At 69.3% G+C, this 55,793-nt stretch carries 53 protein-coding genes and 1 tRNA gene (2 of these 54 cut by a window edge); 37 read left to right on the top strand and 17 right to left on the bottom strand.

The window, feature by feature from the left end; translation table 11 throughout:
• The 5 genes from NO998_RS05555 to NO998_RS05575 all read left to right on the top strand — a co-directional run.
• Positions 1-119: the final stretch of a halocyanin domain-containing protein gene (locus tag NO998_RS05555; protein WP_267646078.1), read on the top strand. The gene continues 1,099 nt to the left of window position 1, outside the view; only the last 119 of its 1,218 coding nucleotides appear in the window; its start codon lies off the left edge, out of view; it ends in the stop codon at positions 117-119.
• Positions 120-122: 3 nt separating this feature from the next.
• Positions 123-644 (top strand): cytochrome c oxidase subunit II, encoded by a 522-nt coding sequence (locus tag NO998_RS05560; RefSeq protein ID WP_267646079.1) that lies wholly within the window; start codon positions 123-125, stop codon positions 642-644.
• Positions 644-2,401: a b(o/a)3-type cytochrome-c oxidase subunit 1 gene (locus NO998_RS05565; RefSeq protein WP_267646080.1), complete on the top strand. Its 1,758-nt coding sequence runs from the start codon at positions 644-646 to the stop codon at positions 2,399-2,401. The genes NO998_RS05560 and NO998_RS05565 overlap by 1 nt, the downstream gene beginning before the upstream one ends.
• 12 nt (positions 2,402-2,413) lie before the next feature.
• A complete protein-coding gene (locus NO998_RS05570) occupies positions 2,414-2,998 on the top strand; it encodes a hypothetical protein (RefSeq protein ID WP_267646081.1) in 585 nt (194 codons plus the stop codon).
• A gap of 113 nt (positions 2,999-3,111) precedes the next feature.
• Positions 3,112-4,338, top strand: a complete 1,227-nt coding sequence (locus NO998_RS05575) for an APC family permease (protein WP_267646082.1) — start codon at positions 3,112-3,114, stop codon at positions 4,336-4,338.
• A 19-nt stretch (positions 4,339-4,357) separates the two neighbouring features.
• Here NO998_RS05575 and NO998_RS05580 read toward each other — a convergent pair whose 3' ends face one another.
• The 8 genes from NO998_RS05580 to btuC all read right to left on the bottom strand — a co-directional run bounded on the left by NO998_RS05580 (position 4,358) and on the right by btuC (position 19,460).
• On the bottom strand, positions 4,358-5,365 hold the full coding sequence (locus NO998_RS05580) for a calcium/sodium antiporter (protein ID WP_267646083.1): 1,008 nt from the start codon (positions 5,363-5,365) through the stop codon (positions 4,358-4,360).
• A gap of 89 nt (positions 5,366-5,454) precedes the next feature.
• Positions 5,455-6,477 (bottom strand): PGF-CTERM sorting domain-containing protein, encoded by a 1,023-nt coding sequence (locus tag NO998_RS05585; protein WP_267646084.1) that lies wholly within the window; start codon positions 6,475-6,477, stop codon positions 5,455-5,457.
• A 58-nt stretch (positions 6,478-6,535) separates the two neighbouring features.
• Entirely contained in the window at positions 6,536-8,662 is a 2,127-nt protein-coding gene (locus NO998_RS05590) for a PKD domain-containing protein (protein ID WP_267646085.1), read from the bottom strand.
• Positions 8,663-8,710: 48 nt separating this feature from the next.
• Positions 8,711-15,517, bottom strand: coding sequence for a malectin domain-containing carbohydrate-binding protein (locus NO998_RS05595; RefSeq protein ID WP_267646086.1), 6,807 nt, complete (start codon positions 15,515-15,517; stop codon positions 8,711-8,713).
• A 374-nt stretch (positions 15,518-15,891) separates the two neighbouring features.
• Positions 15,892-15,964 (bottom strand) — tRNA-Thr (locus NO998_RS05600).
• Between the two features lie 55 nt (positions 15,965-16,019).
• A complete protein-coding gene (locus NO998_RS05605) occupies positions 16,020-17,021 on the bottom strand; it encodes a class I SAM-dependent methyltransferase (RefSeq protein WP_267646087.1) in 1,002 nt (333 codons plus the stop codon).
• A gap of 64 nt (positions 17,022-17,085) precedes the next feature.
• A complete protein-coding gene (locus tag NO998_RS05610; RefSeq protein WP_267646088.1) occupies positions 17,086-18,390 on the bottom strand; it encodes an ATP-binding cassette domain-containing protein in 1,305 nt (434 codons plus the stop codon).
• Complete coding sequence (gene btuC, locus NO998_RS05615) at positions 18,387-19,460, bottom strand: vitamin B12 ABC transporter permease BtuC (RefSeq protein WP_267646089.1); 1,074 nt, start codon at positions 19,458-19,460, stop codon at positions 18,387-18,389. The genes NO998_RS05610 and btuC overlap by 4 nt, the downstream gene beginning before the upstream one ends.
• A 58-nt stretch (positions 19,461-19,518) precedes the next feature.
• Between btuC and NO998_RS05620 the strand changes: the two genes are divergently transcribed.
• The 4 genes from NO998_RS05620 to NO998_RS05635 are packed head-to-tail and all read left to right on the top strand — an operon-like array spanning position 19,519 to position 22,341.
• A complete protein-coding gene (locus NO998_RS05620; protein WP_267646090.1) occupies positions 19,519-20,745 on the top strand; it encodes a PGF-CTERM-anchored ABC transporter substrate-binding protein in 1,227 nt (408 codons plus the stop codon).
• Positions 20,746-20,787: 42 nt separating this feature from the next.
• Complete coding sequence (srp19, locus tag NO998_RS05625; RefSeq protein WP_267646091.1) at positions 20,788-21,066, top strand: signal recognition particle subunit SRP19; 279 nt, start codon at positions 20,788-20,790, stop codon at positions 21,064-21,066.
• On the top strand, positions 21,066-21,293 hold the full coding sequence (locus tag NO998_RS05630; RefSeq protein ID WP_267646092.1) for an H/ACA ribonucleoprotein complex subunit GAR1: 228 nt from the start codon (positions 21,066-21,068) through the stop codon (positions 21,291-21,293). Before srp19 ends, NO998_RS05630 begins: the two co-directional genes overlap by 1 nt.
• A gap of 40 nt (positions 21,294-21,333) precedes the next feature.
• Positions 21,334-22,341 (top strand): presenilin family intramembrane aspartyl protease PSH, encoded by a 1,008-nt coding sequence (locus NO998_RS05635; RefSeq protein WP_267646093.1) that lies wholly within the window; start codon positions 21,334-21,336, stop codon positions 22,339-22,341.
• Between the two features lie 3 nt (positions 22,342-22,344).
• Here the strand turns inward: NO998_RS05635 and NO998_RS05640 are convergent, their stop codons facing one another.
• Both NO998_RS05640 and NO998_RS05645 read right to left on the bottom strand, forming a co-directional pair.
• Positions 22,345-22,842: a PUA domain-containing protein gene (locus NO998_RS05640; RefSeq protein ID WP_267646094.1), complete on the bottom strand. Its 498-nt coding sequence runs from the start codon at positions 22,840-22,842 to the stop codon at positions 22,345-22,347.
• Positions 22,843-22,916: 74 nt separating this feature from the next.
• Positions 22,917-23,414: a LabA-like NYN domain-containing protein gene (locus tag NO998_RS05645; protein ID WP_267646095.1), complete on the bottom strand. Its 498-nt coding sequence runs from the start codon at positions 23,412-23,414 to the stop codon at positions 22,917-22,919.
• 128 nt (positions 23,415-23,542) lie between these two features.
• Between NO998_RS05645 and NO998_RS05650 the strand changes: the two genes are divergently transcribed.
• From NO998_RS05650 to NO998_RS05685, 8 genes are all read left to right on the top strand, one after another.
• On the top strand, positions 23,543-24,619 hold the full coding sequence (locus tag NO998_RS05650; protein ID WP_267646096.1) for a DUF4352 domain-containing protein: 1,077 nt from the start codon (positions 23,543-23,545) through the stop codon (positions 24,617-24,619).
• A gap of 266 nt (positions 24,620-24,885) precedes the next feature.
• Complete coding sequence (gene dapA, locus NO998_RS05655) at positions 24,886-25,788, top strand: 4-hydroxy-tetrahydrodipicolinate synthase (RefSeq protein WP_267646097.1); 903 nt, start codon at positions 24,886-24,888, stop codon at positions 25,786-25,788.
• Positions 25,788-26,588: a 4-hydroxy-tetrahydrodipicolinate reductase gene (gene dapB / locus NO998_RS05660; RefSeq protein WP_267646098.1), complete on the top strand. Its 801-nt coding sequence runs from the start codon at positions 25,788-25,790 to the stop codon at positions 26,586-26,588. Before dapA ends, dapB begins: the two co-directional genes overlap by 1 nt.
• A gap of 44 nt (positions 26,589-26,632) precedes the next feature.
• On the top strand, positions 26,633-27,466 hold the full coding sequence (locus NO998_RS05665; RefSeq protein WP_267646099.1) for a 2,3,4,5-tetrahydropyridine-2,6-dicarboxylate N-succinyltransferase: 834 nt from the start codon (positions 26,633-26,635) through the stop codon (positions 27,464-27,466).
• On the top strand, positions 27,463-28,752 hold the full coding sequence (lysA, locus tag NO998_RS05670) for a diaminopimelate decarboxylase (protein ID WP_267646100.1): 1,290 nt from the start codon (positions 27,463-27,465) through the stop codon (positions 28,750-28,752). The genes NO998_RS05665 and lysA overlap by 4 nt, the downstream gene beginning before the upstream one ends.
• Entirely contained in the window at positions 28,749-29,732 is a 984-nt protein-coding gene (gene dapF, locus NO998_RS05675) for a diaminopimelate epimerase (RefSeq protein ID WP_267646101.1), read from the top strand. Before lysA ends, dapF begins: the two co-directional genes overlap by 4 nt.
• Positions 29,729-30,928 (top strand): M20/M25/M40 family metallo-hydrolase, encoded by a 1,200-nt coding sequence (locus NO998_RS05680; RefSeq protein WP_267646102.1) that lies wholly within the window; start codon positions 29,729-29,731, stop codon positions 30,926-30,928. The genes dapF and NO998_RS05680 overlap by 4 nt, the downstream gene beginning before the upstream one ends.
• Positions 30,929-30,975: 47 nt before the next feature.
• Positions 30,976-31,413 carry a hypothetical protein gene (locus NO998_RS05685; RefSeq protein ID WP_267646103.1) on the top strand — a complete coding sequence of 146 codons (438 nt, stop codon included), beginning with the start codon at positions 30,976-30,978 and terminating at the stop codon, positions 31,411-31,413.
• Positions 31,414-31,470: 57 nt separating this feature from the next.
• On the opposite strand, the gene NO998_RS05690 is transcribed toward NO998_RS05685, so the two are convergent.
• Positions 31,471-31,701 (bottom strand): zinc ribbon domain-containing protein, encoded by a 231-nt coding sequence (locus NO998_RS05690; RefSeq protein WP_267646104.1) that lies wholly within the window; start codon positions 31,699-31,701, stop codon positions 31,471-31,473.
• 77 nt (positions 31,702-31,778) lie between these two features.
• Here NO998_RS05690 and NO998_RS05695 point away from each other — a divergent pair, with 77 nt between their 5' ends.
• Positions 31,779-32,018 (top strand): DUF8143 family protein, encoded by a 240-nt coding sequence (locus NO998_RS05695; RefSeq protein ID WP_267646106.1) that lies wholly within the window; start codon positions 31,779-31,781, stop codon positions 32,016-32,018.
• 123 nt (positions 32,019-32,141) lie between these two features.
• Here NO998_RS05695 and purB read toward each other — a convergent pair whose 3' ends face one another.
• On the bottom strand, positions 32,142-33,533 hold the full coding sequence (gene purB / locus NO998_RS05700) for an adenylosuccinate lyase (RefSeq protein WP_267646107.1): 1,392 nt from the start codon (positions 33,531-33,533) through the stop codon (positions 32,142-32,144).
• Positions 33,534-33,710: 177 nt separating this feature from the next.
• Here purB and purH point away from each other — a divergent pair, with 177 nt between their 5' ends.
• The 4 genes from purH (at position 33,711) to NO998_RS05720 (ending at position 38,912) form a co-directional block, all read left to right on the top strand.
• Positions 33,711-35,324, top strand: coding sequence for a bifunctional phosphoribosylaminoimidazolecarboxamide formyltransferase/IMP cyclohydrolase (gene purH, locus NO998_RS05705; protein ID WP_267646108.1), 1,614 nt, complete (start codon positions 33,711-33,713; stop codon positions 35,322-35,324).
• Positions 35,325-35,424: 100 nt separating this feature from the next.
• Positions 35,425-36,219: a QueT transporter family protein gene (locus tag NO998_RS05710; RefSeq protein ID WP_267646109.1), complete on the top strand. Its 795-nt coding sequence runs from the start codon at positions 35,425-35,427 to the stop codon at positions 36,217-36,219.
• A gap of 42 nt (positions 36,220-36,261) precedes the next feature.
• Positions 36,262-38,133 (top strand): ABC transporter ATP-binding protein, encoded by a 1,872-nt coding sequence (locus tag NO998_RS05715; protein WP_267646110.1) that lies wholly within the window; start codon positions 36,262-36,264, stop codon positions 38,131-38,133.
• Positions 38,130-38,912, top strand: a complete 783-nt coding sequence (locus tag NO998_RS05720) for an energy-coupling factor transporter transmembrane component T family protein (protein WP_267646111.1) — start codon at positions 38,130-38,132, stop codon at positions 38,910-38,912. Before NO998_RS05715 ends, NO998_RS05720 begins: the two co-directional genes overlap by 4 nt.
• 30 nt (positions 38,913-38,942) lie before the next feature.
• On the opposite strand, the gene NO998_RS05725 is transcribed toward NO998_RS05720, so the two are convergent.
• Positions 38,943-40,184: an adenosylhomocysteinase gene (locus NO998_RS05725; protein ID WP_267646112.1), complete on the bottom strand. Its 1,242-nt coding sequence runs from the start codon at positions 40,182-40,184 to the stop codon at positions 38,943-38,945.
• Positions 40,185-40,462: 278 nt separating this feature from the next.
• On the opposite strand from NO998_RS05725, the gene folP reads away from it, so the two are divergent.
• Genes folP through NO998_RS05755 form a run of 6 tightly spaced genes read left to right on the top strand, consistent with a single transcriptional unit; the run spans position 40,463 to position 45,970 of the window.
• Entirely contained in the window at positions 40,463-42,988 is a 2,526-nt protein-coding gene (gene folP / locus NO998_RS05730; RefSeq protein ID WP_267646113.1) for a dihydropteroate synthase, read from the top strand.
• Complete coding sequence (locus tag NO998_RS05735) at positions 42,985-43,704, top strand: RNase P subunit p30 family protein (RefSeq protein WP_267646114.1); 720 nt, start codon at positions 42,985-42,987, stop codon at positions 43,702-43,704. The genes folP and NO998_RS05735 overlap by 4 nt, the downstream gene beginning before the upstream one ends.
• On the top strand, positions 43,701-44,309 hold the full coding sequence (locus NO998_RS05740) for a class I SAM-dependent methyltransferase (protein WP_267646115.1): 609 nt from the start codon (positions 43,701-43,703) through the stop codon (positions 44,307-44,309). The genes NO998_RS05735 and NO998_RS05740 overlap by 4 nt, the downstream gene beginning before the upstream one ends.
• Positions 44,306-44,785, top strand: coding sequence for an Rpp14/Pop5 family protein (locus tag NO998_RS05745; RefSeq protein WP_267646116.1), 480 nt, complete (start codon positions 44,306-44,308; stop codon positions 44,783-44,785). Before NO998_RS05740 ends, NO998_RS05745 begins: the two co-directional genes overlap by 4 nt.
• Positions 44,786-44,787: 2 nt before the next feature.
• On the top strand, positions 44,788-45,558 hold the full coding sequence (psmA, locus tag NO998_RS05750) for an archaeal proteasome endopeptidase complex subunit alpha (protein WP_267646117.1): 771 nt from the start codon (positions 44,788-44,790) through the stop codon (positions 45,556-45,558).
• A gap of 7 nt (positions 45,559-45,565) precedes the next feature.
• On the top strand, positions 45,566-45,970 hold the full coding sequence (locus NO998_RS05755; protein WP_267646118.1) for a GNAT family N-acetyltransferase: 405 nt from the start codon (positions 45,566-45,568) through the stop codon (positions 45,968-45,970).
• A 59-nt stretch (positions 45,971-46,029) separates the two neighbouring features.
• Here NO998_RS05755 and NO998_RS05760 read toward each other — a convergent pair whose 3' ends face one another.
• Positions 46,030-46,377: a helix-turn-helix transcriptional regulator gene (locus tag NO998_RS05760; protein WP_267646119.1), complete on the bottom strand. Its 348-nt coding sequence runs from the start codon at positions 46,375-46,377 to the stop codon at positions 46,030-46,032.
• An 86-nt stretch (positions 46,378-46,463) separates the two neighbouring features.
• Here NO998_RS05760 and NO998_RS05765 point away from each other — a divergent pair, with 86 nt between their 5' ends.
• The gene (locus NO998_RS05765; protein WP_267646120.1) at positions 46,464-46,805 is read left to right on the top strand and encodes a glutaredoxin family protein; all 342 of its coding nucleotides are present in this window, start codon (positions 46,464-46,466) and stop codon (positions 46,803-46,805) included.
• A 110-nt stretch (positions 46,806-46,915) separates the two neighbouring features.
• Positions 46,916-47,476 carry a DUF7110 family protein gene (locus NO998_RS05770; protein WP_267646121.1) on the top strand — a complete coding sequence of 187 codons (561 nt, stop codon included), beginning with the start codon at positions 46,916-46,918 and terminating at the stop codon, positions 47,474-47,476.
• A 21-nt stretch (positions 47,477-47,497) separates the two neighbouring features.
• Here NO998_RS05770 and NO998_RS05775 read toward each other — a convergent pair whose 3' ends face one another.
• Positions 47,498-47,857 carry a HesB/IscA family protein gene (locus tag NO998_RS05775; protein ID WP_267646122.1) on the bottom strand — a complete coding sequence of 120 codons (360 nt, stop codon included), beginning with the start codon at positions 47,855-47,857 and terminating at the stop codon, positions 47,498-47,500.
• A gap of 97 nt (positions 47,858-47,954) precedes the next feature.
• Between NO998_RS05775 and NO998_RS05780 the strand changes: the two genes are divergently transcribed.
• The 4 genes from NO998_RS05780 to NO998_RS05795 all read left to right on the top strand — a co-directional run bounded on the left by NO998_RS05780 (position 47,955) and on the right by NO998_RS05795 (position 52,138).
• Positions 47,955-48,416, top strand: coding sequence for a hypothetical protein (locus NO998_RS05780; protein WP_267646123.1), 462 nt, complete (start codon positions 47,955-47,957; stop codon positions 48,414-48,416).
• Positions 48,417-48,533: 117 nt separating this feature from the next.
• Positions 48,534-49,502: a phosphoadenosine phosphosulfate reductase family protein gene (locus NO998_RS05785; protein WP_267646124.1), complete on the top strand. Its 969-nt coding sequence runs from the start codon at positions 48,534-48,536 to the stop codon at positions 49,500-49,502.
• 72 nt (positions 49,503-49,574) lie between these two features.
• Entirely contained in the window at positions 49,575-50,285 is a 711-nt protein-coding gene (locus tag NO998_RS05790; protein ID WP_267646125.1) for a diphthine--ammonia ligase, read from the top strand.
• 209 nt (positions 50,286-50,494) lie between these two features.
• Positions 50,495-52,138, top strand: coding sequence for a Na+/H+ antiporter NhaC family protein (locus tag NO998_RS05795; RefSeq protein ID WP_267646126.1), 1,644 nt, complete (start codon positions 50,495-50,497; stop codon positions 52,136-52,138).
• A gap of 37 nt (positions 52,139-52,175) precedes the next feature.
• Here the strand turns inward: NO998_RS05795 and NO998_RS05800 are convergent, their stop codons facing one another.
• Positions 52,176-52,409 (bottom strand): DUF7542 family protein, encoded by a 234-nt coding sequence (locus tag NO998_RS05800; RefSeq protein WP_267646127.1) that lies wholly within the window; start codon positions 52,407-52,409, stop codon positions 52,176-52,178.
• A gap of 2 nt (positions 52,410-52,411) precedes the next feature.
• On the bottom strand, positions 52,412-53,380 hold the full coding sequence (locus tag NO998_RS05805; protein ID WP_267646128.1) for a nucleotidyltransferase family protein: 969 nt from the start codon (positions 53,378-53,380) through the stop codon (positions 52,412-52,414).
• Between the two features lie 97 nt (positions 53,381-53,477).
• Between NO998_RS05805 and NO998_RS05810 the strand changes: the two genes are divergently transcribed.
• The 3 genes in view from NO998_RS05810 to NO998_RS05820 are tightly spaced (at most 44 nt apart) and all read left to right on the top strand, a layout consistent with a single transcriptional unit that may run on beyond the window.
• Positions 53,478-53,765 (top strand): transcriptional regulator, encoded by a 288-nt coding sequence (locus tag NO998_RS05810; RefSeq protein ID WP_267646129.1) that lies wholly within the window; start codon positions 53,478-53,480, stop codon positions 53,763-53,765.
• 44 nt (positions 53,766-53,809) lie between these two features.
• The gene (locus NO998_RS05815; RefSeq protein ID WP_267646130.1) at positions 53,810-55,378 is read left to right on the top strand and encodes a DHH family phosphoesterase; all 1,569 of its coding nucleotides are present in this window, start codon (positions 53,810-53,812) and stop codon (positions 55,376-55,378) included.
• A gap of 43 nt (positions 55,379-55,421) precedes the next feature.
• A protein-coding gene (locus tag NO998_RS05820) for a CBS pair associated ParBc domain-containing protein (RefSeq protein WP_267646132.1) crosses the window boundary here: on the top strand, positions 55,422-55,793 show its start. Its footprint extends 426 nt past the window's final position; only the first 372 of its 798 coding nucleotides appear in the window; it begins with the start codon at positions 55,422-55,424; its stop codon lies off the right edge, out of view.

Consider the following 55,793-nt stretch of genomic DNA (forward strand, 5'->3'; position numbering starts at 1 on the left):
GCGACTACGACCCGGTCGGCACGGCGGCGCTGGTCGCGGGCTACTTCGTCCTGATCGCGCTGCTGTGGGTCTTCATGTACTTCGTCGAGTTCGTCGGCGGTCCCACTATCACTGGCTAATCTATGCACGTTCACCGATTCGAGAGACTTTGGTTCGGCGCATCGCTCGTCCTGGTCGTCGCGTTCATCGGGACCATCATCTACGGCGCGGTCGGCCCCGGGATCGCCATGGTCGACGACAGCGGCGGCACGGTCGACCCGTCGGTCATCGCCGACGGCGACTACGAGTCCGTCGATAACTTCCGTGAACCGGGCGTTTACGACACCGAGGACGGCGTCGACGTCTACGTCGTCGCTCGGCAGTACCTCTTCCAGCCGGGCACCTCGGAGGCGATCAGGGTTCCAGCGGGCGAACCGGTGACGTTCCACGTCACCACGCCCGACGTGACACACGGGTTCAACCTCGCGGGGACGAACGTGAACTCGATGGTGATTCCCGGTCAGATCGCGGAGTTCACCGTCACGTTCGACGAGACGGGCAAGTACGGCATCGTCTGCCACGAGTACTGCGGCAGCGGCCACCACACGATGGAGGGCCAGGTGGTCGTCGTCGAGGAGTCGGCGTTCGATGGAGGTGAGAACTGATGGCTACTGAACACGGCGGCGACAGCGGCTTCGGTACCGAACAGGCCTACGTCGAGAGCGCCGACGGCACGCGCCGACGGCTCGCGTTCGTCGACCAGTACCCCGCGGCGGCCCGGACCGCCCGGATCTGCCTGTGGATCGCGTTCGCGGCGTTCGGCGTCGGCGCGCTCTTCGGACTGATCCAGGCGCTCCACCGGACGAACACGCTGCGGATCATCCCCTCCGCGGACTACTACACCATCCTGACGGGCCACGGCGTCTTGCTCGCGCTGGTGTTCACCACGTTCGGCATCGCGGGGCTGTTCCACTGGGCCAACACCCGGAGTTTGGGGGTGGCACCGACGAGCAAGCGCCTCACCCAGGGCTGGCTCTGGACGATGTCGATCGGTACTGCGCTGGCGACGTTCACCATCCTCTCCGGGCTGTTCGACCAGATCCCGGCGAGTGCGGACGTGCTCTACACGTTCTACGCGCCGCTCGAGGCTCACCCGCTGTTCTACGTCGGCGCCGCGCTGCTCGTCGTCGGGTCGTGGGGTGCGGGCCTCGACTGGTTCCTCCAGTACCGCGAGTGGCGGCAGTCGAACCCGAACGAGCGCATCCCGCTGCAGTCGTTCATGGTCATGACGACCATGCTGATGTGGTACCTCTCCTCGGTCGGCGTCGCCATCGAGGTGGTGGTGTTCCTCATCCCGTGGTCGCTCGGCCTGATCAGTCAGGTCGACCCGCTGCTGACACGGACGCTGTTCTGGTACTTCGGCCACCCGGTCGTGTACTTCTGGCTGCTGCCGGCGTACGTCGTCTGGTACACCGTGCTGCCGAAACTGGCCGGCGGTCGGCTGTTCAGCGACCCGCTCGCTCGGGTGACGTTCGTGCTGTTCCTGCTGCTGTCGACGCCGGTCGGGTTCCACCACCAGTACACCGACCCCGGGATCGCCTCGGGCTACAAGCTGGTGGCGATGACCAACACGTTCTTCCTGCTGTTACCGTCGCTGCTCACCCTGTTCACCGTCGTCGCCAGCATGGAACACGGCGCGCGCCAGCAGGGGGCGACGGGCAGGCTGGCGTGGCTGAAAGACCTCCCGTGGGAGCGCCCGGCGTTCTCCGGCATCGCGCTCGCGGGGATCATGTTCGCCGCCGGGGGGTTCTCCGGGATGATCAACGCGGGGATGAACATCAACTACCTCATCCACAACACCATCTGGGTGCCCGGCCACTTCCACCTCACCGTCGGCACGGCGTACGCGCTGACGCTGATGGCCATCTCCTACTGGCTGGTCCCGCAGCTCACGGGGAAGCGCCTGCAGCTTCGGGGGATCGCGGCGGTCCAGCCGTTCGTCTGGTTCGTCGGGATGGTGCTGATGTCGAACGCGATGCACCGCGGCGGCCTCGCGGGCATCCCCCGGCGCACCGCCGAGCCCCAGTACGATCAGGTCAGCTTCGACGCCGTCGTCGGCACGGTCGGCGAGATGCGGATCCAGATCGCCATCGGCGGCACCCTCCTGTTCATCGGGGCGGTCATGTTCCTCGCGGTGATGGCCGGGACGTGGCTGCTCGGGAAGCCCAACAGTCAGCTCCGGGTCAACGGTGCGATTCCCGAGCCGCTGTCGGGCCCCGAGGAGTCGCCGCGGGTGCTCGACAACCTCAAACTCTGGACCGCGATCGCGATCGCGCTGGTGCTGCTGGCCTACGGCGTCCCGCTCTACGATATGCTCGCCGACGGCCTACTCTCGCCGGGGAGCCCGGTGTTCCCGGTCTAACACGCTACCCACATGCCCGACTCACCGACGGAGACCGACAGACCGGAGCCGCCGAGCGAGGACGAGGAGATCGATCGCCGGCGGCTGATCCGGTGGATCGCCGTGCTCGCGTTCGGCGTCCCGATCGTCGTCGAGCTACTGACGTTCGGCGGGCTACTCAGCAGCGAACTGCTTCCCGGCGGCGAGGACGACGACGCGGCCGGCGACACCGACACCGCGACGGCGACGGACCGCCCCGACGCGGTCGGCGTCGGCGACGAACTCCTGCCCGACACGGCAGCGGCCGAGACCATCGAGACCTCGGAACTGCAACAGCGCGAGGGCGGCCGGACCTACGTCCTCCGCGTCGCCGTGCAGAACGGCACGGACTCGCCCGTCGAACTCCGGACGCGCCGCCTCCGTCTGCGTGACGGCGACACGGTCGACGGCGTGTCGAGCACGGGTTCGATCGAACCCGGCACTTCACGGAGCGTGACGGCCGCGTGGGCGGTCTCGGACGAGGCGACTCCCGACGCCGTCGAAGTCGTCGCGACGCGGGACGGCGAGACGGTCGCCGACCGGTTCGTCCCCGTCGAGCGGCCGCCGATCGTCGGCTGATCGCTGGGCGGTCCGGGCGCGCGCTGGGCGGTCCGGGCACGACACCACCCGCACGCGCCGGAACGTGTCACCCGCGGTCCCTTTATGCGGTCGGCAACCGAACCTGCCGAGCGATGGCCGAACTCGAACGGGAGTTAGGACTGTTCGGTGCCACGGTGTACGGCGTCGGCCTCATCCTCGGCGCCGGAATCTACGCGATCCTCGGGGAGGCCGCCGGACAGGCCGGTCCCTCGGTCGTGCTCTCGTTCGTACTGGCGGCGATCATCGCCAGCCTGACCGGCCTGAGCTACGCCGAACTCGCCTCGCTCTACCCCAAAGGCGAGGGCGACTACATCTACGTCCGGGCGGCCTTCGGCAGCAAGCGCCTCTCGGAGCTAACCGCGCTGCTCCGGGTGCTCGTCGGCGTCGTCTCGGCGGCCGCCGTCGCCCTGGCGTTCGCCGGCTACCTCTCCTCGTTCGTCCCGACGCTCCCGACGACCCTCGTGGCGATCGGACTCGTCGCCGCGACGGCCGCGGTGAACTTCTGGGGGATCGACACCTCCGCGCGGCTGAACGTGCTGTTCACGGCGGTCGAGGTGGTCGGCCTCCTCGTCATCGTCGCCGTCGGGTTCGGCGAGTGGGGCACCGTCGACCCGCTCGACGCCCCCCACGGCGGCGTCGGCACCGTGCAGGCGGCGTTCCTGGTCTTCTTCGCCTACGTCGGCTTCGGGTCGCTCGTGAACATCGCCGAGGAGACGCGGGACGCGACCACGCGGATCCCCCAAGCGATCCTGCTCTCGATCGGGATCACGACCGTCCTCTACGTCGCCGTCGCGCTGTCGGCCGTCGGCGTCGTGGACCCGGAGACCCTCGGTGCCTCGGCCTCGCCGCTGGCGCTCGTCGCCGAGCAGGGCTGGGGTGCCGCCGCCGGCGTCGCCCTGGCGGTCATCGCGCTGTTCTCGACGACGAACACGGTGTTGATCCTCCAGATATCCACCTCGCGGATGCTCTACGGCGTCTCGAAGGCGGAGTACAACTCGTTCCCCACGGTGTTCTCGCAGGTCCACCCCGAACGGCGGACGCCCCACTACGCCGTCGTCCTCGTCGGCGCCATCACGGCCGGCGTCTCGCTGCTCGGCGACGTGGGGACCGTCGCGGGGCTGGCGAACCTGCTCCTGCTGGTGGTGTTCGTCCTGATCAACGCCGCGCTGTTGGCGCTTCGCTACCGGGAACCCGACCGCGAGCGGGGGTTCAGAGCGCCGGGGAACGTCGGCCGGTTCTCGCTGACCGCCGCCGCCGGCGTGGTGACGAGTCTCGGCTTCGCCGCGTTCTACCTCGGTGAGGCGGTCGGGCTCCTCTGAGGGAACCCTCCCGCGCCGATCAGGCGAACTCGAGCAGATTGACGAAGAACACCACGTAGAGGACGAGCAGCACGCCCCCCTCCCAGCGGGTGATCTCGCGGTCCTGCGTGATGAAGTAGTAGAGCAGCGTCGCCAGCACCATCACCGGGATGGCGAACGTCCGGACGTTGGTCGGAATCACGAGCGGCGTGAGCAGGCTGGGAAGCCCGATCACCGCGAGGCCGTTGAACACGTTCGAGCCGAGGACGTTCCCGACGGCGATTTCGGGTTCCCCGCTCCGGACCGCGGCGACGCTGACGGCGATTTCGGGCACCGAGGTGCCGACGCCGACGGCGGTGATCGCGACGATCTCGGTGCCGATGCCGAAGCTTGCGGCCAGCCCGATGATCGACCGGACGAGGCCGTCCGCCGAGAGGAAGACGAACACCAGACTGAGTAGGAGCAGGACGTAGGTCCGCGGGCCAGCACGGGTGCCGGAGGCCGCCTCCTCGATCTCGGTTGGTGGTGCCTCGTCGGCGTCGAGGCTCTCGCCGGTGTGTTCCTCGACGAGTTCCTCGACCGTGTCGTCGAGGCGCGCCGGGCGCGATAGTGTCGAGTGGATGTAGACCGCCAGCAGCGCAAGGCCGAGTAGCCCCTCGTACCAGACGAACGGCGAGTCCCAGACGGCGATCAGGACGAACACTGTCGAGGCGACCAGTATCGGGAGATCGACCCGGACGAGTTCGCGCTCGATCCAGATGCGCTCGCCGACGACGGCGGCGATCCCGAGGACGATGAAGATGTTGGCGACGTTGGAGCCGACGGCGTTGCCGACGACGATGGCCGGCGCGCCCCGGACGACCGCGATCACGGAGGAGACGAGTTCGGGGAGGGAGGTCCCGCCGGCGACGACGGTGGCGCCGATGATGAACGGCGAGACCCCGAAGGAGAGGCCGATCTGTGCGGTGGCGGCGGTGAACGTGTCCGACGCCTTCAGCAACACCAGGAGGGCGACGACGAACACCAGCGCGTCGACGAGGACCGGCATCGTGTCAAGATACAGTAGAACCGAGTAAAGAGCTACCGGTGGTGACGCCCTCGGCGGGACGGCCGACCCACCGAGGAAGGGGTGGGGAGTTACCCCCCGCGCCGGAGCACCAGTGCAGCCGTGAGCAGCGCGAGGAGGGCGACGAAGACGCCGAAGCCGGGTGTGCTGGCGGTCGTCTCCAGCCGGTCCACCGCCTCGGTCGCCGTCTCCGGAGTCGCCGTCGAAGCGGCGCTACTCCGCGTCGCCGTTTCGGTCGTCGCTGTCTGGCTCGCTGTCGACGCGGCGCTGGTGGCAGTCGCCGCTTCCGTCGAGGCTGCTGGCGTGGGAGTCGAAGCCGTCCGGGTCGGCGTCGCCGACGACTCGCCGGTCGGCGTCGTCTCGGGGTCGTCCACCGCGGTAGTCTCGGTGGGCTCTACGTCCCCGTCGGCGGCGCCGCCGTCTCGGTTTTCGCTGGAGTCACCGTCACCGGCCGCCGGTGAACTGCCGGTGCCGTCGTCGCCGTCGTCACCGCCAGCGCCGTCGTCACCGCCAGCGCCATCGTCACCGCCAGCGCCGTCGTCACCGCCAGCGCCGTCGTCACCGCCGCTGTCGCCACTCTCGTCCCCGTCGTTCCCAACGACGGTTAGCTCGGTCCCCCGAGCGTCCGTCGTGTAGCTGTGCCCCTGCTCGTCGCCGAGCGCGGTCACGGTCAGGTCGAGGTCGGTCGATCCGGCCTCGGCGCCGCGGAGCGTGACCGTCGCGATGGATACGCTGCCACTGTCCTCGGTGTCGGCCAGCGCTGCGACTGCCGTCACCGACGAGCCGTCGGGCGCGACGGCCACGCGGGAGGTCTCGTCGGCCGGATCACCGTGGAGTTCGACGCCGACGATCTCCGCCGTCGCCGCGTCCGCCACGGCGACGGTGACGTTGTAGGCACCGACGCCGCCCTCGCTGGTCCCGACGACGATGTCGACCGTCGTCGTCTCCGAGACGGTGACCTGCTCTGCGGTGGCCAATCGAACGGTCGTCTCCCCTGCCCCGGCTGCAGTCGTCACTGTCGCCAGGACCAGCAGGACGGCGACGAGTGTGAACCCCATCGACGCGAGCGTGCTCCGAACTGTCTCTCGTTTCATGTATCGTGGTATGGTTTTCGAGGGATGGTTTGTCGAATCGAAAAACGGGTTGGGCGGCTTAGCTGGCCGAGACCAACTCGTAGAACAGCGCTTGCACGTCGACGATGTCGACCGTGCCGTCGTCGTTGAAGTCGAACTTCTCGACGTTGTTCTCCACGGCGTCGTCGTCGAGGTTCGCGAACAGCGCCTGTACGTCGACGATGTCGAGCGTGCCGTCGCCGTTGATGTCCTCGTACTGGCCGTCGCCGTCGGTGTCGGTCACCGGGTTCGCGAAGTCGCCGACCGTCACCTCGGTGACGGTGAGCGAGGCGCCGTTGGTGCCAGTGATGCCGTAGTTGTTGCCGTCCTCGTCGCCAAGGGCGCTGGCGGCGACGGAGAGGTCGGTCGACCCGGCGTTCTCGGCCTCCACCGTGATGGTCGCGATGACCACGCTCCCGGTGTCGGCCGTGTCCATCAGCGCGGCGTCGATGGTCACCGAGGAGCCGTCCGCGGCGATGTCGACGTTGGTCGTCTGTTCGGCCGGGTTCCCTTCGAGGTCGACGCCGGTGATGGCCGCCACGCTCGCGTCGTCCAGCGAGACCGTCGCGGTGTAGGCACCGACACCGCCGTCGGCGGTGTCGACGACCAGATCGTACGTGGTCGTGTCGTCGACCGATATCTCGTCGCTCGTCGGCGAGAGGCTCAGCGACGTGGACTTCTCGGTCACGGTGAGCGACGCGCCGCTCGTGTCGGTGACCGTGTAGCTGGCACCCTGCTCGTTCCCGAGCGCGTCGACGGTCGTCGAGAGGTCGGTCGACCCGGCGCTCACGCCCTGCACGGTGACGGTTGCGACGGTGACGCTCCCGGTGTCGGAGGTGTTCATCAGCGCGGCGTCGATGCTCACCGAGGAGCCGTCCGCGGCGATGTCGATGTCCGTCGTCTGGCCGGCCGGGCTCCCCAGCAGGTCCACGTTCGTGATCGACCCGACGCTCGCGTCGTCGAGCGAGACCGTCGCCGAGTAGGCGCCGACGCCGCCGTCGGCGCTGTCGATCACGAGGTCGAACGTCGTCGTGCCGCCGACGGACGTCTCACCGTCCACCGGGGAGAGGCTCACCGATGTCTCGAGCGCCGGCGGCTCCTCGGTATCGGTGTCCTGTACGGTGACGGTCGTCGTGTCGGTGCTGGTCGCGCCGTCGTCGTCCGTGACCGCGAGTTCGAAGGTGAGCGCGGTCTCCGCGTCCACGTCGGGCGCCGTGAACTCCGGTGTCGCCGACGAGGCGTCCGAGAGCGTCACGTCGGGGCCGCCGGTCTGGGTCCACGCGTAGCTCTCGATGGTGCCGTCGGCGTCCGAGGACGCGTCCCCGGACAGCACCACGGTCGTCGACTCGTCGACGGTCTGGTCGGCGCCAGCGTCGGCGGTCGGCGCCACGTTCTCGGGCTCATCCGGGACGTTCTGGACGGCGACGGTCACCGTGTCGCTGTCGCTGGCCTCGCCGTCGGAGACGGTCACCTCGAAGGTGAGCGTGTCGTCGGCGTCGACCGCGGGGGCGGTGAAACTCGGCGTCGCCGTCGAGGCGTCAGAGAGCGTCACGTCGGGGCCGCCGGTCTGGGTCCACGAGTAGCTCAAGCTGTCGCCGTCCGGGTCGCTCGAACCGCTGGCGTCGAGGGAGACGGACGTGCTCTCGTTGACCGTCTGGTCCGTGCCGGCGTCGGCGGTCGGCGGGCTGTTCGTGTCCGGTTCCTCGACGGTGACGGTCGTGCTGGCGCTGTCGGTCGTCTCGGTGTCGTCAGGGCTCAGCGCCGACCCTTCGAGACCGATGGTGTACTGTCCGGGTTCGGCGTCGTCGGGGACGCTCACCGTGTACTCGACGGTGTAGCTCACGTTGACGCCGTCCTCGTCGCCGGCGAGCCAGGTCCAGGTGCCGTCGTTGTACGCGACCGGACCGTCGGCCGACTGGGACTCGATCTCCCAGCCGTCCGGGGTCGTCGCGCTCAACTGCGGCGCGTTGAGTTCACTGACGACGAAATCGGCCGTCAGCGTCACCGTGTCGCCGGGGGTGACTGTCGTGCTGTCCGCGGACTGGGTGACCGTGACGCTCGGCTGGGCCGCGACCGTCCCGACCGGCCCGAGGACCGAGAGGACGAGCAGCAGCGCCGCGAGCGCGGCGGTCGTCTGTCTGAGGTGTTTGCGTACGGATGGGGTCATGGGTGGTGTGTCGCTGTGGTGGGTGTCGTGGGATCGGTCATCGTGTCGCTACTGCTCGCTGTCGTCCGATTCGACGATCTCGATGGCCCGGACCTCGGGGTTCTCGACCGCGCCGGTTTCGAAGACGACCGTGACGGTGCCGTCGCCGTCGTCGGTGACGGTGACGGCCTTCATCACGCCCGTCGCGTGGCCGGCGTCGGCCACGGGGTCGTACTGGCTGAGGACCTGCTGGCCCTCGATCGAGACGTTGAACTGCCGGTCGCCGGGCTCGCTGGTGCCGGTGAAGGAGTTCGCCATGTAGAGCCGGACCTCGACGGTCTGGCCGGCGTCGACGGAGAACGTCCAGGTCATGTTCCCGTACCGCTCGCAGTCCCAGACGCCGTCGGGGGTGCCGTTGGGAACGGTGCTGCCGGCGGTGACCTCGTCACCGCCGCAGTAGTTGTTGCTCGGGTCGGCGACCGACGTGAGGTACGGCGAACTCGTGTCCGCGGCGCCGGTCCAGTCGGGCCCGTCGTCGGTGGCGGGGACGGTCGTTCCCTCCCCGGCGTTCACGCGGTGCAGGACCTGTGCGGTCGTCGAGTCGCCGCCGTCGCTGTCGTCGTACTTCAGCACGACCACGTTCGAGGTCGCGCCCGTGTCGCCGCCGTCCGCGACGGCCGCGACGAAGTAGTTGAAGCCGCCCTCTGCGCCACTGCTCGACGTGTTCGTCAGCGTCACGTCGACCGTCGCCTCGCCGTTCGCGTCGAGCGTGACCGTCTCGACGGCGACGCTCTCGGCGGTGTTGGCCTCGAACGGTTCGAGGTCGTAGCCGTTCGTCTGGTTGTCGAGCCCGAGCTGGCCCTCCACGTGGAGGAGTTCGACGGTCGCTCCCGCGGGACCGGTGACGGTGACGGTCTGGTTGGCCGCGGTGACCGTCGCCGCGCTGTGGTGGCCCTCCAGCGCGCCGGCGTCGAGCGAGACGTTCTCGGCGCCGATGGTCGGCGCCGTGGGATCGTCGTCGGCCGCGGAGGCCTCTGCGCCCCCGTCGGAGCCGTCGGCGAACAAGCTCGTCGTCTGTGTGGTCCCGTCGGCGTACTCGACGGTGACGGTCGCCCCCGCGAGTTCGAGCCCGGAGACGGAGCCGGCCGCGCCGGTGCTCTGGGCGTTCTTGATGCTCGTCGGGTCGACGTCCGTCGAGAACGCGAACGTCTCGCCCGCGTCGAAGTCGCCGAAGTCGACGACGAGCTGGTCGTAGCCGTCGTCGCCGTTCTGCCCGTTGTGGGGCGCGGCGAAGGAGCCAGTGGGACTCACCGCGCTCGCGCCGCTGTCGGGCGTGAACCCCTTCGCGGTGGCGTCGCCGGCGGTCCCCTGTGGGTCGAAGACCACGTCGGGGAACGCGGCGGTCCCGAGGTCGTACGTGACCGAGGTGATCGCCACGTCGCCGGTGTTGGTGATCTCGAACGAGCCGCTCTCGTAGGTGCTCGCGTCGATCCCGCCGTTCGCGGTGACGGCGAAGTCGGCGGACGCGGTGCCCGCGTCCCCGCCGTCGTCGCTCTCGTTGGCCTGGGTGACCGTGATCGCCGAAACCTTCGCGTTGTCGTTGATCGCGGTGAAGTCGACGTTCAGCGTGCCGTCGGTGACGGTGACGGTGAACGTCTCCTCGGTGGCGTTCAGCGCGCCGACCTCGGCGAAGATGTCGTACTCGCTGAGAACCTGCTGGCCCTCGATCGAGGCGTTGAACAGCCGGTCGTTCTCGTTCGTGCCGTCGGTCGGCCCGGAGGAGTCCGGCGAGTCACTCGGGGCGGCGCCCTGGTAGATCTCGGCGAACTGGAGCGTGACCGTGTACTCGCCGTCCGCCGGAACCGGGATGTCGTAGCCGAACGGGTCGCCGTAGCGCTCGGTGCGGTACAGCGGGTCGTCCTCGGTGTTCCCGATCTCGGGGGGCGAATCCGCCCAGTCCGACGTGCTGTAGGCCGTGCCGCCGTCGAAGTTCGCGTCCGCCTGGTAGACGGTGCCGTCCACGGCGGTGTACTCGGCGCCACCGGCGTTCACCGCGAACACGACATCGTCGGGCTGCTCGGGGTTGCCGTCGTCGACGCTCTCCTCGAGTTTCAGCACGACGACGTTCGAGGCCAGCCCCATGTCGCCGCCTTCCTGCCCGTGCGCGGCGACGAAGTAGTTGTAGCCGGCGTTGTCGTCGCCGTCGGCGGTCGTGTTCGTCAGCGTGACCGGGATGGTCGCCTCGCCGTTGGCGTCGAGCGTTGCCGTGTAGTACTCGACGTCCTGGGCGTTGTTGGCCTCGTAGGCCTCGATGTCGTAGCCCGGCTCGCCGTCGCCGTCGGCGTCCGGGACGTTCGTGAGCGAGAGTTCGCCCTCGACACGCACGAGGGTGACCGTCTCGCCCGGTTCGCCGGTGACCGTGATGCTCTGGTCGGCCGCGGCGACCGTCGCCCCGCTGTGGTAGCCATCGAGGACGCTGCCGTTCAGCGTGAGCCCGTCGGCGCCGACCGTCGGCGCGGGCGCCTCGTCGTCGGTAACGACCGCGGTCGATCCGCCGGCCGAACCGTCACCCATCAGTTGGGTCGTCTGGGTGCTGCCGTCCTCGTAGGTGACCGTGACCGTCGCGCGGGCGAGTTCCAGCCCGGAGACCGGCCCGGCCTCCTGGGAGTTGATCGTCGCGCCCTTGATCGAGGTCGGGTCGTTGTCGGCCCAGAACGTCGCCGTCTCGCCCGACTGGAAGTCGTCGAACTCGACGGTCATCACGTCGTAGCCGTCGTCGGCGTTCTGCCCGTTGTGGGGCTGGCTGAACGCCTCGCCGCTCCCGGGCACCGTCGTGATGCCGGTGTCGCCCTCGTCGGCGATGGTGAACCCCTCGCCGGTCGGGTCGCCCGCAGTCCCCTGCGGGTCGTACACCATGTCCGGCAGCGTCGCCGTGCTCAGGTCGATCGAGACCGACGTGATGTTCATCTCGCCGGTGTTGGTCACCTGGTAGGTGCCGCCGCCGTAGGTGCTGGTCTCGATGCTCGAGTCGGGCGTGATCTCGACGAGCGCCGACCCGGTCTCTTGGGAACCGTCGTCGCCGTCGCCGACCGCCGACTCGGTCGCCCACGCGTTGATGAGCGACTGGATCGTGGCGTCGTCGATGGTCTGGTTGCCGGTGTTGGGCACCTCGCTGTCGGTCGCCCACCAGTTGATCGCCTGCTGGATCTCGCTGTCCTCGACCAGCGAGTCGTTCTCGCCGCCAGCCGCGACGGCCTCGGCGACGGTCAGCGTCTCGGTCGGCGTCGGTTGCACCGTGACGTTGACCGTGTCGGTATCGCTGGCCTCCCCGTCGGAGACGCTCACCTGGAAAGTGTAGGTCGTCTCGCTGCTCACGTCGGGCGCGGTGAACGACACCTGCGCGCTGTCGCTCATGTCGAGCAGGCCCGTGGGCGTGCCGGCGGTCTGGGTCCACGTGTAGCCCAGCAGGCCGTCGTCGCCGTCGGGGTCCGTCGACGCCGATGCGTCGAGCGTGACCTCGGTGCCCGCCTCGACGCTCTGGTCGGCACCGGCGTCAGCCTCGGGCGGCTGGTTCGCCGGCTGATCGACGTACTCGACGTTCAGGTAGCTCCACGTGGCGTCGAACGGCGAACTCGCGCCGTTCGAGGTGGCGATGACGCCCACCGCCGTGCCGTTTCCATCGCTGCTGTCGAACCAAGCCGTCGGGACGGTCGTCTCCCCGACGAACTGTTGGCTCCCGTCGGCCATCGTGTAGTACGCTTCGACGGTGCCGTTGCTCGGGTAGACCGTCATCGAGAGCGTGGTCGTGTTGCCCGCGGTCGGTGCGGGCGGGTTCGCCACGTCGGTGAAGCTTCCGGCTTCCTCGGTGGCCAACTGGACGCCGGAGCCGCTACCGGTGCTGAACCCGGTCACTGTGAGCTTCGCGTAGTTGTCCTGATCGCCGGTGCCGATGTAGATGCCCTGTGACTGGAAGGGCTCCGCGTCGCTCGGCAGCCCGTTCACCGTCGTCTCGACGGTGAAGGGGGCGTCGGCGACGAAGCCGCGCTGGAACGCGAACTGCTGGGTGTTCGTCGCTTGGTGTGCGTCACCCTGCGGGACGTTCTCGACGGTCAGGACCTGTGCGGCCCCGCCGACGGTCATCTGCCCGGGGTCGTAGAGCGTCGCGTAGTCCGACCCGTTGGCCATCAGCCCGGTCCAGCCCTGCCCGCTCTCGCCGAACAGCGACGTCTCGGTGAACGCCATCTCGATCGGCAAGGTGGTCGTCAGCCCGTTGTCCGGGTCGAGCGCGAACAGGTCCTCGGTGTCGTCGATCCCGTCGTCGTCGTCGTCGGGGTCGTTCAGGTCCGAGGTGCCGTCGTCGTCGAAGTCCGCCGGCGTGGACGCGGCCGAACACGGGTCGGTGCCGGCGTCGATCTCGTCGGCGTTGTCGTAGCCGTCGCCGTCCTCGTCGAGGCTCGGGTCGTCGGCGCCGGTACACTGCTCGCCGGAGTCGTCGTTGTCGAAGTCGTTCGGCTCGAACACCGTGATGTCGCCGCGGGCGGTCCAGACGGTCCCCGGGAAGGGGCCGTCGTCGCCGACCGCCTCGATGCCGAGCGCGCTGATGTCGCTGAAGAAGTTCCCGGACTGGCTGACGACGCCCGTCCCGGTCGCGTTCAGTTGGACGCGCTCGACGGAGCTCGCGCCCTCGACGACGAGCAGGTCGCCCTGCATCTCGCCGCCGAAGTTCGAGGCGGTGTACTCGTCGATGCCGCCGGTCCACCCGAACGTGCCGCCGATCGAGTTGTCCTCGGTCGGGTCCTGGTAGTCACACTCGATCGGGTTCACTTCCGAGGCGGGAACGGGGCTGTTCGAGGCGTTGATGTCGAACACCACGTTCCCGTTCGCGTCGTAGATGTCCGCGCCGGTCGGGTTCGCGCGGATCGGGGCCGCGTGGCCGCCGTAGCTCCCCTCGGTCGCGATGTGGAGCTGATCGCCCGTGCCGTAGCTCCCGTCCTCGTTGGGCGCGTTGGTACACACGCCGCCGGCGCCCTCGTTCACCGGCTGGCCGCCCCAGCCGCCGTTCGGCCCGTTGTCGATGACGTATAGCTGGTCGTCGGCCGACAGCACGAGGTCGTAGGGGTTCCGGTAGCCCGAGGAGTAGACCTGCACGGGGCCGTCGGCGAGCCACTTCGCCTGGTTGGCGCCGTCCTGCCCGCCGAAGGGGAGGTCGTCGCCGGGCGTGGCGTCGTCGTTCCCGATCGTCGGGATCGCGTACATGAACTCGACGCTCGGGTAGGACTCGCTGCTGCCCTGCGGGTCGTAGTTCGCGAGGTCCTTGGCCGCGTAGTTCTGCTCGATCGCCGCGAGGTCGATCTCCAACACGGCCGCCGAGAGTGCGTACTCCGGCGTGTGGCCGAAGTTGTCGCTCGGCGCCCCCTTGTTGGTGTGGCCGCCCTGTGCGACGTAGAGCGTCTCGCCGTCGGCGCTCAGGTCGAGCCCGTTGGTCGCGTGGTTCTCCTCGGAGCGGGGGAGCCCGAGCACCATCACGTCGTGGTCGACGCCGTTCAGGCTGTCGCTGCTCCCCCAGTCGAGGGTCAGCCGGGAGATCGCTCCGGAGTTGGTGTCGGTGTCGTCGTCGTCGGTCCCCACATCGATGGTCGGGTCCGAGGAGGAGACGTAGACGATCGGCTCGTCGGCGGTCCCGCCGACGGTCAAGCCGGTCACCTGCCGGGTGTTCTCACCGGGGACGTAGTTCCCGTTGTCGTCGTGGTTCGGGATCGTCTGGACGGCGTCGATCGACGCCTGCGCGGTGACGCTGTAGCTGTTCTCGCCGTTCCGGGTGACGTTCAGCGCGTACACCGTCCCGCTCTGCTGGGCGACGTAGAGCCGACCGTCGGGGCCGAACTCGAGGGCGGTGAGTTGACCCTGATCGAACCCCTGCAGGCTGCTCTTGCCGAAGCCGACCTGTGCCGTGCTCGCCCCCTCGCCGGCGAGGTCGACGGTCAGCGGCGAGTTGTTCCCGGAGTGGGAGACCTCCAGCGTCGCGGCCTTCGGTTGGGCTTCGCTCGGCGCGAACGTCACCGGGACCTCCGCGGACTCGCCGGGCGCGAGCGTCGTCGCCGACGGCGATCCCGCCGAGAACGCGTCGTCACCGGAGACGGTGACGCCGTCGATGGTGATCGAGGCGTCACCCGTGCCGCCGAGGTTGGTCACCGTGACCGTCTCGGTGTCGGTTTCGCCGGTGAGCACCTCGCCGAAGCCGACGCTCGACGGGCCGCCGAGCGTGTCGGGCTCCGGCTCGGCGGCGACTATCTCGATCGCGGAGACCTTCGCGTTGTCCACCACGGTGGTGAAGTTCACGTCGAGCGTGTCGTCGCTCGGCGTCACGGTGAACGACTGCATCGTGCCGGTGTCGTGGCCCACGTCGGCGTGGATGTCGTAGTCGTTCAGGACCGTCTCGCCCTCGATCGCCACGTCGAACTCGCGCTCGCCCGACGCGGTCGCGAAGATCTCGGCGAAGTAGAGCCGGACGTCGTACGTCTGCCCGGCCGTCACGTCGAACGCCCACTGCTGGTCGCCGTAGCGTTCGGTCTGGAACACGTCGGCGGGCGTACTCGACGGGACCGACCCGTCGAGCGTGATCGCGTCACCCGTACTGTACGTCGACGTGCTCCCACTCACGGAGAGGCCGCTCGTGGAGCCCGGCACCGTCCAGTCGGGGCCGCCATCGACGGCCGTGACCGTCGATCCACCTGCGTTCACCCGATACTGTACGTCGCTACTCGTCTGAGCGGTCGCGGTCCCCGCCCCGAGCGCGACTGAGGTCACGCCCACGGACGTGACCATCAGTAACGCGAAGAGGACTGCGACCGCCTTCCGTACTGGTGTCGGTGGCATGTTGGTTGCCGCTGTCCACCACCTGCCGGCCGTGATGGGGCCGCCAGTCGGTGGAACAACGGGCCAACAGAGGTGCTACACCAGTTGTAACCATAAACACACTAACTGGGCCGTAACGTTCTGTATAACGGCGGTTAGCGGTACACAACCATCAGTATACGGTCGACGTCTGTGGTCCACTCTGCCCCGACAGCGTCGACGACGCTGCTCGCCGTTCGTGGAACACTGAGTACGGTCCGCTGTTCACGATGTTCGTCGCGGGAAGTCGGATCGTGACTCACGATCGGGTGCCCACGGCTCGCTGCGCTCGTCTAGGAACGACTTTCCTGATTCAGAGGACGTGCCGCTGTTCGTCTCGGGTCGTTCGACAGAAGAGCCGGAGGAGGGATTTGAACCCTCGACCTATTCCTTACGAAGGAATCGCTCTGCCAGCTGAGCTACCCCGGCGCGCACTCCAACGTACCGCCAACTCGAACATAAGGGTTGCGAAACCCCACCGCGGTCAGTCGATCCGGTCCAGTCGCGCGTCCAGACAGACGTTCAGTTCGTGGGGGGCGTACGACCGCACGACCCGCTCTTCCAGCGTCGTCACCTCGTACTCGTCGCCGGCGGCCGCCACCAGCGCCTCGCGGGCCCGGTCGAAGGGGCCGTCCTCGTGCTGGATGTCGTAGAGGTGGATCACACAGGAGTCCCCGGCGAACGCGACGGCGGCGTCGGCGAACTCCGCGGCGGTGTGAGGGAGGTTCATCACCAAGCGGTCGGCCCATCCCTCGTACTCCTCGGTCAACTCCCGCACGTCGCCGACGTGGGTGGTGATCCGGTCGGCGACGCCGTTGCGCTCCGCGTTCGCTTCGAGGTACGCGATAGCGTCCGGGTTGAGGTCGCAGGCGACCACTTCCGCGCCCGCGTCGGCCATCGGGATCGCGTAGGGACCGACGCCGGCGAACATGTCCAGTACGTGCTCGCCGGGTTCGATCTGCTCCACGACGCGGTTTCGCTCGGTGGCGAGCCGGGGCGAGAAGTAGACCTCGGCCACATCGACGGCGAACTCGTGGCCGTACTCCCGGTGGACGGTCTCCGTCGGCGGGCGTTCGTCGCCCTCGTCGGCGAGCACCTCCCAGTCCCGAACTCGCGTCTCGCCTTTCACCTTCGAGTCGCGGTTGAGCACGCTCCGGACCGGGATGTCCGACTCGACGATGGCCTCGGCGATTTCGGCGGCGCGCTCGGGGTCGTCCTCGTCGACGAGCACCACGTCCCCGAGGCGCTCGTAGGTCGGCTCGTAGCCCAGCAGGTCCGCAGGTGTCTGCTGGGGGGTCCGCTCGGGCACGTCACGGTCCGAGAGGGGCAGGTCCTCGGGAACGGCGTCGGGGTCGGTGACCGGGATGAACAGGTCGCCGTTCTCGACGGCGATGCCGAACGACTGGTCGATCAGGTCCGCCTCCGCGAGGTGCTGTCGGGTCGCCTCGCCGTTCTCGCGGGCGACGACGACGCAGGGCCGCTTCATACCCGAACTCGGCGCCCGCCGCGAGTAAGGGCTGCGGTTGCCCCCGTCGGCGTCTCGCCCCGACCTACGCGAGCGCTTCCAGTAGCTCCGGCGCCGACGCGGCGACTCCCGTTTCGCCGCTCCGAACCTCGCGGTAGCGCTCGGCCGCGGCCTGTGACACCGTCCGTTCGGCCAGCGACCGCCCCTCGACACAGTAGACGGGCGTCGAGGATTCGGTGAGCCGGTCGAGCACGGGAACGAGCCCCGCCGTGAGGTCCACGTCGGCGACGACGACGGCGTCGGCGGCCGCGGCGAACTCGGCAGTTCGGTCGAGCGCCGCGGCGTCGGTCCCCGAGAGCGGGTCGACGGTGACGGTCTCCATCCCCAGCGCGTCCGCCACATCGGCGTCGCTGTCGCCCGTCGCCACGGGGCCGACCGTCGCCTCGACGCCCGCCCGGCCAAGCCGCGTGAGCAGGGGGCCCGCTCGCCCGCCGCCGGCGACGACGTGGACCCGCTCCACGTCGGGCACGTCCGGGGCATCGATCTGTTCGGGGTTCTCCGGGAGCGCGGTCACCCGCGGGCGCTCGGTGACGGGGTCGGCGGTGACCACCGAGGCGACGTCGAACGCCCGCTGCAGCGTCTCGCTGGTGAGCACCGTCTCCGGGGGACCGTCTGCGATCACGCCGCCGTCGGCGACGACGACCAGCCGATCGCAGTACCGCGCCGCGGTGTCGAGGTCGTGGATCGCGGCGACGGCCGCCCGGCCCTCCTCGACCAGCGAGGCGACCGTCTCGAACGTCCGGAGTCGGTGGTTCGGGTCGAGGCTCGCGGTCGGCTCGTCGAGCAACAGGAGCGGCGTTTCCTGTGCTAACGCGCGGGCCAGCAGCACTCGCGAGCGCTCGCCGCCGGATATCTCGGTGACGGGCCGGTCGGCGAACTCGCGTACCTCCGCGCGCTCCATCGCCCGGTCCACGGCGTCGCGGTCCGCTTCGTCCATCGCGCCGAAGCGGGGAACGTGCGGGGTTCGACCCATCTCGACGGCCTCGCGCACGCTGAACGCGAAGGAGACGGCGGTGTCCTGCGGGACCGTCGCGACCCGGCGGCCGATGGCCTTCGCCGAGAGGTCGGCCACGGGGTCGCCCGCCACGACCACCCGACCCAACTCGGGGGTGAGCGTCCCGCGCGCGGCACGTAGGAGCGTGGTCTTCCCGGCCCCGTTAGGGCCGACGAGGCCGACCAGCTCCCCGCGGGCCACGTCGAGACTCACGCCGTCGAGCACGTCGGTGCCGCCGAGGCTCACCGAGAGGTCCTCGACCGACAGTACGGGGTCGTCGGTGGGTGGCGTGTGGTCGTTGGGGGACGGTTCCGTTCGGTTACGCTGATGACTCATAGTTCGTGGACCCTCCGGTTTCGCAGCAGGAAGAGGAAGAACGGCGCGCCGACGGCGGCGGTGACGATGCCCACCGGGAGCTCCTGGGCGCCGCTCCGGGCGACCGTGTCGGCGGCGACGAGGAACGCCGCGCCGGCGACTGACGCCGTCGGCAGCAGCACGCGGTGATCGGGGCCGACGACCAGCCGCAGCACGTGAGGGACGATCAGGCCGACGAAGCCGATGACGCCCGAGACGGCGACGGCGGCGCCGGTGATGACCGCCGAGACAGCGAGCAGCAGTCGCTTGGTCCGCTCGACTTCGATTCCCAGCCCGGCGGCCTCCTCCTCACCCAGCAGCAGGACGTTCAGGTCTCGTGCGTACGCGAGCAAGACGCCGAAGCAGACGAGGACGAACAGGGGGAGCAGCGGGACGCCGGCCACAGGGACGAAATCTCCCCAGCCGGCGTCGTCGAGGTGGCCCATCAGCCAGTAGACGACCTCGCGCATGCTCTGGCCGGAGTGCAGCAGCATGAAGGAGGTGACCGCGCCGAGGAACGTCTGGATCGCCACGCCCGCGAGCAGGAGCGTCGCCACGGGCGTCCGGCCGCCCTCGGTCGCGACGGCGTAGACGACAAACGCCGTCACGAGCGCGCCGACGAACGCCGCCGTCTCCAGTCCGAGCCCGAACGGGAGCAGGGCGGGGGCGACGATGGACGCCACCGCACCGACGGCGGCGCCCGAGGAGACGCCGACGATGGAGGGGTCGGCCATCGGGTTCCGGAAGAACCCCTGCATCACTGTCCCGGCGGCGGCCAGCGCGAACCCCACGAGTGCGCCGAGCAGGATCCGCGGGAGCCGGACGGCCATCACGATGGCCCGATGGGACTCCCGCAGCGAGAACGAGAAGGGGTGGTGCCAGCCGAGGTCGCCGCCGGCGAGGCTCGGGACGGCGACGGCCTCCAGTACGGCCTTCACGACGGTTTCGGCGGGCACCGGGACGGGACCGATCCCGGCGCTGGCGACGATGACGGCGACGAGCGCGAGGCTGAGCGCCGCTGACCAGCCGGCCGCTCGCCGAATCGCGTCCATACCCAAAGCTGAGTTGCGTTAGATAAATACTTATTGCACTAGCTGCCAGGTGGAGTCGATGCGAACGTATGCGACGCTGATGCTCGTACTGTGTACCCTCCTCGCTGGGGCCGCGCCGGCCGCGGCGGTCGGCGCGCCCGGCGCGGGCGCCGTCGATACCGTCGACGCCGCCGACGCCACGCTCCAGCAGGAGACACCCGACTGTTCCTTCCCGTTCACGTCGACCGACGTGACCGGCACCGAGGTGACCGTCGAGGAAGCACCGGAGACCGTGACGACGCTGGGCGCCAGCGCGGCCCAGACGATGTGGGAGATCGGCGGCAAGGAGCAGGTCGTCGGGCTCAGCAGCAACGCCCACTACCTCGCGAACGCCGAGAGCCGGACGAACGTCTCGGCGGCCGGCTTCGGCTACAGCACCGAGGCCGTCGTCGGCACCGAGGCCGACCTCGTGCTCGCGGCGAACATCGTCCCCGACTCGACGGTCACGGCGCTCCGCGACGCCGGCATGACGGTCTACCAGTTCCGGGCCGCCACCTCCGTCTCGGACGTGGCGAACAAGACCGAACTGATCGGTCGGCTTACCGGCAACTGCGAGGGCGCCGCCGAGGCGAACGCGTGGATGAACGCGAACGTCGAGACGGCCACCACCGTCACCGCCGACGCCGAGGCGCCCGACGTGCTGGTCCCCCTCAGCGGCGGTTCGTTGGTCGGCGGCGGGACGTTCATCGACGCGATGGTGACCGCGGCGGGCGGCACCAACCTCGCGGCCGACGCCTTCGAGAGCGCGTACCCCTACCAGGTCTCCGACGAGCGGATCATCGAACTCGACCCCGAGATGCTGGTGCTGCAGGAAGGTCAGGAGGACCTGATCGCCTCCGAACCGTACTCGCTGACGACCGCCGGTGCGAACAACGCCAGCGTCGTCGTCGACGGGAACTACCTGAGCCAACCGGCGCCGCGCTCGGTGGTGTACTCGACCCGGAACCTCACCGAGGGGTTCCACCCCGACGCGGCCGCTGACGCGGAGTGGACCGCGCGGAGCGAGGTGAGCGTCGGCGCCGAGGCGACGACCACCGCGACGGCCGAAGCAACGGCCGAGGCGACGGCGGAAGCGACCGCGACGCAGACGGCGACTCCGACCGAGACTGCCGCCTCGACGGCGACGCCGACCGAGGCCGACGATCAGTCGGCGGAGGAGACTACTGCCTCCGGACCCGGCTTCGGCGGCGTCGCCGCCGTGGCGGCCCTGGGCGCCGGCGCGGCGCTGCTCGCCCGCCGGGACTGAGTCACCAAAACCGCTTTCAGCGCGGCCGGCCCATTTTGACGTATGATCGAGAACATCGTCTACCCCGCCTACCTCGATGCGGCCTACAGCCGCTCGGAGGGCCGCCGGGTGCCGGAGTCGGCGGCCGTCGACGAGCCGACGGTCGACGAGATCGCCAAGGCCGTCCAGCAGGTCGGCTACGACGCCGTCGTCGAGCGGGACAAGACCTACTCCCGCGAGTACGAACAGCGCGGCCGCGTCGTCGTCCAGGGCGCCGACGACGCCTCCAAGAACGACCTCGTGCAGGCCATCGCGGCCTACGTCGGCATCCTCCGGGACTGATGGAGCGAGTCGGCACGGTCTCCCGGACCGCACAGGGACTCGCCATCGCCCGCTGTCCGGGCGCTGACCACCCGCCGATCGGGCGGGCCGTCGTCGACGAGAACCTCGATACCGTCGGGCGGATCGTCGACGTGTTCGGCCCGGTCGAGCAGCCCTACGTCGCGGTCACACCAAACGACCGCTCGAAGCTCACGGCGCTCGTCGGCGGCAAACTCTACGCACGGTAGGACCACAACCGCCAAACCCCTCCCGAGCGAACGCCGGGGCATGACTTCCCGCGCGTTCCGAGGGACGGCCTTCGCCGCCCTCGTCTTCCTCCTCGTCCAGTTGGGGGCGCTGGCGCTGGTTCCCTCCTTCGAGGCCAGCGGCTACCAGCAGTTCGAGAACCCACAGGATCCGACGAACAGCCTGATCTACATCGCGCTGATCCTCGTGATGACGGCGCTGATGCTCGCGGCGTTCAAGTACGACTACGACTGGGTCGTCCGCGCGTTCGTCGTCTTCACCAGCGGCCTGCTCTCGTGGTACGTCCTCGGGACGTTCCTCCCCGACCTCGCCTCGATCCCGGCCGCCGCGCTGGTCTCGGTCGCGCTCTGGGTCTACCCCGAGTGGTACGTCATCGACGCCGCCGGGGTGATGATGGGCGCCGGCGCCGCGGGGCTGTTCGGCATCAGCTTCGGCCTGCTGCCGGCGATCCTGCTGCTCACGGTGCTGGCGGTGTACGACGCCATCTCGGTCTACGGCACCGAGCACATGCTCGACCTGGCCGACGGCGTGCTCGACCTCCGGATCCCGGTCGTGCTCGTGATCCCGCTCACGCTCGGCTTCTCGGTGCTCCCGGAAGACGACGAGGGCGCCGATGCGGCCGCGGACGGCGGCGACACCGACGCTGCCGGTGCTGAACACACCGACGACGAGACTGGTCCGTCGTCGCCGTCCGACGAGGCGGCCATCGAGGGCGAGAGCGATGCCGTCACCGACCGAGACGCCTTCTTCATCGGCCTCGGCGACGCGGTGATGCCGACGGTGCTCGTTGCCAGCGCCGCGCAGTTCCTCGACGCCGGCGCCATCGGCTTCGGACCGATCCCGGCGCTGAACGTCCCCGCGCTGACGGCGATGGTCGGCACGTTCGTGGGGCTGTTCATCCTGCTCCGGATGGTGTTCGCCGGCCGGGCCCACGCGGGGCTGCCGCTGCTCAACGGTGGCGCGATACTGGGCTACCTCGCCGGCGCGCTCGCGGTCGGGGTCCCGCTGACGACGGCGCTCGGACTGTAGAAGCTACTCCTCGCCGACGTACTCCTCGTCGACGTACTCCTCGACGCCCTCCCGAACGCTGACGGCCATCCCGCTGTTGAAGTCCTGCATCCCTTCGGCGGAGAGTTCTGCACGACCGACAGCCAGCAGTTCGCCGTCCTCGTGGACGACGAGCACCTCGTCACCAGGGCGGATGTCGTCGCCGCACTCGTCGACGAACTTCGCGAACGTGTTCTCGCCGTCGCGGACGAACGGCTCGGACTCGTCGCCGACGACGACGCGGTAGGCGAGGCCGTCGAGGTGGTCGTGGAGTCGCCGCCCGCCGGCGAAGCCGAGCGTGAAGCGCCCGTCGGTCCCCATCGATGCCAGCCGGCCGTCGGGGGCGTGGATCTGGCTGGGACGGCCGCCGGTCGAGTAGTCGATCTCGAGGTGGGCCTCCGCGGGGAACAGCGCGTCGCCGGCGCCGCGGCCGAACTGGTAGTCCGCGGTGGTCCGCAGGTCCGCACGCGAGGTCTTGGCCATGCGGGAGCGAGGCGGGTCGCGGGAAAAAGGCTCCCGGATGCCGTCGGCGCGTCGGAGCCTGTCGACGTGTCCGGTTACAGCAGGAACTCCTCCTCGCGCGCGGCCATGTCGTGGAAGGCGTCGGCGGCCTCGACCAGTTCGTCGGCGGTCGAGTTCTCGAAGGCGAACACCTCGATCCGGACGCCCTCGTGGCGCAGGTGCGAACAGAGCCGTGCGAAGTCGCCGTCGCCGCTGACCAGCACGAGCGTGTCCACTTTCGAGGCCAGCGTCACGGCGTCGAGGACGATTCCCACGTCCCAGTCGGCCTTCTGGGAGCCGTCGCCGAACGTCTTGATCTCCTTGATCTTGGTTTCGTAGCCGATCTCCTCAAGCGCCTCGAAGAAGGACTCCTCGTTGGGTGACTCCGCGCGGATCACGTAGGCCAGCGCCCGCACCAGTTCGCGGTCCATCACGGCCTTCTCGAGCAGCCCCGCGTAGTCGATGTTCCGAGAGTAGAGACTCTGAGCGGTGTGGTAGAGGTTCTGCGCGTCGGCGAGGACCGCCACGCGCTGGCCCTCGTGGATCTCCGTCATTACCGGTCGGTTGCGCGGCGTCGCTTAAAAAACACCGTCTCGGGTGTGGCTCCGTCCTCCCGGTAGCCCTGAACTACAGGAAACCTAGGACGACCAATACTTTGTGGCTGTGGGAATACGTTGGTACGATGGACCGACGACGATATCTCGCCCTCACCGGACTCGGTATCACGGGCCTCGCCGGATGCAGCGGTGGCGAAGACCCCGAACTCGTCAGTGAGACGGACGGTACGTCAGACTCGCCTACCGGGAGCGCGACTTCGGAGCCAGATACGGACCCGACGACGGGAACCGACACGTCAACCGACGAACCGACGGAAGAGCCGACCGAGGAGCCGACGGACACGCCCGCCGCCGAACGCGTCACCGCGGCCGTCGGCGAACTCGTCGAGGGTGAGTCGATGAGCCTCGTCGTCGAGTCCTTCGAGCGCGGCGTGAGCCTCGGTGAGTTCACCGAACCGGACAGCGGGAACGAGTTCGTGGAGGTCCAGATGGCCTTGAAGAACACGAGTAGCGAGTACACGGAGGTCAGTAATCTGCTACAGACCCGGCTCCGGGACGACGAGGACTACCAGTACGACCAGACGTTCGGGATGGGGGAGACACCGGCCTTGGACGGGGGACAGTTCGCTCCCGGGGAGGTGGGCCGTGGCGCCGTCCCCTTCGAAATCCCCACCGACGCGTCGGGGCTGGAACTCGTCTTCGACTTCGACGTCTCGCTCTTCGGCGGCATCGACCGGGCCACCATCGACCTCGAGACGGAAGCGGATCAGGTCCACCAGTTGGAGCAGACCCTGCAGGTCGAAGTCTACTCGCCCGGCGATACCGTGGAGTACGGCGACGTGCAAACGGCCGTCAACGAGTTCCGGACGGAGTCGTCGTTGGGTGAGTTCGCCCAGCCCGATGAGGGGAACGAGTTCGTCGTCGTCGACATCTCGATCACGAACAACACCGGCGAGGAACAGCGCTTCTCGACGATCCTCCAGATGATGGTGAAAGACGGCGACGGGTACACCTATCAGGAGGACCTCACCGCGACGAGCCAGCTCGACCGCGGCTTCGACGAGGGAACGCCGCTCTCCGACGGTGAAACCCGACGCGGGGAACTGGCCTACGAGGTCCAAACGGGGCGTTCCCCGCTCTACTGGGCCTTCGAGTTCAGCGTGTTCGCAAGCGGCAACAAGACGTTCTGGCAGTTGCGCTAACCCGTTGGGCGCCCCGTCGGACTGTCAAGGACTCCGACAGTACACGGCTTCAGGATTCACAAACGTTTTGTCCGTCGGTCACCCGCTCCCAGACGTGACGCAGTCCCCGACGGCTCGGCGCGAGCGCTCGCCCGCAGCCCCGGCCGTCGGCCCGGTCGCCGCTAAACGCGACAAACGCTGATTCTCCCGCTCTCGGCCGGCGTGGCGTCCGGTCGCTGGTGGACTCACGATCGCACTGCGCAGCGACCGCTCCACACCACACCCAAATGACCGAACCCTTCAGCGGGGTTTTCCCCGCTATGACCACTCCCTTCGGGGAGGACCGACGCATCGACCACGACCGACTCGCCGCCGACGCCCGGCGCCTCGAAGCCGCCGGCGTCGACGGTCTCGTCCCCGTGGGCTCCACTGGCGAGTCCGCGACCCTGACCCACGACGAACACGCCGAAGTCGTCGAAACCGTCGTCGACGCCGTCGAGGACGTGCCCGTCATCGCCGGCGCAGGGTCGAACTCCACCCGCGAGGCCGTTTCCCTCGCCGAGGACGCCGAAGAAGCCGGCGCCGACGCGATCCTGCTGATCTCGCCGTACTACAACAAGCCCGAAGCGGCGGGCTACCTCGACCACTACCGGACCATCGCCGACAGCGTCGACCTGCCCGGGATCGTCTACAACGTGCCCTCGCGCACGGGCCGGAACGTCCCCATCGACGTGGTCGCCGAACTCGCCGAACACCCGAATATTCAGGGCTACAAGGCCGCCAGCGGCGACCTCGGGCGCGTCTCGGAGGTCATCGAGCGCACGCGCGAGGAGGCGTTCTCCGTGCTCTCCGGCGACGACGGCCTTACCCTCCCGATCTGCTCGCTGGGCGGCACCGGCACGATCAGCGTCGTCGCCAACGTCGAACCCGAGCGCACCGGCGCGATGGTCGGCGCCGCGACGGCCGACGACATCGGCCGCGCCCGTGACCTCCACTACGAACTGGCGCCGCTGATCCGTGAACTGTTCGCCGAGACCAACCCGATCCCGGTGAAGGAGGCCATGGCGATCCGCGAGGGGCACCCGCCTCACGTTCGTTCGCCGCTCACCCGGCTGTCGGAGGACCTCCGTGCCGACCTCACCGACGCGCTCGCCGACCTCGAAGACGACGCGCCGGAGGTGCCAGCCTGATGGCGGCGACGGACGGCGACGGTGACGCCGATGGCCCCGTCCGTCTCGTCGTCACCGGCGCGACCGGCCGGATGGGCGAAGAACTCAGCGACGCCGCCGGCGACCGCGAGGACGTGCTAGTCGTCGCCGCCGTCTCCCGAACCCCCGGCTCCGTGGCCGCCGAAGCGGCCGTCGGCACCCACCTCGACGCGGCGCTCGCGGACGAGGACCACGTCGACGCCGTCGTCGACTTCACTGCGCCCGAGGCGACCGCCGAGTACGCCGGCATCGCCGCCGAGCACGGCATCGCGTTCGTCACCGGGACGACCGGACTGGAGGGCCACGACGCCGACCCGCTGGGTGCGCTCGACGCCGCCGCCGAATCGGTGCCGGTGCTCCACGCGAGCAACTTCTCGCGGGGCATCGCCGCGCTCCGGAGGGCGATCCGCGAGGCCGCCACGTCGCTTCCGGGCTACGACGTGGAGGTCACCGAGACCCACCACAACGGCAAGCGCGACGCCCCCAGCGGCACCGCGCTCACGCTGGTCGAGGACATCGAGGCCGAGCGACCGGACCTGACCGAACGCCAGCACGGCCGCGAGGGCGAGGCGCCACGCGACGACACCGAGATCGGCGTCCACGCCCGCCGCGCCGGCGACGTGACCGGCGAGCACGAAGTGCTGTTCGCCGGCAACCGCGAGACGCTCTCGCTCTCGCACTCGGCGGGTGACCGCGGCGTGTTCGCGGAGGGCGCGCTGGACGCCGCCGCCGCGCTCGCCGGCCGCGACGCCGGCCGCTACACGTTCACCGACCTGCTCTGAACCGACGACTGACCACGACCGCTCACCAACCCCGACCACCACCAATGACCCTCGAAACCGAGATTACCGACCTGTGGACCCGCTACCAGAACGACCTCACCGCCGCCGACGCCGGCGCCGACGAACTCGACACGCTCGATGCCTTCCTCGCCGCGCTCGAAGCGGGCGAGTACCGCGCTGCCGAGCAGGTCGGCCCCGCGGAGTGGGAGGCCGTCGAGTGGGTCAAGCAGGGTGTCCTGCTCAACTTCGGCCTGCGCGAGACCCAGCCCCGGAGCTACGGCGGCGTCGACTACTATGACGTGCTCCCGCTGCGTGAGACCGACGACCTCGCCGACCGCGGCGCGCGCAACACGCCCGACGGCACCGTCCTCCGCCCCGGCTCCTACCTCGGCGAGGACGTGATCATGATGTCGCCCAGCTTCGTCAACATCGGCGCCTACGTCGACGACTCGGCGCTCGTGGACTCCAACGACGTGGTCGGCTCCTGTGCCCAGATCGGCGCCGACGTGAAGCTCGGTGCGAACACGCTGATCGGCGGCGTGCTCGAACCGGTCGAGGACGCCCCGGTCGTCGTCGAGGACGGCGTCTCGCTGGGGGCGGGCTGCCGGGTCACCTCGGGCTTCGTCGTCGGCGAGAACTCCGTCGTCGGCGAGAACACGCTCCTCACGCCGCGCATTCCGGTCTACGACCTCGTTGAGGAGGAGGTCGTCTACGGCCACCTCCCGCCCGAGCGGCGTGCGTTCCAGCGCTACGTCGAGTCCTCGGTCTCCGAGGAGGAGCTGATCCCGGGCAAGGCGTACAAGCCCGCCGTCGTCGCCACGAGCCTCGAACAGGAGACGCTGGAAGCGACCCAGCGCGAGGGCGCGCTCCGGGAATGAGCGACGACGGCTCGCCCGCAGTCCGCCGGCTCGGCAACTGGGACGCCGAGGGCCTCCGCGCCCTCGCAGAGGAGCACGGCACGCCGCTGTACGTCTTCGACCCAGCGCGGGTCCGCGAGAACTGTCGGCGCCTCCGTGGGGCGTTCCCCGACGCCGAGGTCCAGTACGCCGCGAAGGCCCACACCGCCCGGCGAACCCTCGAAACCGTCCACGACGAGGGGCTGGCGGTCGAGTGTGCGTCGGCCGGGGAGGTCCGGCGCGCGCTCCGAGCCGGCGTCCCGGGCGAGGACGTGACCTACACCGCGGTCAATCCGCCCGCCGCGGACCTCGAGTACGTCGTCGGCGCGTGGCGGGACCACCCCGACCTGACGATCACCGCCGGCGCCGCTGACACGGTCGATCGGCTCGAAGAACGGGGGTTCGACGGCCGCCTTCGACTCCGGGTCAACCCCGGCGTGGGCGCCGGCCACCACGAGAAGGTGGTCACCGGCGGCCACCCGAAGTTCGGCGTCGGCCTCGACCGCGCGCCGGCACTCGCCGCCCGGATCGACGAGTCGTTCGCGTTCGCCGGTATCCACGCCCACGCCGGCTCGGGAATCTCCGGCGACGACCTCGCGGACCATCGTGAACTGGTGCGCCGGATGGGCGAACTGGCCCGCGACCTCGAAGCCGACGGGGTTCCGGTCGAAACCGTCGATGTAGGCGGCGGTTTCGGCGTTCCATACCGCGAGGACGACCCCGCGCTGGACCTCGACGCCGTCGCCGACGCGACCCGGGAGGCACTCGGGGAGATCGAGGGCCAGCTTGCCGTCGAGCCGGGGCGCTACGTCGTCGCCGACACGGGCGTCCTGCTGACGAGGGTGAACACCGTGAAGGACGCTCCGGAGACCGTCGTCGCGGGTACCGACGCCGGAATGACGGCGCTGCTGCGCCCGGCGATGTACGACGCCTTCCACGCCGTGCGGAACCTCGGCAGGGGTGGGGACCGCCCGGTCGACGCGGACCGCGAGACGGTTGGCGTCACCGTCGCCGGCCCGGTCTGTGAGACCGCGGACCTGCTCTGTGAGAACCGGCCGCTCCCTCGCCCCGCCCGTGGCGACCTGCTCGCGGTCGGCAACGCCGGCGCGTACGGCTACGAGATGGCGTCGACGTACAACAGTCGGCCCCGCCCTGCGGAGGTCACCCTCGCGGGTGAAGTCCTGCGCCGCCGCGAGACGCTCGCGGACGTGAGCCGCCTCGACGCGCCGGGAGACTCAACCCCGCACAGCCACGAGGGGGAACCATGAGCGTCCCCTTCGAGAAGTACGACGGGGCCGGCAACGACTTCGTCGTGGTCGACGACGAGGACTGGGACTCGGCCGTTAGCGAGCACGCGAGCGACGGCGACGCCGACGGGTCGGCGGAGGACACCTCGCCAACCGCCAGCCGTGCGGCGTTCGCCCGCATCCACTGCGACCGCGAGGTCGGCGTCGCCGACGACGGTGCCGCCCGCCACGGCGCCGACGGCGTGCTGTTCCTCTCGCTGGCCGAGGGGAGCGACACCGCCGAAGTCACCATGACGCTCGTCCAACCGGACGGCTCCATCGCGGAGATGTGTGGCAACGGCGCCCGCTGTGTCGCCGCGTGGGCCGCCGACCGCTCGGGCGCGACGACCATCGACATCGACACCCCCGCCGGCACGCGCCGCGCGGTCGTCGAGGGTGACGAGGTCGCCGTCGAAATGGGCGAGCCCTCCTTCGCTCCCGCTGACGTGCCGCTCGCGGGCGAGGAGCCGCTGATCGACGCGACGCTGGACGAACTCGACGGCACGCCCGCCGCCGGGCTCTCGGTGACCGCCGTGAACACCGGTGTCCCACACGCGGTCGTCTTCGTCGACGACGTGGACGAGATCGACATCGACGCCGTTGCCCCGCCGATCCGCCACGCCGAGGCGTTCCCGGCGGGCACGAACGTCACCTTCGCCTCCCGAACTGTCGACGGCGCGGGGTTCCGCCAGCGCACCTTCGAGCGCGGTGTCGAGGGGGAGACGCGAGCCTGCGGGACCGGCGCCGTCGCCGTCGCTGCGGCCGCCAAGCGCCTCGCCCGACTCCCCGATGGCGGCAGGGGCGACGAGTGGCTCACCGTCTCGCCGCCCGGTGGGGACCTCGGGGTCACCGTGCCCCCGGATGGGCCAGCGAGGCTGCGCGGCCCTGCTGAGAAGCGCTTCGCCGGCGAACTCCCGGCGTTCGACGACGACCGGATCGACGGGGCGGGGGACGAGCAGTGAGCTTCGATCCCGTCTCCTTCCTCGCCACCGCGGTACGGGACGACTCCACCGAGGACGTACGCGGCACCCGCGACCTGCTGCTCGACGCACTGCGTGACGGGGGCCACGACCCGCGTGTCGACGCCGCCGGGAACGTCCGGGCCAGCCGGGGGTCGGGTGCGCCTCATCTCGTGTTCAACACCCACATCGACACGGTGGCGCCCCACATCCCCTTCGAGCGCGACGGCGACCGGATCCGCGGCCGCGGCTCCTGCGACGCGAAGGGGCCGCTCGCGGCGCTCCTCTCGGCGTTCCTCGACGCCGAGTGGGACGGCGAGGGAACGCTCACGCTCGCGGTCACGCCGGACGAGGAAGTGCTCTCGACCGGTGCTCACGCGCTGATGACCGGTGACGTCCTCCCCGGCGGGCCGGGCGAAGCCGGCGCCGAGGTCGACCCCCTGCCAGCAGCCGACCCCCCGCCCGACGCATACGTCGTCGGCGAACCGACCGGGCTCGACGCCTGTACCGCCGCCCGCGGGCGGTTCGAGGGGACTATCGAGGTCTCGGGGACCGCCGCCCACGCCGCCAGCCCCGAGTCGGGTGTCAACGCCGTCTCGGCCGCGGGCCGTCTACTCGGCGCGCTGGAGACCTTCGACACCGTCGACGCACACCCGCAGTTGGGCGAGGCGACGCTCGTCCCGACGGGGATCGAGGGTGGGGAGTCGACGAACCAAGTACCCGCGGGCTGTGCGATCACCATCGACCGCCGGAGCGTCCCGCCGGAAACGGCCGAGGGGTTCCGTTCGGCGCTCGAAGCGCACCTCCGGGACGCGCTCGACGCCGCGGACGGCGCCGGCAGCGACGCCGACGTGTCGGTCTCGCTGACGGCGCGGGAGACGCCGTTCCTCGAGGCGTTCGCCACCGACACCGGGGAGCCGGTCGTCTCGGCCATCGCCGACGCCGCCGCGGCCGCGAGCGTCGACGCGGGACTGGACGAACGCGGCGAAACACGGCCGTTCGGTGCGGCGACGGAGGCGTCCTACTTCGCGCCGGCGCCGACCGTCGTGTTCGGCCCGGGCCACCTCGCCGACGAGGACGGAGCGGTCGCCCACGCCGAACGCGAGTACGTCGACGTGGCCGCGGTCCGGGCCGCGGCCGCGGCGGTCCGAACCGCGACCGAGCAGTTGCTGGGGGACGGCGACCACACGGCGGACTGATCGGATCGGCCACCCGCTTTTTTGGAGCCGCACCGAGTGCTCGGAGTATGGCACGGTTCGTCGACGGCGCCCGGCTCGCGCGGCTCGGGCTGCTCGTCGCCGTCTCGACGCTCTCGCTCACCGCGAGTTTCGTCGGGGTCGTGGCGCTGGCCTCCGGCGAGGTGCAGGACACCGGTTCGCGGCTGCCGCTCTACGTCACCGCCACCGCCGTCGTGTTCGTCGCCGGCGTCGTCCTGTTCGAGGGGACCCGCCACCGCGGCCGACGCGCACTCGTCGGGTCGGTACTGTCGGCGCTCGCGACGCTGTTCGTCGCCGCGCTCGGCGGCGAGGGTCTCGTCTACACGCTCGCCAACCCCGAGGCGGTGTTCGAGGTCCAACTGCTCGGCTATCTGGTCTCGGCGGCGCTGCTCGGCACCGGCGTCGGCTACTGGCTGTGGCGAAACTGGGAGATGCTCCGCGTCGCGGGCATCGGCGACGCGCTCTGAACGGCGCTCGAGGCGCCGAGCGGCGTCGGACCGCGTCGGCCGTCGCCGCCCGGACCTCTACCCGAGGAACAGGTCGACCATGTTCCCGGTGCTCTGGCCGCGGTAGAGCTCCGAGTAGCCACAGTTCGCACAGGTAACGACCTTGAAACTCCGGTTCTGGATGTCGAACATCTTCGAGAGCCCGGTGCCGCTGGTGGCGATCTCGTCGATCTCCGTCTCGGAGTGGCCACACTTCGGGCAGCCGTTCTCGTCACCCGCTCGCGGGCCGTCGTCGGTAGGAGGGCACATGCAGCGGAGCGTTTCAGGCGGCGACTCAAAAAGCTACGCCCGAAACCCGTTTGTGGTGCCCGGCCGACGACGTGGACATGCCCGCGTTCGGTATCTTCGCCCTGTTCGCGCTGGCCGCCATCGGCGGCACGCTGCTGCTCTGGGCCGCCATCGAGCGTGAGACAGACGGGAACCCACGGATGAGCCGTGCCGACGCCGAGCGGACGGTCAGACAGGATACTAACGAGGCCCGACGGGACGTCGACGAGCGCGACACCACCGACGACACCACCGACTGGGGCACCGACACGGAGTGGGGAGTCGAGGAGGATCGGTGATTTCGCTCCGGTTCGTGTCGGAGGCCGTCGCCGTGGAGGCGTCGACGCGGGCCGCCCACGACTTCGTCGGCGCGCTCGACGACGAGGTTTCGCCACCGTTCGAGTGCATCGCCGGCCCCGGGACTACCCGTTCAGTTCGTCGACAAGTTCGTCGGCGATGCCGGTGTATCCGGCCGGCGTGAGCGCGCGCAGTTCCGCGCGCACGTCCTCGTCCACGTCGAGGTCGTCGAACAGGTCGCGGAAGTCCTCGAGCGTCACGCGCTGGCCGCGGGTGAGGTCCTTCACCCGCTCGTAGGCCGCGGTGTCGCCCTCGCGGCGGAGGATCGTCTGGACGGCCTCGCCGATGATCTCCGGAGTGGCCTCCAGTTCCTCGCGCATCACCTGCTCGTTCGGGACGACCTTCCCCAGCCCCGACGCGGTCTTACGGTAGCCGATCAGGCAGTGGGCGAAGGCGGCACCGACGTTTCGCTTGACCGTCGAGTCGGAGAGGTCCCGCTGGAGCCGGGAAGTGGTGACGTAGTCCCGAAGGAAGGTGAGGTCGGCGTTGGCCTTCGAGAGGTTCCCCTCGCTGTTCTCGAAGTCGATGGGGTTGACCTTGTGGGGCATCGTCGAGGAGCCGGTCTCGCCGGCCTCGCTCTCCTGGCCGAGGTAGCGGTCGGAGACGTAGCGCCACACGTCCCGGTCGAGGTCGACGAGGACGTTGTTGACGCCCGAGAGCGCGTCGAACAGCGCCGCGAGGTCGTCACAGGGGTTGATCTGCGTCGCCAGCGGGGTGTGTTCCAGTCCGAGGCTGTGGACGAACGCCGCCGAGAACGCCCGCCAGTCCTCGTCGGGGTAGGCGGCGACGTGGGCGGCGTAGGTGCCCGACGCGCCCGCGAGCTTTCCGGAGAGTTCCTCGGCGGCCGCGCGGGCCCGTGCCTCGGCGCGCCCGAGTCGGGCCGCGAAGACGGCCATCTCCTTCCCGAACGTCGTCGGCGTCGCCGGCTGGCCGTGGGTGCGTGCGAGCATGGGTACGTCACGGTGCTCCCGGGCCATGGCGGTCAACGCCTCCCGGATCGAGGCGATTTCGGGCAGGAGCACGTCCTCGACGGCCCCCTTCGCGTTCAGCCGGTTCGCGAGGTTGTTCACGTCCTCGCTGGTGAGCCCGAAGTGGATCCACGGGTGGAGTCGTTCGGGGGTCTCGGTCCGGAGGAAGTACTCGACGGCCTTCACGTCGTGGTTGGTCGCCGAGAACTGTTCGGTCCCCTCCGTCTCGATCTGTTTGACCAGCGCGGCGTCCTCGGCGTCGAACTCGTCGACGACCGCCCGGAGGCGGGTTCGCTCGGCGGACCCGACCTCGCAGTCGACACCGTCGGTATCGGCGAGCGCGAGCAGGTACTCCACCTCGACGCGCAGGCGGGCCTCGATCAGCGCGGCCTCGCTCGCGTACGGCACCAGATCCGCCGTCTTGCCCGCATAGCGACCATCGAGCGGCGAGACGGCCGCCAGCAGCGACTCCCGGGGAAGCTCCTTCATGACGAACGCTCGCCCGGGCAGTCACAAAACCCTGCCGGAGCCGAGCGCGCCGATCCGCACTGTCGTGCATACGTTCGTGGGTATCTACCCCGATTCGCCGCTGATCTATGCCCGGACGTGCGTACCGCCCCTCGACCGATCGCAACGCTCTTTGCACGTTCGGCCCGCCAGTCGACCATGAAGATCGCCGGTATCGCGGGCAACCGCGGTCGAAACCTCCTGCACATTGCGGACATTTCGCCCGGCGGCGCCGAGCTCTCGGTCGTCGTCGCGAACGGCGAGGACGCCCCCGTCCTCGACGGCGCCGAGGATCGCGGCGTTCCCGCCGTCGCCGTCGAGCGCGGCGACGACGAGTCCCGCGAGGATCACGAGGCACGCATCCTCGACGCCCTCGCGGACTACGAGTTCGACGTGCTCTGTCTGGACGGGTTCATGCGGGTTCTGAGCCCGGAATTTCTGGACAGTGTGGACACCGTACTGAACGTCCACCCGTCGCTGCTGCCGTCGTTCCCCGGGGCCGATGCCCACGCACAGACCCTCGACGCGAACGTCCGGACCGCCGGGGCGACGGTGCACGTCGTCACAGAGGCAGTCGACGAGGGACCGATCGTGGCCCAGGAGTCGGTCCCCGTCTTCGAGGACGACGACGAGGCGTCGCTGAAGGAGCGCGTGCTCCACGAGGCTGAGTTCGAGGCCTATCCCCGCGCAGTCCGGTGGTTCGCCGAGGGGGCCGTCGAGGTCGAACGCGACGACGAGGGCCGACCGGTCGGCGTCGACCTCGCGGCCGACACCAACGGCGACCTCCCGGCACGCCGCACGGTCTCGAACCGCCGCGAGGACTCGCTGCGCTACGGGGAGAACCCCCATCAGGACGCCGCGGTGTACGCCACCGACGCGAGCGAGGAGCCGAGCGTCGTCCACGCGAGCCAGCTAAACGAGGGCGCGAAGGCCCTCTCGTACAACAACTACAACGACGCCGACGGCGCGCTGAACCTCATCAAGGAGTTCGAGGAGCCCGCCGCCGCGGTCATCAAACACACCAACCCAGCCGGCTGTGCGACCGCCGACACGCTCGCCGACGCCTACCGCGACGCGCTCTCGACCGACGCCAAGTCTGCCTTCGGCGGCATCGTCGCCCTCAACCGCGAGTGTGACGCCGAGACCGCGACCGAGATCGTCGACTCGTTCAAGGAGGTCGTCGTCGCCCCGGGCTACACCGACGACGCCCTCGACACCCTGACCGAGAAGAAGAACCTCCGCGTCCTCGACGTGGGCGACCGGACCGACGGCACTCTCGGCCCGGAGGACCGTACGGAGCGTTTCACCGAGAAGGCGCTCGTCGGCGGCCGGCTCGTGCAGGAGCGCGACCGCTCGACGATCACGCGCGACGATTTGGAGGTCGTGACCGAACGGGAGCCGACCGACGAGCAGATCGACTCGATGCTGTTCGCTTGGAAGGTGCTCAAACACGTCAAGTCCAACGGCATCCTGATCGCCGACGGCACCGAGACCGTCGGCGTCGGCATGGGGCAGGTCTCCCGCGTCGACGCCGTCACGCTCGCGGCGATGAAAGCCGAGAAGGACGCCGAAGGGAAGTCCGCCGAGGGCGCTGTCGTCGCCTCGGACGCCTTCTTCCCGTTCCCCGACGCCGTCGAGGAAGCCGCCGAGGCCGGCGTCGAGGCGGTGATCCAGCCCGGCGGCTCCGTCAATGACGACGACGTGATCGCGGCCGCAGACGAACTGGGGCTGGCGATGGTGATGACCGGCCAGCGCGCGTTCCGGCACGACTGACCGGGTCGCCCCGTTTATTCCACGGCTTCCACGTTCGTGTATGTCTGTCGCGTGGTGACGGTGGATTTATGCCCTTCTGTGCAATCCATCCACGCGTTCCATGCGAGAACTACTCACGATGTGGCGCGACACGCGGATGGTAATGTTGGTGGCCGTCGTCGCGGCGGTGTACGCGGCACTGTTGATTCCGTTCAAGCTATTCACGATCCTTCCGGGACTGACGAGCATTCGCCCGGCGAACGTCCTCCCGGTGTTCTTCGGCATCGCGTTCGGCCCCGCTGCGGCGTGGGGGTCGGCGATCGGGAACCTCATCGGCGACGTGTTCGGCGGGACGTTCGGTCCCGGCAGCATCGGCGGGTTCGTGGGGAACTTCTTCTTCGGGCTGGTCGGCTACAAGCTCTGGGGGAACCTCGGCCCGCTCTCGAGCGGCGAGGAGCCCGACTTCCGGAACCAGCGGCTCCGACAGCTGATCGAGTACGTCGCCGTCGCCGTCGCGGCCGCGGCGGCGTGTGCGGCGATCATCGCGTGGGTCGTCGACGCGCTGGAACTCGTGCCGTTCTCGGTGCTCGGGCCCATCATCCTCACGAACAATGCGGTCTCGGCGGTCGTGCTCGGTCCGCCGCTGTTCTACCTCGCCTACCCCCGCGTGAAGGAGATGGGGCTGCTCTACCCCGACGTGCTCCGGACCGAGGACCTCCCCAGTCGGGCGAACTCCGCCGGAGCGTTGGCGATGCTGGTGGTGCCGCTCGTCTGGATCGGGATCGCGGTGCTGGTGCTCGGGGGAGCGCCCGGATCGACGGCCCAGATCGGGCTCGGCGCCGTCGGCTTCCTCGTCACCGCTGTCGCGGCGTACGTCGCCGGCGAGAACTTCTCGGCCATCGTCCGAGAAGCGTGAGAAGGGAAACGGCTTTCGGCGGCCGACACGGGTGTCCAGGCGATGAGTGACAGCGAGGACGTCGCCGTACGCCTCCGGGACGTGGTGTTCTCCTACGTCCGGGACGCGACGCTTCCCGACCCCGAGGTGCTGACGGGGGAAACCGACCCGGACGACCGGGAGGGTCCGGTCCTCCGCGGCGTCGATATGTCGGTGCCCGACAGCTCCTTTACGGTCGTGATGGGCGCCTCCGGCGGCGGAAAATCGACGCTGCTCCGCACGTTCAACGCGATCATCCCGGACTTCATCGACGGCTCGTTCCGGGGCGAGGTCGACGTGCTCGGCGTCGACGCCACCGAGACGCGGGTCAGCGAGATGGCCCGCGACGTGGGGATGGTGCTGCAGGACTACGAATCACAGCTGTTCGGCACCAGCGTCGAAGCCGAGGTCGCCTTCGGCCCGGAGAACCTCGCGGTGCCGCCCGCAGAGATCGAGCCCCGCATACAAGAGTCGCTCGAACTCGTTGGCCTCGACGACCTGGCGCCCCACCGCGAGCCCTCGGGGCTCTCGGGCGGCCAGAAACAGCGCCTTGTGTTCGCCGGCGTCGCTGCGACCCACCCGGAACTGCTCGTACTCGACGAGCCGACGAGCGACCTCGACCCCAAAGGAACCCGCGACATCGTCGACGTGGTGAACACGCTCTCGACCGGCGACGCCGCCGGCGGCGACTGGTCGGGGCCGGACACCATCGCGATGGTGACCCACAAGATCGAGGAAGCGCTGCTCGCTGACCACGCAGTGCTGCTGAAGGACGGCAAACCCTACCGCTCGGGTACGGTCCGTGAGGTGTTCACCGACACCGACGCGCTCGCGGCGGCCCGAGTCGCCGTCCCGCCGCTGGTCGAGGCGTTCGACGAACTCGGCTGGCCCGAGAACGACCTGCCGTTGCTGCCCGCGGAAGCCCGCACGCGGGTCGAGGCTGCCGACGCCGGGTACGAGGCGCCGGCCGACCTCGGCGTCGCGCCGGGCGGAACCGGCGCGGACCCTGGCGACCCGCTGTTCGAACTCTCGGACGTGCGCTTCGCCTACGAGACCGACCGCGGGCCGGTGACCGCCGTCGACGGCGTCGACCTGACGGTTCGGGAGGGCGAGGTGGTGGCGCTGGTCGGCCACAACGGCAGCGGCAAGACCACTCTGGCAAAGCACTTCAACGGGCTTCACGAGGCCGACGAGGGCACGGTCAGCTACCGGGGCCGGCCCGTGCCGGATTACGGGATGGGTGAGATCGGTCGCGAGGTCGGGTACGTGTTCCAGAACCCCGACCACCAGATATTCGCCGAAACCGTGCGGGAGGAGGTCGCCTTCGGCCCGGAGAACTTCGGGCTGGAGGGCGAAGAGCTCGACCGTCGCGTCGACCGTGCGCTCGAAACCGTCGAACTCGATGGGCTTGACGACGCCGACCCGTTCGCGTTCTCGAAGGGCCAGCGCCAGCGCGTCGCCCTCGCGGGCATCCTCGCGACCGACCCGGAGGTCATCGTCTTCGACGAGCCGACGACGGGGCTGGACGCGACCCAGCAGCGACAGTTCATGGACCTCGTCGCCGAACTCAACCGCGAGGAGGGGGTGACGGTGGTGATGGTGACCCACGACATGGGCACCGTCGCGCGGTACGCCCCCCGAACCGTGGTGATGCGGGACGGCGCCGTCGCCGACGACCTCCCGAGCAGAGAGCTGTTCGGCGACGATGCGACGCTCGCGGAGTACGACCTCGTCCCGCCGCACCCGGCGGCGTGTGCGAACGCGATCCGGGGCGACGAACCGACCGCGCTCACTGCCGACGAGTTGGCGACGGCGCTTGGCGGCACCGACGCGCTGGCGGACGCGGAGCCGGTCGGCGACGCCGCCTCGGCGACGACGGAGGGTGAGGACCGATGAGCAGCACCTCCCTGTACGTCGACGCCGACAGCTTCCTGCACCGTCTCGACCCGCGGGCGAAGTTGGCGCTCCTGCTGGCGATGGCGGTCCCGGCGTACACGTTCGGCCGCCCGGCGTTCATCGCGATCCCGTTCGTGGCGGCGCTGATCGGGCTCTGGATCGGCGGGGGGCTGCGCAACCTCCGGCGGGTCTGGTTCATCATCGTCGCGCTGTTCATCGTCGGCCTCGTCGTCTGGCCGGGGTTCGTCGAACGGGGCGGCCCGGTCGTCGTCGATGTCGGGCCGGTGTTCCTGACCGAGCAGCAGACGCTGTTCGCGCTCGGGCGCTCGCTGCGGATCACCTCCTTCATCCTTGGGGGGCTGGTGTACGTCTCGACCACCTCGAACGAGGAGATCGTCCGCGGGATGCGCGGGCTGGGGCTTCCCTACGCGTTCTGTTTCGCTGTCGGCACCGCGCTCCGGCTGTTCCCGACGTTCCTCGACGCCGCGGGGACGGTGCGGCAGGCCCAGGAGGCTCGCGGGCTGGAGATCTCCTCGAAGAACCCGATCGAACGGGCACGCAGCTTCATTCCGCTGCTGATCCCGGTGTTCATGACCGCGTTCCGGAACATCGAGACGCAGTCGATGGCACTCGAGGCTCGCGGGTTCGACACGCGGAGCGAGCGCACGTTCTACCGCGAGTCCACCTTCGCGACTCGGGACTGGCTCGCGGTCGGAGCCACCGTCGCGGTCTCCATCGCGTCGATCGCGCTGTCGACGGTTGGTGTCGGGACGTTCTGAGGGCGGACCGGACCGCCCGGCCGGTTTCCTTCAGAACGCGCTGCCCTCGTTGCGCCAGTCCTCGGCGTACTCCTCCTGTGCTTCGGTGACGGCGTCGATGTCGATGTCCAGCGTCGCCAGCTTGCGATCGGCCACGTCGCGGTCCAGCCGGTCGGGGATCGCGTACAGCCCCGGCCCGAGACCGTGATCACGCGTCAGCAGGTCGTAGGCGGTGACGAACATCATCGCGTGGGTCGTGTCGATGATCTCTGCGGGGTGGCCCTCGCTGGCCGGCCCGGTGAGGTTCACCAGCCGGCCGTCCGCGAGCAGGTTCAGGTAGCGGCCGTCGGGCGTCTCGTAGCGGGTGATCCCCTCCTTGGGCTCGGTGACGGTCTCGGCGTACGCCTCGAGGCCGTCGAGGTCGATCTCCACGTCGAAGTGGCCGGCGTTGGCGAGCTGGGCGCCGTCCTGCATCGCCTCGAAGTGCTCCCGGCGGAGCACGTCCCGGGTGCCGGTGCTGGTGATGAAGATGTCGCCGATCCCGGCAGCTTCATCCATCGAGGCGACGCGATGGCCGTCCATGTGTGCCTGCAGCGCCTTGCGGGGTTCGACCTCGGTGACGACCGTCTGTGCGCCCATCCCGCGGGCCTTGCGGGCGATGCCGCGGCCACAGTAGCCGTAGCCGGCGACGACGACCGTCTGGCCCGTGATGACGGTGTTGGTGGTGATGGAGACGTTCACCAGCGCGGATTCGCCGGTGCCGTGGACGTTGTCGAAGTAGTGCTTCATCGGCGTGTCGTTGACCCCGTAGACGGGGAACTCGAGCACACCCTCCTCGTCCATCGCTTCGGCGCGGGTGATCCCGGCAGTGGTCTGTTCGCCGCCGCCGAGTACGTTCTCGGCGACCTCGGGGTGGTCGTCGTGGACCTTCGCGATCAGTTCACAGCCGTCGTCGAGCAGGAAGTCCGGCTCCTGTTCGAGGAGTTCGTGCTGGGCCTCGTCGAACTCGTCGTCGCTCATCCCCTCCCAGACGTAGGCCGTGATGCCGGGCTGGGCGTCGAGGTACTCGACCACGTCGCCATGGGTGGACTGGGGCTCGGAGGCGGTGAACAGCACGTCCGCGCCAGCGCGGGCCAGCGCCTCGACCAGACAGCCCGAGACGGCCTCCATGTGGGTCGCGAGGCCGATCGTGTAGCCAGCGAGCGGTTCGTCGTCTTCGTGTTCGTCGCCGAGGGACTGGAGCACCGGCGTGTACTCCCGTGCCCACGCGAGCGGATCGTCAGTAGTTGACACGGCTGGACCGTTCGCCCCGGGGCCGATAAAGCGACCGAAGGCGGCCAACGTCGCGAGGGTCACTCGGCGGGAAAATATCCACCGGCCGACAATTGTACCACCAACACCTCTCAGGGCCCCACGGCTCCACCCTGTGGCGGCCCCCATCGACGACACGCTCACGAGACGACGCGAGCCGTTCCGCTGGGTCGCCACGACGTGATCGACGGTTAGCGCTACCTCCGGCGACGCCGCCCGCGTCCGAAACGGCCAAACGCCCACCGGCCGCAACGTCGACCATGCACTACCACGAGGCCGCGAACTTCCTGTTCGACCTCCGGCGGTTCGGCGTGGACCCCGGGGTCGAGTCGGTGCAGGACCTGCTCGCGGCAGTCGGCGTGGATACGGCCCCCGAGAGCGGCCCCGCGTACGTCCAAGTCGCCGGCACCAACGGGAAGGGCAGCACCGCCCGGATGGTCGAGTCCGCGCTGCGGGAGGCCGGGCTCTCGGTTGGGCTCTACACCTCGCCCCATCTGGAAACGATGACCGAGCGGGTGCGGATCGACGGCCGGGAGATGCCCCGCTCGGCCGTCGCCGAGTTCGTCGGGGAGACGAAACCGTGGCTGGTCGACCGCGCCGCCGACGGCGCGCCGCTCACGTTCTTCGAGGTCGTCACCGCCATGGCGATCTGGCAGTTCGAGCGCGCCGACGTGGACGTGGCCGTGCTGGAAGTCGGCCTCGGCGGCGAACTCGACGCGACCTCCGCGATCCAGCCGGTCGCGAGCGCGCTCACGAACGTCTCGCTCGAACACACGAACGTCCTCGGTGACACCGTCGAGGAGATCGCCGAAACCAAAGCCCACGTCGCCCCGAAGGACCGCCCGCTGATCACCGGCGCCGAGGGCGCGGCGCTGTCGACGATCCGCGAGGTCGCCGAAGATGTCGGCGCGACTGGCGTCGTCACCGTCGGCGAGGACGACTGGCAGGGCGAGGGCGCGACCGAAGCGGACCGCCACGCTGGCGGCGCGCATCCGGACGTCACCGTCGCCTACGACGGCCGGGTGACCCACCAGCAGGCCGCCGTCTCGGTGGCCGCCGACGACTGGTCAGTCGACGCCGAGATCCCGCTGCTGGGCGAGCACCAGGCGATGAACGCCGGGATCGCCTGCACGCTGGCCCGACAGGTCGGCGCCGAACTCGGCGTGGACGTGGACCGGACCGCGCTGGAGCGCGGGTTGGCCCGCGCGGACTGGCCGGGGCGCTTCGAAGTGATGGGTCAGTCGCCGCTGACGGTGCTCGACGGCGCACATAACCCCGAGGCCTGCGAGACCGTCACCCAGACGCTCTCGACGTTCGACTACGACGACTGCCACCTCGTCGTCGCCGCGATGCACGACAAGGACACCGCGGCGATGGCGGCGGCGCTACCCGATGCCACGGTGACCACCTGTGCGCCCGCTATCGACCGGGCGGAGGACCCCGAAGTGCTCGGGCGCACGTTCGAGGACGCCGGCTACGACGACGTGACCGTCACCGGCTCCGTGGCCAACGCGCTCTCGAAAGCGCAGGCGGCCGCCGGCGACGACGACGCGGTGCTCGTGACCGGGTCGCTCTACGCCGTCGCCGAGGCACGAACGACGTGGACGCGACTCCACGTCCCCAAGCGCGTCGACTCAATCGGCGAGGCCGAGACGGTCCTGCGGGACGCACAGGTCTCCGAACCCGGCATCTGGCGGATGCGCGGGAAGGCAGACCACCGCGTGCTCCACACGCGGGTCCAGGAGCGACAGGCCGAGTACCTCAAACAGGAGATGCTCTCGCTGGACGGCGAGTGCTCGGCCTCCGCGCTCCGGTCGGGCGGCGAACTCCACGACGTGGTGCTCTCCGGGACGATGGCGCAGTTCAAACGGCTCGCCGAGAAGCTACAGGGCCAGCCCTGGGGACTCTCTGAGTTGGGCGAGGAGATCCGCGAGCAGTTGGGCATCCAGCACAGGCCACCAGAGCGCGACCTCCCGTGGCCGGAAGACCGCACCGCCGTCATGGGGATCCTGAACGTCACGCCGGACTCGTTCCACGACGGCGGCGAGTACGAGCGGATCGAGGACGCCGTCGCTCGCGCCGAGGCGATGGTCGACGCCGGCGCCGACGCAATCGACGTGGGCGGGGAGAGCACCCGCCCGGGCGCCGACCCCGTCGAGATCGAGGAGGAACTCGACCGCGTCGTTCCGGTCGTCGAGGAACTGGCCGAACTGGACGTGCCGATATCGGTCGACACGCGCCGACCCGAGGTCGCCCGCGCCGTCGTTGCCGCCGGCGCCGACGTGCTGAACGACGTGGAGGGACTGAAAGACCCCGAGATGCGCCGTGTCGTCGCCGAGACGGGCGTCCCGGTCGTCCTGATGCACTCGATCGAGGCGCCGGTCGACCCGAGTACGGAGGTCGAGTACGACGACGTGGTGGAGGAGACCGTACGCGAACTCAAAGCCCGGCTGCTTGCCGCCGAGAAGGCCGGTGTCGCCCGCGAGCAGGTCGTGATCGACCCCGGTATCGGCTTCGGCAAGACCGCCCGGGAGTCCTTCGAACTCCTCGACCGACTGGCGGAGTTCGACGCGCTCGGCTGTCCGCTCCTTTTTGGCCACTCCCACAAGTCGATGTTCGGGCTGACCGGCGAGGAAGCGGGCGACGCGCCCCACTCGACGGTCGCCGCGACCGCGCTCGCGGCCCGCAACGGCGCCGACGTGGTCCGGGTCCACGACGTGGCCGCGAACGTCGCCGCCGCGAACGTCGCCGACGCCGCCGACGACCCGGAGGGGTTCGAGCCGTGAGCGGCGACACCCCCGTCGGGGAGTTCGGGCCGTACGAAGCGGTCTACGCCGATCCCGAGGGGCAATCGACGGCTGCCCGGCAGGCCAAGACCGCCGCGGAGTACGGCTTCGACGGGATGGTCGTCCGCACGCGCGAGGCGGACTACGACCGCCACGAACTCGCTGACCGCCAGGGAATCGACGTGGTTCGGGGCATCGAGATCGACGCCGCCGACCCCGAGGGCGCGAGTGGCGCGGTCGGGAACCACCGGAGCGACTGCACGGTCCTGCTGGTCCGCGGTGGGACGGACGCACTCAACCGGTTCGCGGTGGAACAGGACCGCGTCGACGTGCTGGCGCGGCCCTTCGAGGGCGGGGGCGACGTGAACCACGTCCTCGTGAAGGAGGCCGTCGAACACGGCGTGCGTATCGAGTTCGACCTGGGGGTGGTGCTCCGGGACGACGGCGGCACGCGGGTCCGGAAACTCCGGAAACTCCGGAAACTCCGGGAGCTGATCGACTACTACGACGCGCCGTACGTGGTGAGTGCGACGCCGACCTCCCACCTCCGGCTGCGTGCCCCCCGCGAACTGGCCGCGCTGGGCGAACAGATCGGCCTCGGCGCCGACGGCGTCCGGGAGGGGTTGGCCGAGTGGGGACGGCTCGCGGTTCGGAACCGCGAGCGCCTGTCCGATTCGTTCATCTCTCCGGGGGTCAAACGGGGGCGATACGAATGAAGCGCTCCATCGCCGACCACGCCGCCCGGTTCTCCGAGATCGCCGAAGAGTACGACGAGGCACAGGACAGCGACGAGTACGCCGCCTGCGCGTCGATGGTCGTCGAGGCCGCCGACCCCCGCCCCGAGGAGACGGTCCTCGACCTCGGGACGGGCACGGGCGCAATTGCGCTCGCGCTGGCGCCGGCGGCAGGCCGGGTGATCGGCCGGGACATCAGCGAGGGGATGCTCGCCGAGGCGCGGCGCAAAGCCGAAGCCGCGGGCCACGGGAACGTCGAGTTCGGCGAGGGCCGCTTCCGCGAGCCGAACGTCCCCGAGGACGCCGACGTCGACGTGGTCGTCTCCAACTTCGCGATGCATCACCTCGCGGACGACGAGAAACGCGAGGCCATCGACGCCATCGCCGCCATCGACCCGCGGCGGTTCGTGCTCGGGGACGTGATGCTCTCGGCGGCGATTCCCGAGGGCGAGGAACAGTACGCGCCGGAGGTCGACGATCCGGCGACCGTCGGCGTCCTCGTCGAGGCACTGACCGACGCGGGCTTCGTCGTGAGCGACGCGACACTCGTGGGCGACCAGTACGGGGTGCTCGTCGCCGACCGATGAAGCACCTCCCCAAACACCTCCAGCCGCGCTGGCGCTACCTCGCGGTGGCGCTGGAGACGTGGCCCGACGCCGAGATCGGTCGGCGCGCGTTCCAGCGCGAACTCTGGTACGCGGGCCAGAACTTGCTGGGCGACCCGGGGAGCGCCGACGCCGACCTCCGACTGCTTCGCTACCGCCTCGAGGACGGCGCCGGCGGCGCGGTCGTCCGCGCCCGCCGCGGCGAGGTCGAGGCGGCCCGTGCCGCACTGGCCTGTGTGGACGAGGTGAACGGTCACCCCGTCGGCCTGCGGGTCACCGGCGTCTCCGGGAGCGTCGCCGGGGCTTCGGAAAGCTATTTAGGCGATCCAGCCCCCAACTCCGAGTTGAGAGAGGTCGCGTTCGAAGGTGCGGATCTCCCGGCCCACCGCCGGCACGGCGTCGTCGACATCGAGGCGCCCGCGGGCTGGCTCGGCGCGACCGTCAACGAGACCGACTGACCATGCAAGGACAACAACAGCAGGCCTACGACCGCGGTATCACTATCTTCTCGCCCGACGGGCGACTGTATCAGGTCGAGTACGCCCGCGAGGCGGTCAAGCGCGGCTCGCCCAGCGTCGGCGTCCGGACCGCCGAGGGCGTCGTGCTCGCGGCGGACAAGCGCCGCCGCTCGGAGATGATCGAACCGGACTCCGTCGAGAAACTCCACAAGGCCGACGAGCACATCGGCATCGCCAGCGCCGGCCACGTCGCCGACGCGCGCAAGCTGATCGACGTGGCCCGCCGCGAGTCGCAGGTCAACCGCCTGCGCTACGGCGAACCCATCGCCGTCGAGACGCTGACCAAGACGGTCACGGACTTCATCCAGCAGTACACCCAGTACGGCGGCGCCCGCCCGTTCGGCGTCTCGCTGATCGTCGGCGGGGTCACGAACGGCGAGCCCCGCCTGTTCGAGTGTGACCCGAGCGGCACCCCCTACGAGTGGCGCGCGCTCTCGGTCGGCGCCAACCGCAACGACATCCGCGAGCATCTCGAAGCCGAGTACGACGACGAGATGAGCCTCGAGGACGGCGTCGACCTCGCGCTCTCGGCGCTCACCGTCGCCGACGACGAGGAGCTCACCCCCGAGGGGGTCGACCTTGCGACCATCGACGCCGAGACCGCCGAGTACGTCCAGCTTCCCGACGACGAGATCGAGGAGCACCTCGAGAAGCGCGACCTGCTTCCGAGCGACGACGACGAGGCCGGCGACGACGAGGCCGCCGGGGAGTAGGGCGTCCGTGGGCTACGAACTCCGCGAATCCCCGCCGACAGTCGAACGGTTTCTGGAACTCCGCGCGGCGGCGGGCATGAGCGAGCGCTCGCGCGAGGCCGTCGAGCGCGGGCTCCCGAACAGCCTGTACGCCGTAACGGTCGTCGACGAGGCCGACGAGACGGTCGGTATGGCCCGGGTCGTCGGCGACGACGGGTCGGTCTACCACGTCTGTGACATGGCCGTCCACCCAGACCACCAGCGACAGGGGCTGGGCAGCCGACTGATGGACGCGCTGATGGACTGGATCGAGGAAACCGCGCCGTCGTCGGCGTACGTGAACCTCATGGCCGACGTGGAGGGGTTCTACGAACAGTGGGGGTTCGAGCGGACGGCGCCCGCCTCACAGGGGATGTACTACCGCGTCCGGTAGCGCCGAGGCTGGGGCGTCGCGGCAAGTGTGTGAAAAGGGACGTCAGGCGCCGCGGTGGCTCAGTACTCCTCGTAAGCCAGCGTCATCAGCCACTGGGAGAAGGCGTCGGACTGCGGGTCGACCTCCTCCTCGCCGATGAACGGCGTCAGCATGTCCCCGGCCATCAGTAGCGAGAAATCGAGGTCGCGGGTACGGGGCTTCAGGAGGTAGGTGTTGTGTCCGTTGTACACCGCTTCCTCGCGCTGGATCAGTTCCTCCTCGGCAAGGGCCTCCGCGATACGGCTCCCCTTGCGCGAGGAGATGTCGAGTTCCTTCCAGAAGTCGCTCTGGTAGATACCGCCGGAGTCCCGGACAAGCTCCAGCGCCCGCCGCTCGTCTTCGCTGAGGTCGAACTCGGCCGCGCTCATACGGGACCGTTCGAGGTCCGGTGGTTAAAGGCTACCGTCCCCGCGGCGCAACCGTTATCCGAGCCAGCCCCCTACTTACCGACGACATGAGCTCCCAGAGCGAACTCACCGAGGAGGACGTCCGTGATCGGGTCGAGGAGGCCCTATCGGAGAACGAGATCGTCCTGTTCATGAAGGGCAACCGGCTGATGCCCCAGTGTGGCTACTCCCAGCGCGCGGTCCAACTCCTCTCGCAGTACCGCGCGGAGTTCGAAACCGTCGACGTGCTGCCGGCGCTCGACCAGTATCGTACCGTTCTCGAGGAGGAGTCGGGGTGGGAAACGATCCCGCAGGCGTTCGTCGACGGGGAGTTCGTCGGCGGCAGCGATATTCTCGCGGAGCTCGACGAGCGCGACGAACTCGCCGAGACCGTCCGTGCTGGCCCCTGAATCGCGGGCAACAACAGATAAAAGGCTCGACGGCCTAGCAACCGACGTACTCGCGTTCCCGCGGCGCGCCGACCGCGGACACCCACACCAATCCCATCCCACACCCACAAATGACTGGTCGCGTATTCCGACTGCATTCGACCCTCGAACTGCCACTCGAAGATCTCGAAGAGTTCCTCGAAGACCCAGAACTCCCGCCGGAGATCGACGACGTCGAACTCACGCGGCGCAACAACACCCTCATCCTGAAGGCTATCGCCGAAGACGCCGATATCGGGAAGTACACCCCGACGGCACAGCTGAAAGCCAGCGTCTCCGAGACGCGGGTCTACGAGGAGGAACCGCCCAAGACCGCCCCGACGTGGGGCCAAGAAGAGGAAGAGGAGATCCCGTCCGAGCTCGTCGAGTTCGCCTGTTTCAAAGGTGACCGCGAGACGGTACTCCAGAACAGCGCGCTCCGCTTCCCGATGTTCCTCGTCCTGCGAGAACTCGCGCTGCTCTCCGAGAAGGGTACCCTGACGGCGGTGCTCGAACGCGACGACGACCTGCAAGCGGTTCGGATCGTCGAGGGCGAAGAGCGCCCGGCCAGCGTCGAGGTCGTCGAGAACCCCCGCCAAGGTAACGGGGAGGACGGCGGCGTCAACTGGCGTGACAACGAGTTCATCAGCTGATCGAGCGGTCCGTCTTCTCGGCTACCTGAACGAGAGCCCACAGCCACACTGCTCGCTCGCGTTCGGGTTCTCGATCCGGAAGCCCCGCCCGTGTGCGGAGTCGGTCAGTTCGATGCGGACGCCGTCGACGTACGGCGTCGCCGCCGGGTCGACGAACACCCCGACCCCGGAACGGTCGACGACGGCGGCGTCGCCGGCCGACGCGACCAGATCGAACCGGTAGGACAGTCCGGCACAGCCGCCGCGCTCGACGGCGACGCGGAGGCCGGCCGTCGACGGGTCGTAGCCTTCCTCACGCAACAGCGACGCGACCCGCTCGTCGGCGGCGTCCGAGAGGCTGATCGTCGGCGCCGGGTCCCCGATCGTTCCGTGTTCGCTCATCGACTGGGACAGCTACCGAACCCCCGGACATAAGGCCGGCGACCGAAAGCGCCGGCGTACCCGAACGTTCTCGGTGTCGGGGGCAGGAGACCCGGCCATGAGCGACGACCTGCCGGAGGGGGACGACCCGGGACACGCACTTCCCGAGGCCGACCTCCAGTACCCCACGATCAGCTTCGAGGAGGGCCGTATCGACTCGGATGGCTCGTTCGACCTCTCGATGGAGACCGACCGCGAGGGGATGCAAGCCGTCGCCGAGGCTGTCGCCGGCGCGCTCGCGAGCCACGATCTCGGGGTCGAGGCCGCGGAGGGGTTCACCACCTTCGGCGTCGGGCCACGAGCGGTCGAGATCTCGTTCGACCCCGACGAGAACCACCGCGGGGAACTCGAACTCACGCTCCGCCTGTCGGCGAAAGAGATGTTCGTTGACGACGGGTGCGGCGAGAAGGTCGGCTCGCGGGGCGACGCCGGCTTCGTGCCGGAGTCGATGCTGACCGGCGACGACGACGGCCGCTTCCGGTGTTACAGCTGGATCGACGACCCGGGCTCGCCGGAGTGACCGACTGAGGCCAGCCGAAGGCCACTATCGGACCCTCTCAGTCGGCGTCGACGGCGCACAAAGCGACGGATCGGGCACAAGAACTTTGAGGGCCCCGTAATTACATGTAATTAGCCGATGAGCGAGTTCCCTGACTACCTGAACGTCGACTACACGGACGGCGAGGGCGAGTCCCCCGAGGACTATCCGAGCCTCCAGCACAAGATCGAGAAGGCCATCGAGGTCACCAAACAGGGCCTCGAGGAGTACGAGAACCCCGCGATCATGTGGACCGGCGGCAAGGACTCCACGCTCACCCTCTACTTCGTGAAGGAGGTCGCCGAGCGCCACGACCTCGAAGTCCCCCCCGCGGTGTTCCTCGACCACTACCAGCACTTCGACGAACTCATCGACTTCGTCGAGCACTGGGCCGACGAGTGGGACCTCGACGTCCACTTCGCCCGCAACGACGACGTGGGCGCCTACGTCGACGAGCACGGTCTCACCCCCGGTGACGACATCGAGATCTCCGAACTCAACGAGCAGAACACCCACCACATCCGGAACATCCTCGAGTACGAGGAGGACACGTTCCCGTTCCTGCTCGACACGTACGTGGGTAACCACCTGCTCAAGACGGTGCCGCTGAACAACGCCATCGAGGAGCTGAACATCGACGGCATCATCTCGGGCGTGCGCTGGGACGAACAGGAAGCCCGCGCCGACGAGACGTTCTTCAGCCCGCGCCACGACCCCGACATCTACCCGCCCCACGACCGCATCCAGCCGATCCTGCAGTTCGACGAGCGCGCGGTCTGGGACGCCTTCTGGCACTACGTCGTGCCGGACACCGTCGAGGGCTACCCCGAGGAGGGTTACGTCCCCGACAACGCCGACGACCTGCCCAACGGGCTGACGCAGGACGACATCCCGGTCTCCCCCAAGTACTTCGCCGGCTTCCGCTCGCTCGGCTCGGAGGTCTCGACCGAGAAGAGCGAGGACGAGCCCGCGTGGCACCAGGACTTAGAGAACACCACCGAACGCGCCGGCCGCGCTCAGGACAAGGAGGACCTCATGGAGCGCCTCCGCGACCTGGGCTACATGTAACGCGCGACCAGTAGCCCCTTTTTTGGCCACCGAACCGGTGCCCGTTTAGCCGTGGCCCGACTCGGCGGGGACATGAGCTGGGTGAGCCTCTTCTCGGGCGGGAAGGACTCCTCGTGGGCGCTCTATCGCGCCCAACAGGAGGGTCTCGACGTCGGCCGACTGCTGACCGTCCATCCCGCCGGGGACTCCTACATGTACCACACGCCGGCCACCCGGCTGGCGAGTCTCGCCGCTGAGAGCATCGCCCTCCCGCTGACGGAGGTCGAACCCGACGACTTCGGCGCCGACGACGTGGTCGACGCCGGCGCGCAGGGCGACGCCGAACTCGAACCGCTGGAGGCAGCGCTGACGGCGATGGCCGAGGACCCCGAGTTCGACCTCACTGGCGTCACCGCCGGCGCCGTCGAGAGCGAGTTCCAGACCTCCCGCATTCAGGGGCTCTGTGACCGCCTCGGTATCGACCTGTTCGCGCCGCTCTGGCAGCGCGACCCCGAGACGCTCGCCACGGAGATGATCGACGCGGGCTTCGACATCCGTATCGTGCAGGTCGCCGCCGCCGGCCTCGACGAGTCGTGGCTCGGGCGCCGACTGGACACCGACGCGCTGGCCGACCTCCGTGAACTCAACGACCAGTACGGTGTCCACGTACTCGGTGAAGGCGGGGAGTTCGAGACGTACGTCGTCGACGGCCCGCACATGGACCGGCGGATCGAGTGGGACCTCTCCACGACGTGGGAGGGCTCCAGGGGCCACGTCGTCGTCGAGGACGCGTGGCTGGAGTGAACTGACGGGGCTCGGGGACGACCGAGTCGAAACCGATTCCGACTGACCTGCTACTCACCACCGATGGATTTATCCATAAGCACTAACCACAGGTCAAGACGTGAGGTAACGCATGTCACATCGATCCATCCCCTGCCGCTATCACGACGACGAATCGTGCGTGCAGCCGGCTGCGACACGGAGCCCACGTGGAGCCTCGGAGGGGATCCATGGTTGACCCCGGCGTGCTCGCGGCGGCGCCGCTCCAGTCGGAGAACTTCGGCGCGCTCTCGTTGGTGCCGCCGCTGTTGGCCATCGCGCTCGCGATGATCACCCGACGGGCCATTCTCTCGCTGTTCCTGGGGGTTTGGTCCGGGGCGATCATCTACACGGGCGGCATGGGCGTCGTGACGACGTTGACGTGGACCGCCGAATCGATCGGTGCGAGCCTGTTCAACGCCAAGATCATGACCATCGTCATGTTCCTCGGCGCGGGTGTCGCGCTCATCTGGCGGTTGGGCGGGGCGTTGGCCATCGCCAACGCCGCCACCTCGCGGCTCGACTCACAGCGGAAAGTCGGGCTGGCGACGTGGATCTTCGGCATGCTCTGGTTCTTCGGGGACTACTCCAACACCGCCATCGTCGGCACGACGATGCGGGACATGGCCGATAAGATGCGGATGTCCCGGGAGAAGCTCTCCTACATCATCGACTCGACGGCCGCGCCGGTCGCGACGTTCGGCATCTCGAGTTGGGTCGTCTACCAACTCAGCATGATCGAGCAGGGCTATCAGGCCGCCGGGATCGCCGGCGAAGCGCCCGGCTCGTTCGGCGTCTTCCTTCAGAGCATCCCGTTCAACATGTACTGCATCTTCGCGGTGGTCATGGTGGGGATCATCGTCCTCACCCAGCGTGACTTCGGCGAGATGCTCGACGCCGAACACCGCTCGTGGAAGGAGGGGAAGGTGCTCCGTGACGACGCGACGCCGATGCAGAGCGCCGAGGAGAGCCTCGGCGACGTGGTGACCGAGACGCCCCAACTGCGCTTCTTCCTGCTTCCCGTGGGCGCGCTGATCCTGGTCGTGTTCGGTGGGGCCGCCTACACCGGGCTGGCCGGTGCCGGCTCGGGTGCGGCGTTCATCGACATCGTGGACAACGCCGCGTTCGTCGACGCGCTCCAGTGGGGCTCGTTCACCATGGTCGCCGTCGGCCTCCTGTCGGGGGTCGGCAGCGGCCTGATGGATATCGAGGAGGCGATGGAGACCGTCATCGACGGGTTCAGCATGATGCTGACCGCCATCTCGATCCTCATCATGGCGTGGACCATCGGCAGCGTCACCGGGACGCTCGGGACCGGGGTCTACGTCACGAGCATCGCAGAGTCCATCGTGAGCCCCACGCTCCTGCCCGTGGTGATCCTGTTCGCGGCGGCGGTGATCGCCTTCGCGACCGGTACCTCGTGGGGGACGATGGCCATCGTGACGCCGATCGCGATCCCGCTGGCGTGGGAGATCGGCGGCAACACCCCCGAACTCCTGCCGGTCGCGGTCGGGACCGTGTTCAGCGGCGCCATCTTCGGCGACCACTGCTCGCCGATCTCGGACACGACGATCCTCTCCTCGACGTTCACCGGCGCCGACCACATCGACCACGTCCGGACCCAGATCTACTACGCGGTGACGGTGATCCTCGTGGCGATGACGATGCTGCTGGTCTGGGGTGTCACCCGGATCACGCCCCTGGTCCTCCTGCCGGTCGGTGTGGGCATTCTCTACGGCCTGGTCTACGGGCTCTCGGAGTGGGACGCCAACCGCAAAGGAGTGCTGCCGCGGGCGCCGAAGAGCGAGCGCCGGTCGTCCCCGGCCGACGACTGATCGCCCGCGCCGTTCCGCAGTTTTCAGCGGCCGTCTTTCAGTTCTCGCCCTGATACAGCGGGGAGTCCGTGTCCGTACAGTCCGGGCTGCCACAGACGCCGGCTTCGTCGCCGGCGCGCTCGACGCCGGCGGCGAGCCGACCGAGTTGCCACGTGGCCTCGTGGCCCGTCTCAGTTCGGTGGTCCTCGATGAACGCCCGTGCGTCCCCCAGCGAGTCGAAGGCCCGCTCCAGCCCACAGTCCGGACAGGTGACCGTCGCACCGGTGGCCATCGTCACTCCTCCCGGTCGGCGATCTCGGAGTGAGCGCCCACGAGTGCCCCCGAGAGGTCGAGCCCCTCGACGTAGCTCGACTCGTCGACGATCGACCCACAGAGCGTCGAGTCGACGATGGTCGCGTCCCCGAAGATCACGCTGCGGTCGAGTTCGCTGTCCTCGACGGTCGCGCCGGACATCACGTGGACGTTCTCGCCGAGGTCGGCGTCGACGGTGGCGTCGTCGGCGATGAGGTTGTCGCCACCCAGCTTCCACGCCACGGCTTCGAGGTAGCTCTCTGGCGTGCCGATGTCGAACCACGCGCCGTCGAAGGTGAAGGCGTGGACCGACTCGCGGGACTGGAGCCACTGGATGAACCATCCGGGCTCGTCGGGGTTGTTCTCCCCAGCGAGGTAGTCGTCGAACTTCGGGAGCGTCTCCTGGGGGAACGCGTAGCAGGCGATGGAGACGAGCGTGCTCTTTGGCTCGGCTGGTTTCTCCTGGAAGTCGACGACCCTGTCGCCGTCCAGTTGGACGAGTCCGTATGAACTGGCCTGGGCCGTCGACCCGACGTCGTAGGCCGCCAGACACGGGCTCCCCTTCTCTTCGAAGAAGTCGGCGAACTCCCCGAGGTCGAAGGAGATGAGGTTGTCCCCGGCGACGACCAGCAGGTCGTCGTCGATTCCCTCGCGGTCGATGAGTTGGGCCAGCGCGCCGACGACGCCGAACTTCTCGTCTTCCTCGACGGTCTCCTCGACGGAGACGACCGGCTTCTCGAACTCGCTGTCCGCGAGGTACTCCTCGAAGTCATCGCCGAAGCGCTCGTTGGTGGAGACGTAGACCTCGTCGACACGGTCGTCGGCTTCGAGATCGGCGAACACGTCGTCGATGACTGTTCCCTCGCCGACGGGGAGGAACATCTTCGGACGATTGCGGGTGATGGGCCAGAGGCGCGTCGCGTAGCCGCCCGCGAGGACGATTGCCTTCATACCCTCGTCGTTGCCGGGGCCGGGGTAAACCCTTTTTCCATCGTCGGCGCTGAGGCCGCCGGGAAAGGCGTTTGTCACCGGCCCACCAAGGAGGGGTATGGAGACGACCACCCGCCAACGGATCGTCGACGCCATCCGCGGGGCGCCGGCGACCCCCCGTGAGCTCTCGAAACAGCTCGGCGTCCCCACGAACACCGTCTACGACCACGCCCGCCACGTCGCCAAGAGCCTCGAAAGCGAGTCGGAACAGCTCCTCGTGGCGCCACCGGAGTGCAAGGAGTGTGGGTTCTCGGGGTTCGACGACCCGCTGTCGGCGCCGAGTCGGTGTCCAGAGTGTAAGTGTGAACGGCTGACCCAGCCCCGGCTGCTGGTGGAGTCGCCCTAGCCGCCGACGGCAAGGCTTTCCCGCACGCACCGACAGCCAACGGTATGGTCACCCGGCTGGTGCTGGGCTGTGGCGGAGTCGGATTCGACCTCCTCCAGCGGCTCGGTGACGACGGCTCCATCGTCGTGAGCGACGACGCTGCCCGCGCCGAGAGCCTGCGCGAGGCCGGCATCGGCGCCATCGAGGGCGATACGACCGACCCGGCAGCCCACGCCCCGGACGCCGGCGTCGTCCTCGTCGCCAGCGACGACCCCGAGCGGAACCGCGAGGTCGCCGTCGCGGCCCGGGAGGCGCTCCCCGACGCGATGCTGATCGTCTACACCGGCGAGGGGGCCGCACCGGACACCGTCGAGGAACTCGCGGCGGTCGCCGACGAACTGATCGACCCTACCGCCGCCATCGCCGACCAGGTCCTCGACCGCACCGTCGGCTTCGAGAGCGAACGCGCCCGCGGCCTCCGCGCGGCACTCCTCGCCGCCGAGGAACCGGTCGCGGTCGTCGCCCACGACAACCCCGACCCCGACGCGATCGCCAGCGCGATCGCGCTGTGTAAACTCGCTGACCGGATCGGCGTCGACGCCAGGCCCTGCTACCACGGCGAGATCAGTCACCAGGAGAACCGCGCGCTGGTGAACCTCCTCGACCTGCCGCTGATCCACCTCGAAAACGGCGACATCGAGGAGTACGGCGGCGTCGCCCTCGTCGATCACTCCCGGCCGGGGATCAACGACAGCCTCCCGGAGGAGACCGAGATCGACGTGGTGATCGATCACCACCCGCCACGGGGGCCCGTCGACGGCGAGTTCGTCGACCTGCGCAGCGGCGTCGGCGCCACCAGCACGCTGTTGACGGAGTACCTCGACCGCTTCGACGTTCCCCCGGACACGACGACCGCGACGGCGCTGCTGTACGGCATCCAGGTCGACACCAAGGAGTTCACGCGGGAGGTCTCCGGGGCGGACTTCGCCGCCGCCGCGTCGCTGATCCCCGCCGTCGACGCCGACACTCTCTCGCGGGTGGAGTCGCCGAGCCTCTCGATCGAGACGCTCTCGGTGCTCGCCAGCGCCATCGAGAACCGCACCGTCCGCGACGGCGCGCTCTCGACGTGTGTCGGGGAGATCCGCGACCGCGACGCGCTCGCACAGGCCGCCGAACGCTTACTCGACATGGAAGGCGTCCAGATCACGCTGGTCTACGGCTTCATGGAGGAGACCATCTACGTCTCCGGGCGGGCGCGTGGCTCCGGCCTCGACCTCGGTGAGACGCTGCGGGACGCCTTCGGCGCCATCGGCGACGCCGGCGGCCACGCGGACATGGCCGGCGCACAGATCCCGCTGGGCATCCTCGCCGAGACCGGTCCGGACCTGACTGGCTCGCTGACCGAGGTCGTCTGGGAGGTCGTCGACGAACGCTTCTTCGACGCCCTCTCGGACGCCCCCGACGCGCCGGCGGCCGACGACGGACTCGAGTACGACTACGCCCCGGAGGGGGCGGCGTCGCTCGCGGTTCCGCACGACGAGCGTGAGCAGGCCGCGACCGGCGCGGACGACGGTGCCGCCTCAGACGACGTGGACGACGGCGACGGTGCCGGCTCAGACGACGCCGACGCCTGATCGCACCTGCCCCTTTTTCGTCGGGCGTCCCCAACGGTCGGTAATGAGTGCTAAAGCGCGGGTCAAGGAGTACATGACCCGGGAGGTAGCGACCGTCGACGCCGACGACACGGTTCGGGAGGTGGCCGAACGGATCGTCGAGAGCGATCACAACGGCTTCCCGGTGGTCGACGGCCGCACTGTCGAGGGGTTCGTCTCGGCCCGTGACCTCCTGCTGGCCGACGAGAACGCCCCCATCTTCACGGTGATGGTCGAGGACATCGTCGTCGCCCACCCGGAGATGGACGTGACCGACGCCGCCCGGGTGATCCTGCGGTCGGGGATCCAGAAGCTCCCGGTCGTCGACGACGCGGGGAACCTCGCGGGGATCATCTCCAACACCGATGTGGTTCGGAGCCAGATCGAACGGGCCACC

The sequence above is a fragment of the Halolamina litorea genome (assembly GCF_026616205.1).
Taxonomy (GTDB): domain Archaea; phylum Halobacteriota; class Halobacteria; order Halobacteriales; family Haloferacaceae; genus Halolamina; species Halolamina litorea.

What these genes read in the sequence shown, in the direction of transcription:
- NO998_RS05560 (WP_267646079.1), top strand. Translation starts at nt 123, where the DNA reads ATGCACGTTCACCGATTCGAGAGACTTTGGTTCGGCGCATCGCTCGTC.
- purH (WP_267646108.1), top strand. Translation starts at nt 33,711, where the DNA reads ATGAAGATCGCCGGTATCGCGGGCAACCGCGGTCGAAACCTCCTGCAC.
- NO998_RS05765 (WP_267646120.1), top strand. Translation starts at nt 46,464, where the DNA reads ATGAGCTCCCAGAGCGAACTCACCGAGGAGGACGTCCGTGATCGGGTC.
- NO998_RS05785 (WP_267646124.1), top strand. Translation starts at nt 48,534, where the DNA reads ATGAGCGAGTTCCCTGACTACCTGAACGTCGACTACACGGACGGCGAG.
- lysA (WP_267646100.1), top strand. Translation starts at nt 27,463, where the DNA reads ATGAGCGACGACGGCTCGCCCGCAGTCCGCCGGCTCGGCAACTGGGAC.
- NO998_RS05815 (WP_267646130.1), top strand. Translation starts at nt 53,810, where the DNA reads ATGGTCACCCGGCTGGTGCTGGGCTGTGGCGGAGTCGGATTCGACCTC.
- NO998_RS05720 (WP_267646111.1), top strand. Translation starts at nt 38,130, where the DNA reads ATGAGCAGCACCTCCCTGTACGTCGACGCCGACAGCTTCCTGCACCGT.
- NO998_RS05770 (WP_267646121.1), top strand. Translation starts at nt 46,916, where the DNA reads ATGACTGGTCGCGTATTCCGACTGCATTCGACCCTCGAACTGCCACTC.
- NO998_RS05570 (WP_267646081.1), top strand. Translation starts at nt 2,414, where the DNA reads ATGCCCGACTCACCGACGGAGACCGACAGACCGGAGCCGCCGAGCGAG.
- NO998_RS05690 (WP_267646104.1), bottom strand. Translation starts at nt 31,701, where the DNA reads ATGTGCCCTCCTACCGACGACGGCCCGCGAGCGGGTGACGAGAACGGC.
- NO998_RS05645 (WP_267646095.1), bottom strand. Translation starts at nt 23,414, where the DNA reads ATGACGGAGATCCACGAGGGCCAGCGCGTGGCGGTCCTCGCCGACGCG.
- NO998_RS05685 (WP_267646103.1), top strand. Translation starts at nt 30,976, where the DNA reads ATGGCACGGTTCGTCGACGGCGCCCGGCTCGCGCGGCTCGGGCTGCTC.
- srp19 (WP_267646091.1), top strand. Translation starts at nt 20,788, where the DNA reads ATGATCGAGAACATCGTCTACCCCGCCTACCTCGATGCGGCCTACAGC.
- NO998_RS05605 (WP_267646087.1), bottom strand. Translation starts at nt 17,021, where the DNA reads ATGAAGCGGCCCTGCGTCGTCGTCGCCCGCGAGAACGGCGAGGCGACC.
- NO998_RS05790 (WP_267646125.1), top strand. Translation starts at nt 49,575, where the DNA reads ATGAGCTGGGTGAGCCTCTTCTCGGGCGGGAAGGACTCCTCGTGGGCG.
- NO998_RS05775 (WP_267646122.1), bottom strand. Translation starts at nt 47,857, where the DNA reads ATGAGCGAACACGGAACGATCGGGGACCCGGCGCCGACGATCAGCCTC.
- NO998_RS05745 (WP_267646116.1), top strand. Translation starts at nt 44,306, where the DNA reads ATGAAGCACCTCCCCAAACACCTCCAGCCGCGCTGGCGCTACCTCGCG.
- NO998_RS05585 (WP_267646084.1), bottom strand. Translation starts at nt 6,477, where the DNA reads ATGAAACGAGAGACAGTTCGGAGCACGCTCGCGTCGATGGGGTTCACA.
- NO998_RS05595 (WP_267646086.1), bottom strand. Translation starts at nt 15,517, where the DNA reads ATGCCACCGACACCAGTACGGAAGGCGGTCGCAGTCCTCTTCGCGTTA.
- NO998_RS05565 (WP_267646080.1), top strand. Translation starts at nt 644, where the DNA reads ATGGCTACTGAACACGGCGGCGACAGCGGCTTCGGTACCGAACAGGCC.
- btuC (WP_267646089.1), bottom strand. Translation starts at nt 19,460, where the DNA reads ATGGACGCGATTCGGCGAGCGGCCGGCTGGTCAGCGGCGCTCAGCCTC.
- dapB (WP_267646098.1), top strand. Translation starts at nt 25,788, where the DNA reads ATGGCGGCGACGGACGGCGACGGTGACGCCGATGGCCCCGTCCGTCTC.
- NO998_RS05760 (WP_267646119.1), bottom strand. Translation starts at nt 46,377, where the DNA reads ATGAGCGCGGCCGAGTTCGACCTCAGCGAAGACGAGCGGCGGGCGCTG.
- purB (WP_267646107.1), bottom strand. Translation starts at nt 33,533, where the DNA reads ATGAAGGAGCTTCCCCGGGAGTCGCTGCTGGCGGCCGTCTCGCCGCTC.
- NO998_RS05630 (WP_267646092.1), top strand. Translation starts at nt 21,066, where the DNA reads ATGGAGCGAGTCGGCACGGTCTCCCGGACCGCACAGGGACTCGCCATC.
- NO998_RS05795 (WP_267646126.1), top strand. Translation starts at nt 50,495, where the DNA reads ATGGTTGACCCCGGCGTGCTCGCGGCGGCGCCGCTCCAGTCGGAGAAC.
- psmA (WP_267646117.1), top strand. Translation starts at nt 44,788, where the DNA reads ATGCAAGGACAACAACAGCAGGCCTACGACCGCGGTATCACTATCTTC.
- NO998_RS05620 (WP_267646090.1), top strand. Translation starts at nt 19,519, where the DNA reads ATGCGAACGTATGCGACGCTGATGCTCGTACTGTGTACCCTCCTCGCT.
- NO998_RS05780 (WP_267646123.1), top strand. Translation starts at nt 47,955, where the DNA reads ATGAGCGACGACCTGCCGGAGGGGGACGACCCGGGACACGCACTTCCC.
- NO998_RS05695 (WP_267646106.1), top strand. Translation starts at nt 31,779, where the DNA reads ATGCCCGCGTTCGGTATCTTCGCCCTGTTCGCGCTGGCCGCCATCGGC.
- NO998_RS05800 (WP_267646127.1), bottom strand. Translation starts at nt 52,409, where the DNA reads ATGGCCACCGGTGCGACGGTCACCTGTCCGGACTGTGGGCTGGAGCGG.
- NO998_RS05715 (WP_267646110.1), top strand. Translation starts at nt 36,262, where the DNA reads ATGAGTGACAGCGAGGACGTCGCCGTACGCCTCCGGGACGTGGTGTTC.
- NO998_RS05650 (WP_267646096.1), top strand. Translation starts at nt 23,543, where the DNA reads ATGGACCGACGACGATATCTCGCCCTCACCGGACTCGGTATCACGGGC.
- dapF (WP_267646101.1), top strand. Translation starts at nt 28,749, where the DNA reads ATGAGCGTCCCCTTCGAGAAGTACGACGGGGCCGGCAACGACTTCGTC.
- NO998_RS05575 (WP_267646082.1), top strand. Translation starts at nt 3,112, where the DNA reads ATGGCCGAACTCGAACGGGAGTTAGGACTGTTCGGTGCCACGGTGTAC.
- NO998_RS05580 (WP_267646083.1), bottom strand. Translation starts at nt 5,365, where the DNA reads ATGCCGGTCCTCGTCGACGCGCTGGTGTTCGTCGTCGCCCTCCTGGTG.
- NO998_RS05805 (WP_267646128.1), bottom strand. Translation starts at nt 53,380, where the DNA reads ATGAAGGCAATCGTCCTCGCGGGCGGCTACGCGACGCGCCTCTGGCCC.
- folP (WP_267646113.1), top strand. Translation starts at nt 40,463, where the DNA reads ATGCACTACCACGAGGCCGCGAACTTCCTGTTCGACCTCCGGCGGTTC.
- NO998_RS05640 (WP_267646094.1), bottom strand. Translation starts at nt 22,842, where the DNA reads ATGGCCAAGACCTCGCGTGCGGACCTGCGGACCACCGCGGACTACCAG.
- NO998_RS05710 (WP_267646109.1), top strand. Translation starts at nt 35,425, where the DNA reads ATGCGAGAACTACTCACGATGTGGCGCGACACGCGGATGGTAATGTTG.
- dapA (WP_267646097.1), top strand. Translation starts at nt 24,886, where the DNA reads ATGACCGAACCCTTCAGCGGGGTTTTCCCCGCTATGACCACTCCCTTC.
- NO998_RS05635 (WP_267646093.1), top strand. Translation starts at nt 21,334, where the DNA reads ATGACTTCCCGCGCGTTCCGAGGGACGGCCTTCGCCGCCCTCGTCTTC.
- NO998_RS05590 (WP_267646085.1), bottom strand. Translation starts at nt 8,662, where the DNA reads ATGACCCCATCCGTACGCAAACACCTCAGACAGACGACCGCCGCGCTC.
- NO998_RS05610 (WP_267646088.1), bottom strand. Translation starts at nt 18,390, where the DNA reads ATGAGTCATCAGCGTAACCGAACGGAACCGTCCCCCAACGACCACACG.
- NO998_RS05665 (WP_267646099.1), top strand. Translation starts at nt 26,633, where the DNA reads ATGACCCTCGAAACCGAGATTACCGACCTGTGGACCCGCTACCAGAAC.
- NO998_RS05740 (WP_267646115.1), top strand. Translation starts at nt 43,701, where the DNA reads ATGAAGCGCTCCATCGCCGACCACGCCGCCCGGTTCTCCGAGATCGCC.
- NO998_RS05810 (WP_267646129.1), top strand. Translation starts at nt 53,478, where the DNA reads ATGGAGACGACCACCCGCCAACGGATCGTCGACGCCATCCGCGGGGCG.